The 56892-nt window shown below is 58.3% G+C and carries 53 protein-coding genes (2 of these 53 running past the window's edge); 39 read left to right on the forward strand and 14 right to left on the reverse strand.

Going from position 1 to position 56892, the window contains the following annotated elements:
* From JWR17_RS17820 to JWR17_RS17855, 8 genes are all read left to right on the forward strand, one after another.
* A protein-coding gene (locus JWR17_RS17820; protein ID WP_299833274.1) for a DUF1302 family protein crosses the window boundary here: on the forward strand, positions 1-741 show its final stretch. The gene continues 918 nt to the left of window position 1, outside the view; 741 of the gene's 1659 nt are visible here — the last part of the coding sequence; the start codon falls outside the window, past its left edge; its stop codon occupies positions 739-741.
* Between the two features lie 30 nt (positions 742-771).
* Complete coding sequence (locus tag JWR17_RS17825; protein WP_299833275.1) at positions 772-2130, forward strand: DUF1329 domain-containing protein; 1359 nt, start codon at positions 772-774, stop codon at positions 2128-2130.
* 138 nt (positions 2131-2268) lie between these two features.
* Positions 2269-3411 (forward strand): YCF48-related protein, encoded by a 1143-nt coding sequence (locus JWR17_RS17830; protein ID WP_299833276.1) that lies wholly within the window; start codon positions 2269-2271, stop codon positions 3409-3411.
* A 33-nt stretch (positions 3412-3444) separates the two neighbouring features.
* A complete protein-coding gene (locus JWR17_RS17835) occupies positions 3445-5946 on the forward strand; it encodes an MMPL family transporter (RefSeq protein WP_299833277.1) in 2502 nt (833 codons plus the stop codon).
* Positions 5947-6032: 86 nt separating this feature from the next.
* Positions 6033-6998, forward strand: a complete 966-nt coding sequence (locus JWR17_RS17840) for a lactoylglutathione lyase (RefSeq protein WP_299833278.1) — start codon at positions 6033-6035, stop codon at positions 6996-6998.
* A 1-nt stretch (position 6999) separates the two neighbouring features.
* Positions 7000-7818 (forward strand): enoyl-CoA hydratase/isomerase family protein, encoded by an 819-nt coding sequence (locus tag JWR17_RS17845; protein WP_299833279.1) that lies wholly within the window; start codon positions 7000-7002, stop codon positions 7816-7818.
* A 65-nt stretch (positions 7819-7883) separates the two neighbouring features.
* The gene (locus JWR17_RS17850) at positions 7884-8729 is read left to right on the forward strand and encodes an SDR family oxidoreductase (RefSeq protein WP_299833280.1); all 846 of its coding nucleotides are present in this window, start codon (positions 7884-7886) and stop codon (positions 8727-8729) included.
* A 111-nt stretch (positions 8730-8840) separates the two neighbouring features.
* Positions 8841-10424 (forward strand): NAD(P)/FAD-dependent oxidoreductase, encoded by a 1584-nt coding sequence (locus JWR17_RS17855; RefSeq protein WP_299833281.1) that lies wholly within the window; start codon positions 8841-8843, stop codon positions 10422-10424.
* A 194-nt stretch (positions 10425-10618) separates the two neighbouring features.
* Here JWR17_RS17855 and JWR17_RS17860 read toward each other — a convergent pair whose 3' ends face one another.
* Complete coding sequence (locus tag JWR17_RS17860) at positions 10619-11254, reverse strand: TetR/AcrR family transcriptional regulator (RefSeq protein WP_299833282.1); 636 nt, start codon at positions 11252-11254, stop codon at positions 10619-10621.
* 330 nt (positions 11255-11584) lie between these two features.
* On the opposite strand from JWR17_RS17860, the gene JWR17_RS17865 reads away from it, so the two are divergent.
* From JWR17_RS17865 to JWR17_RS17880, 4 genes are read left to right on the forward strand one after another with little or no spacing between them, the layout of a single operon-like run.
* Complete coding sequence (locus JWR17_RS17865) at positions 11585-12616, forward strand: hypothetical protein (protein WP_299833283.1); 1032 nt, start codon at positions 11585-11587, stop codon at positions 12614-12616.
* A gap of 57 nt (positions 12617-12673) precedes the next feature.
* On the forward strand, positions 12674-13462 hold the full coding sequence (locus tag JWR17_RS17870) for an SDR family oxidoreductase (protein ID WP_299833284.1): 789 nt from the start codon (positions 12674-12676) through the stop codon (positions 13460-13462).
* A 52-nt stretch (positions 13463-13514) separates the two neighbouring features.
* A complete protein-coding gene (locus tag JWR17_RS17875) occupies positions 13515-14777 on the forward strand; it encodes an MFS transporter (protein WP_299833286.1) in 1263 nt (420 codons plus the stop codon).
* Positions 14778-14798: 21 nt separating this feature from the next.
* A complete protein-coding gene (locus tag JWR17_RS17880; RefSeq protein WP_299833287.1) occupies positions 14799-15152 on the forward strand; it encodes a nuclear transport factor 2 family protein in 354 nt (117 codons plus the stop codon).
* A gap of 111 nt (positions 15153-15263) precedes the next feature.
* Here the strand turns inward: JWR17_RS17880 and JWR17_RS17885 are convergent, their stop codons facing one another.
* The 4 genes from JWR17_RS17885 to JWR17_RS17900 are packed head-to-tail and all read right to left on the reverse strand — an operon-like array spanning position 15264 to position 19038.
* Entirely contained in the window at positions 15264-16106 is an 843-nt protein-coding gene (locus JWR17_RS17885) for an oxidoreductase (protein WP_299833288.1), read from the reverse strand.
* An 11-nt stretch (positions 16107-16117) separates the two neighbouring features.
* The gene (locus tag JWR17_RS17890) at positions 16118-17353 is read right to left on the reverse strand and encodes an FAD-dependent oxidoreductase (RefSeq protein WP_299833289.1); all 1236 of its coding nucleotides are present in this window, start codon (positions 17351-17353) and stop codon (positions 16118-16120) included.
* Positions 17354-17401: 48 nt separating this feature from the next.
* Complete coding sequence (locus JWR17_RS17895) at positions 17402-17722, reverse strand: 2Fe-2S iron-sulfur cluster-binding protein (protein WP_299833290.1); 321 nt, start codon at positions 17720-17722, stop codon at positions 17402-17404.
* 35 nt (positions 17723-17757) lie between these two features.
* Positions 17758-19038, reverse strand: a complete 1281-nt coding sequence (locus JWR17_RS17900) for an MFS transporter (RefSeq protein ID WP_299833291.1) — start codon at positions 19036-19038, stop codon at positions 17758-17760.
* 378 nt (positions 19039-19416) lie between these two features.
* On the opposite strand from JWR17_RS17900, the gene JWR17_RS17905 reads away from it, so the two are divergent.
* From JWR17_RS17905 to JWR17_RS17930, 6 genes are all read left to right on the forward strand, one after another.
* Positions 19417-19653: a ferredoxin gene (locus JWR17_RS17905; protein WP_299833292.1), complete on the forward strand. Its 237-nt coding sequence runs from the start codon at positions 19417-19419 to the stop codon at positions 19651-19653.
* A 51-nt stretch (positions 19654-19704) separates the two neighbouring features.
* Positions 19705-20466, forward strand: coding sequence for an SDR family NAD(P)-dependent oxidoreductase (locus JWR17_RS17910; RefSeq protein WP_299833293.1), 762 nt, complete (start codon positions 19705-19707; stop codon positions 20464-20466).
* 52 nt (positions 20467-20518) lie between these two features.
* On the forward strand, positions 20519-21460 hold the full coding sequence (locus tag JWR17_RS17915) for a VOC family protein (RefSeq protein ID WP_299833294.1): 942 nt from the start codon (positions 20519-20521) through the stop codon (positions 21458-21460).
* Between the two features lie 2 nt (positions 21461-21462).
* Entirely contained in the window at positions 21463-22347 is an 885-nt protein-coding gene (locus JWR17_RS17920) for a fumarylacetoacetate hydrolase family protein (protein WP_299833296.1), read from the forward strand.
* On the forward strand, positions 22340-23980 hold the full coding sequence (locus JWR17_RS17925) for an MFS transporter (RefSeq protein WP_299833297.1): 1641 nt from the start codon (positions 22340-22342) through the stop codon (positions 23978-23980). Before JWR17_RS17920 ends, JWR17_RS17925 begins: the two co-directional genes overlap by 8 nt.
* A 234-nt stretch (positions 23981-24214) precedes the next feature.
* Positions 24215-25051, forward strand: a complete 837-nt coding sequence (locus JWR17_RS17930) for an IclR family transcriptional regulator (RefSeq protein ID WP_299833298.1) — start codon at positions 24215-24217, stop codon at positions 25049-25051.
* 18 nt (positions 25052-25069) lie between these two features.
* Here the strand turns inward: JWR17_RS17930 and JWR17_RS17935 are convergent, their stop codons facing one another.
* Together JWR17_RS17935 and JWR17_RS17940 are read right to left on the reverse strand one after the other, a co-directional pair.
* A complete protein-coding gene (locus tag JWR17_RS17935; protein WP_299833300.1) occupies positions 25070-26260 on the reverse strand; it encodes a thiolase family protein in 1191 nt (396 codons plus the stop codon).
* Positions 26260-26658, reverse strand: a complete 399-nt coding sequence (locus tag JWR17_RS17940; RefSeq protein ID WP_299833301.1) for a Zn-ribbon domain-containing OB-fold protein — start codon at positions 26656-26658, stop codon at positions 26260-26262. The genes JWR17_RS17935 and JWR17_RS17940 overlap by 1 nt, the downstream gene beginning before the upstream one ends.
* A 146-nt stretch (positions 26659-26804) precedes the next feature.
* Between JWR17_RS17940 and JWR17_RS17945 the strand changes: the two genes are divergently transcribed.
* The 4 genes from JWR17_RS17945 to JWR17_RS17960 all read left to right on the forward strand — a co-directional run bounded on the left by JWR17_RS17945 (position 26805) and on the right by JWR17_RS17960 (position 30708).
* Entirely contained in the window at positions 26805-27536 is a 732-nt protein-coding gene (locus JWR17_RS17945) for an SDR family NAD(P)-dependent oxidoreductase (RefSeq protein ID WP_299833302.1), read from the forward strand.
* Positions 27533-28525: a fumarylacetoacetate hydrolase family protein gene (locus JWR17_RS17950; protein WP_299833303.1), complete on the forward strand. Its 993-nt coding sequence runs from the start codon at positions 27533-27535 to the stop codon at positions 28523-28525. Before JWR17_RS17945 ends, JWR17_RS17950 begins: the two co-directional genes overlap by 4 nt.
* 110 nt (positions 28526-28635) lie before the next feature.
* Positions 28636-30048 (forward strand): Rieske 2Fe-2S domain-containing protein, encoded by a 1413-nt coding sequence (locus JWR17_RS17955; RefSeq protein WP_299833304.1) that lies wholly within the window; start codon positions 28636-28638, stop codon positions 30046-30048.
* A gap of 54 nt (positions 30049-30102) precedes the next feature.
* Positions 30103-30708 (forward strand): aromatic-ring-hydroxylating dioxygenase subunit beta, encoded by a 606-nt coding sequence (locus JWR17_RS17960; protein WP_299833305.1) that lies wholly within the window; start codon positions 30103-30105, stop codon positions 30706-30708.
* 84 nt (positions 30709-30792) lie between these two features.
* Here JWR17_RS17960 and JWR17_RS17965 read toward each other — a convergent pair whose 3' ends face one another.
* Positions 30793-31545: a DUF2889 domain-containing protein gene (locus tag JWR17_RS17965; RefSeq protein WP_299833306.1), complete on the reverse strand. Its 753-nt coding sequence runs from the start codon at positions 31543-31545 to the stop codon at positions 30793-30795.
* A gap of 145 nt (positions 31546-31690) precedes the next feature.
* Here JWR17_RS17965 and JWR17_RS17970 point away from each other — a divergent pair, with 145 nt between their 5' ends.
* Positions 31691-32491, forward strand: a complete 801-nt coding sequence (locus tag JWR17_RS17970) for an SDR family NAD(P)-dependent oxidoreductase (RefSeq protein ID WP_299833308.1) — start codon at positions 31691-31693, stop codon at positions 32489-32491.
* Positions 32492-32801: 310 nt separating this feature from the next.
* Here the strand turns inward: JWR17_RS17970 and JWR17_RS17975 are convergent, their stop codons facing one another.
* Positions 32802-34445 (reverse strand): ATP-dependent acyl-CoA ligase, encoded by a 1644-nt coding sequence (locus tag JWR17_RS17975; RefSeq protein ID WP_299833309.1) that lies wholly within the window; start codon positions 34443-34445, stop codon positions 32802-32804.
* Between the two features lie 183 nt (positions 34446-34628).
* Between JWR17_RS17975 and JWR17_RS17980 the strand changes: the two genes are divergently transcribed.
* The 11 genes from JWR17_RS17980 to JWR17_RS18030 all read left to right on the forward strand — a co-directional run bounded on the left by JWR17_RS17980 (position 34629) and on the right by JWR17_RS18030 (position 47012).
* Entirely contained in the window at positions 34629-35360 is a 732-nt protein-coding gene (locus tag JWR17_RS17980) for a TetR/AcrR family transcriptional regulator (protein WP_299833310.1), read from the forward strand.
* A gap of 291 nt (positions 35361-35651) precedes the next feature.
* Entirely contained in the window at positions 35652-36731 is a 1080-nt protein-coding gene (locus JWR17_RS17985; protein ID WP_299833311.1) for an amidohydrolase family protein, read from the forward strand.
* The gene (locus JWR17_RS17990) at positions 36731-37600 is read left to right on the forward strand and encodes a fumarylacetoacetate hydrolase family protein (RefSeq protein WP_299833312.1); all 870 of its coding nucleotides are present in this window, start codon (positions 36731-36733) and stop codon (positions 37598-37600) included. The genes JWR17_RS17985 and JWR17_RS17990 overlap by 1 nt, the downstream gene beginning before the upstream one ends.
* A gap of 8 nt (positions 37601-37608) precedes the next feature.
* Entirely contained in the window at positions 37609-38514 is a 906-nt protein-coding gene (locus JWR17_RS17995) for a 3-hydroxyacyl-CoA dehydrogenase (protein WP_299833313.1), read from the forward strand.
* Positions 38511-39686 (forward strand): thiolase family protein, encoded by a 1176-nt coding sequence (locus tag JWR17_RS18000; protein ID WP_299833314.1) that lies wholly within the window; start codon positions 38511-38513, stop codon positions 39684-39686. Before JWR17_RS17995 ends, JWR17_RS18000 begins: the two co-directional genes overlap by 4 nt.
* Positions 39687-39854: 168 nt before the next feature.
* Positions 39855-41129 carry a cytochrome P450 gene (locus tag JWR17_RS18005; RefSeq protein WP_299833315.1) on the forward strand — a complete coding sequence of 425 codons (1275 nt, stop codon included), beginning with the start codon at positions 39855-39857 and terminating at the stop codon, positions 41127-41129.
* A 294-nt stretch (positions 41130-41423) separates the two neighbouring features.
* On the forward strand, positions 41424-42731 hold the full coding sequence (locus tag JWR17_RS18010; protein WP_299833316.1) for an amidohydrolase family protein: 1308 nt from the start codon (positions 41424-41426) through the stop codon (positions 42729-42731).
* Positions 42732-42809: 78 nt separating this feature from the next.
* Entirely contained in the window at positions 42810-43958 is a 1149-nt protein-coding gene (locus JWR17_RS18015) for an acyl-CoA dehydrogenase family protein (RefSeq protein ID WP_299833317.1), read from the forward strand.
* A gap of 2 nt (positions 43959-43960) precedes the next feature.
* Positions 43961-45034, forward strand: a complete 1074-nt coding sequence (locus JWR17_RS18020) for an acyl-CoA dehydrogenase family protein (protein WP_299833318.1) — start codon at positions 43961-43963, stop codon at positions 45032-45034.
* Positions 45031-45834 carry a crotonase/enoyl-CoA hydratase family protein gene (locus JWR17_RS18025; protein ID WP_299833319.1) on the forward strand — a complete coding sequence of 268 codons (804 nt, stop codon included), beginning with the start codon at positions 45031-45033 and terminating at the stop codon, positions 45832-45834. The genes JWR17_RS18020 and JWR17_RS18025 overlap by 4 nt, the downstream gene beginning before the upstream one ends.
* A gap of 53 nt (positions 45835-45887) precedes the next feature.
* Positions 45888-47012, forward strand: coding sequence for an acyl-CoA dehydrogenase family protein (locus JWR17_RS18030; RefSeq protein WP_299833320.1), 1125 nt, complete (start codon positions 45888-45890; stop codon positions 47010-47012).
* Positions 47013-47300: 288 nt separating this feature from the next.
* On the opposite strand, the gene JWR17_RS18035 is transcribed toward JWR17_RS18030, so the two are convergent.
* Complete coding sequence (locus JWR17_RS18035) at positions 47301-48482, reverse strand: acetyl-CoA C-acyltransferase family protein (protein WP_299833321.1); 1182 nt, start codon at positions 48480-48482, stop codon at positions 47301-47303.
* 84 nt (positions 48483-48566) lie between these two features.
* Between JWR17_RS18035 and JWR17_RS18040 the strand changes: the two genes are divergently transcribed.
* Positions 48567-49748, forward strand: a complete 1182-nt coding sequence (locus JWR17_RS18040; RefSeq protein WP_366944175.1) for an AraC family transcriptional regulator — start codon at positions 48567-48569, stop codon at positions 49746-49748.
* Here JWR17_RS18040 and JWR17_RS18045 read toward each other — a convergent pair.
* The 3 genes from JWR17_RS18045 to JWR17_RS18055 are packed head-to-tail and all read right to left on the reverse strand — an operon-like array spanning position 49708 to position 52547.
* The gene (locus JWR17_RS18045) at positions 49708-50550 is read right to left on the reverse strand and encodes a phytanoyl-CoA dioxygenase family protein (protein WP_299833322.1); all 843 of its coding nucleotides are present in this window, start codon (positions 50548-50550) and stop codon (positions 49708-49710) included. The genes JWR17_RS18040 and JWR17_RS18045 overlap by 41 nt on opposite strands.
* Before the next feature lie 4 nt (positions 50551-50554).
* Positions 50555-51334, reverse strand: coding sequence for an ABC transporter substrate-binding protein (locus tag JWR17_RS18050; RefSeq protein WP_299833323.1), 780 nt, complete (start codon positions 51332-51334; stop codon positions 50555-50557).
* 37 nt (positions 51335-51371) lie between these two features.
* Positions 51372-52547, reverse strand: coding sequence for a M20 aminoacylase family protein (locus JWR17_RS18055; protein WP_299833324.1), 1176 nt, complete (start codon positions 52545-52547; stop codon positions 51372-51374).
* A gap of 221 nt (positions 52548-52768) precedes the next feature.
* On the opposite strand from JWR17_RS18055, the gene JWR17_RS18060 reads away from it, so the two are divergent.
* Positions 52769-53683 carry a LysR family transcriptional regulator gene (locus tag JWR17_RS18060; RefSeq protein WP_299833325.1) on the forward strand — a complete coding sequence of 305 codons (915 nt, stop codon included), beginning with the start codon at positions 52769-52771 and terminating at the stop codon, positions 53681-53683.
* Here the strand turns inward: JWR17_RS18060 and JWR17_RS18065 are convergent.
* Entirely contained in the window at positions 53680-54681 is a 1002-nt protein-coding gene (locus JWR17_RS18065) for a helix-turn-helix domain-containing protein (RefSeq protein WP_299833326.1), read from the reverse strand. The two genes, JWR17_RS18060 and JWR17_RS18065, sit on opposite strands and share 4 nt — an antisense overlap.
* Before the next feature lie 384 nt (positions 54682-55065).
* Between JWR17_RS18065 and tssA the strand changes: the two genes are divergently transcribed.
* The 3 genes in view from tssA to tssC are tightly spaced (at most 34 nt apart) and all read left to right on the forward strand, a layout consistent with a single transcriptional unit that may run on beyond the window.
* Positions 55066-56124, forward strand: a complete 1059-nt coding sequence (gene tssA, locus JWR17_RS18070) for a type VI secretion system protein TssA (RefSeq protein WP_299833327.1) — start codon at positions 55066-55068, stop codon at positions 56122-56124.
* A 34-nt stretch (positions 56125-56158) separates the two neighbouring features.
* Complete coding sequence (gene tssB / locus JWR17_RS18075) at positions 56159-56662, forward strand: type VI secretion system contractile sheath small subunit (protein WP_299833398.1); 504 nt, start codon at positions 56159-56161, stop codon at positions 56660-56662.
* A gap of 24 nt (positions 56663-56686) precedes the next feature.
* Positions 56687-56892, forward strand: partial view of a type VI secretion system contractile sheath large subunit gene (tssC, locus tag JWR17_RS18080; RefSeq protein ID WP_299833328.1) — the 5' portion only. Its footprint extends 1282 nt past the window's final position; the window shows 206 of its 1488 coding nt (coding positions 1-206); its start codon is at positions 56687-56689; its stop codon lies off the right edge, out of view.

Raw genomic sequence — 56892 nt, forward strand, 5'->3', positions numbered from 1 at the left:
TTCGATGACTATCAGCCATGGTTTTCTCCTGAAGTCAAAGCTGCGCTGGGCGAGTACCGGGTCATCTATCCACGTGGTGTGAAATTGGCCGGCCTGAGTTTCTCGCGGGTATTCGACACTGTTTCGGTAGGTTCCGACCTGTCGTATCGCCACAACGGTGCGTTGAACGCCACGGGTATCAGCACAGTCGACAACGAAGGTCCGCGCGGTAACACCGTTCACTTCGTGGCCAACGCTGTGTATGGCGTGCCCCGCAACTTCATCGCTGACAACGGTACGCTGATCGGCGAGTTTGCTTACAGCCACCTGGACAGCGTTACCGAACACCCTGAGTTATTCAAAGGCGAGGGCACCGCTCAATGCGTCAACGGCCATACGCCGACCATTGCCGGGTCCGGAGACAAGTCCGACGGTTGCTCAACCAAAAACTACTACGCCGTGGCAGTCAACTACACGCCGCAATACTTGAACGTTTTCCCGTCGTGGGATATGGATATACCGCTGACCGTCAACTACGGCATTCACGGTAACGCAGCGACAGCGGGTGGCGGTAGCGAAGGCGCGTTGGCCTGGTCTGTGGGTACTCACTGGACCTACGCCCAATTGTATGAATTCACCCTCCGTTACGCAGACACTGCAGCCCAAGCCAAGAACCTGAGCGATAACACCGTGGCCGGTAACGGTAACGTCGGTGGTACTGACCGCGGCTGGCTGGACTTCACATTCAAAACCTCCTTCTGATAAATCCAATAAAAACGGAGACAGTCTGAAATGAAAAGACAACTTGCCTTATCCGTTGCTCTCCTGGGGTTTGCTGCCACAACCCTGGCTGCGGCACCTGACGCCCAGGAATTGGGTAAGAGCCTGACGCCTTTTGGCGCGATCATGGCCGGTAACGCCGAGGGGACCATCCCTGCCTATGAAGGTGGTTACACCAAAATCCCTGCGGGCTTCAAGCCGGACAGTGGATTTTGGGTCGATCCGTTCAAGGACGAGAAACCGCTGTTTCGCATTGATGCGAAAAACGTCGACAAGTACGCGGATAAATTGAGCGAAGGTCAGAAGATGATGCTCAAGAAATTCCCTGACTACTATTTCGACATTTTTCCGACGCACCGCACCACGGCCTACCCAAAGGATGTACTGGAGGCGACCGTGCGCAATGGCAGCGCCAACTGCATCTTGAAAGACGGCTTGGCGGTGGATCCGGCATGCCGTGGCGGTTTGCCGTTCCCGTTGCCGAAGACTGGTAACGAAGTGATGTGGAACCAGCAACTGCGCTACCGGGTCGGTCATGGTTACTCGACCACCTCGTCGTCCAACAGTTGGGTCGTCGATGCCAACGGCGTGGTGACCAAAACCGCTGAGCAGGCCACCTTCGAAGAAGCACCGTGGTATCAGGTCGCCCAGGCTGATCGTGATCCTATGATGTATTCCCGAGTGTTCTCGGTGAACGGTTATCCGGCACGCCGCGCGGGTGAAGTGGTAGGACTGAACGACTACCTCGACCCCGAGGCCAAGCCACGCCGCTCCTGGAGTTACTCACCGGGGCAACGTCGAGTCAAACTGGCTCCTGAGTTCAACTACGACACCCCCGTAGCCAGTCAGGGCGGCGTGACGCTGTTCGACGAACTGCAGATGTTCTCCGGTGCTCAGGACCGGTTCGATTACAAGCTGGTCGGTCGCAAGGAAATGTACATTCCGTACAACGCCTACAAGTTTTACTTCGATGCCAAGCAAGAAGACCAATTCATGACGCATCACGCCAACCCGGCGCTGGAGCGTTGGGAGTTGCACCGCGTGTGGGTAGTGGAAGCGACCCTCAAGCCGGGCATGCGTCACGTTTACGGCAAGCGTACTTACTACCTTGACGAAGACACCTTCGGCGCGGGTCTGTATGACGCCTGGGACAAGAGCGGCGCGTTGTACCGTTCGATTTTCCTGGGTGGCATCCAGATGTACGACAAAACCATTCCGTACAACGTGAAGAACGTGGTCTACGACTTCAACAAAGGCATGTGGGCGTTGCTTAACGACGGACTCAAGGGTGGCTACATGATCTCTGATACGCCACGGTCCGAGCGCGACATGAATGCCGAGGCGATCGTTGCCAAGGAAACCCAGCGCTAAACAGGCTGGGGACTGGCCGCGCGACAGCGATTTGGCTGCGCGCGGTCAGGCATTACCGGTTTACCCATTATTAGCGAACGTGTGCAGCGTCGGCCCAGGCAGCGTGGCACACCAGTTACACGGTTGAGGACAATAATAATGACCCATCCCGGCCTTTACGTAGTGCAACTGGCTGCTCGTCTTCGGTTAACGAGCGGCATCCGGTTGACGAGCGCCACCCTTATTTCGTTGGCGCTGCTCGGTGGTGTCGCACAGGCGGCATCGGACGTCATCGTCGACACCCTGCGCGAACCAGCGCCCGTGGTAGACCTGCGCTTGCCGGCCCCGATGTTAGCCGTGGCGCGAGCCGGTGACGCCTTGGTCAGCGTTGGCCTGCATGGGCTGATTCAGCGCTCGGTTGATGGCGGCCAGACCTGGCAGCAAATGCCTGGCCCGGTCGCTACGGACCTGGTCCAGGTACGTTTTCGCGACGCCTTCAACGGTTGGGCGGTCGGCCACGATTCCGTGGTGCTGCACACAGTTGACGGCGGCTTGACCTGGAAAACGCAGCTCGACGGCCGCAGTTTGCTAACGCTGTTGCACGGCTTTTACGGCCCGCTGGCCGCTAAAGGCGATGAAAACGCAGCGAGCATGCTTCAGGAAGTCACCCTTGCGCTAAGCACGTCGGCCACACCGGACGTACTGAGCGCGCCGTTTCTCGACGTGTTATTCGATGCCCAGGGCCACGGCTTTGTGGTCGGCGCCTTCGGCATGCTGCTGCGCAGCGCTGACGACGGGAAAACCTGGGAACCCTGGACTGATCGCACCGACAACGAGCGGCGCATGCACCTCTACGGCCTGGCTGAAAACGCCGGGGTGTTCTACGTCAGCGGTGAGCAAGGCTTATTGATGCGTCTCGACCCGGCGACCCAACACTTCGTTCAGATCGCCACGCCGTATGCCGGCACGCTGTTTGGCGTGAACGCCCAAGCCGATCTGCTGCTGGTCTATGGGTTGCGCGGCAATCTGTTCGCCAGCCGCGACAGTGGACTGACCTGGCAGAAGATTGAAACCGGTATTAATTCCAGCTTGGTGAGTACTGTCGATCAGGGCGCCACCACGATTCTCGTCAGCCAGGGCGGGCAAATCGCCGCGCTGGATCGAAGCACCTTGCAAGTCACCACACTTGCACCCGCGACCGGCGGCGACGTTTATGCCGCCAGTGATTCCGGTCAGGCCGGACAACTGATCGTGACCCGTTTTTCCGGTACCAAGGTCGTTCAGCTCGCCAAGGCGAATTGAGTCCACCCGGCACCTCTGAGTGAGAAAGCAGCGATGGTAGAGCAAAAATACAACAGCGGAATGCCGGTGATTCGTGATCTCAAAGACTTCGACAAGTCGTCTGGCGGGTTGCTTGAGCGGATCATTTTCAACAACCGCATTCTGATAATCGTTGCCTGTGTTCTGGCTACCCTGACGCTGGGTTTTTTCGCAACGCGGTTGCAGGTCAACGCCAGCTTCGAAAAAATGATTCCGAGCAACAGCCCGTACATCAAAAACTACCTGGCCTATAAGAATCAGCTGCCGGGCCTGGGCAATACCATTCGCATCGTGGTCGAGAACAAAAAAGGCGACATTTACGACCCGGAATATCTGCAAACCCTGCAGAAAGCCAACGACACCCTGTACCTGATTCCTGGCGTTGATCGCTCATGGATGAAATCCCTGTGGATGCCTATCGTTCGCTGGAAAGAGGTCACCGAGCAGGGCATCGAAGGCGGCGCAGTGATGCCGTCAACCTACAACGGCAGTGAGGCTTCCATTGACGCCTTGCGCCAGAACATCGCCCGTGCCGGGATCGTCGGCAGCCTGGTGTCCAACGATTCGAAATCGAGCATGATCGTCGCGCCGTTGCTCGACACCAACCCGAAAACCGGTTTGCCCCTGAGTTATGGCGACTTCTCCAAACAGCTGGAAGAGCAGATTCGTTCCCTGGAAAGCCCGACCATTGGCATTCACATTGTCGGCTTCAGCAAACTGGTCGGTGACTTGATCGACGGTTTGTATTCGGTGATGTTCTTTTTCGGCATCTCGGTGGTCATTGCCGCGCTGTTCGTCTACCTCTATACCCGATGCCTGCGCAGCACCTTGCTGCTGGTCGGCGTGGCAATTGCCGGCGTTGTCTGGTTGCTGGGCTTGATGGAGCTGCTGGGCTACGAGCTGGACCCGTATTCAATTCTGGTGCCGTTCCTGATCTTCGCCATCGGCCTGTCCCATGGCACGCAAAAGATGAACGGCATCCTTCAGGACATTGGGCGTGGCACTCATAAGTACATCGCTGCGCGTTATACCTTTCGCCGCCTGTTTCTCACCGGTCTGACTGCGCTACTAACCAACATCGTTGGCTTTGCGGTGCTGGTGATCATCGATATCCCGGTGATCCGCGACCTGGCACTGACCACCAGCATTGGTGTGGCGGTGCTGATTTTCACCAAGTTGCTGCTGATTCCGGTGGCCCTGTCGTACATCGGTGTAAGCGAGAAAGCCGCGCGCATCGCCATCGAAAAAGACCAGGCCGGCGAAGCCAACAGGGGGTTGCTGGGTCGCATCTGGAAAAGCCTCGATCGGTTTACCGAGCGGCGCTGGGCCACGGCCGTCATCGTCATGTCAGTGGCGGTCACCGCAGTCGGTTGCGTGGTGATGCTGCACCTGAAAGTCGGCGACCTTGACCCTGGTGCCCCGGAGCTGCGCCCCGACTCCCGCTATAACCGCGACAGCGCCTTCATCACTAGCAATTACGGACTGTCCAGTGATCAGTTCGTGGTGATCATGAAGACCGCCGAAGACAGCTGTCGTCTGTACCCGGCATTGCAGGCCATGGACCAGCTGGCGTGGCGCCTGCGTCAGACCGAAGGCGTACAGACTACCAACTCTTTGGCGGAAAACGTGCGGATGATCACCTCAGGAATGGCCGAGGGCAGCGGAAAATGGCTGACCATCAGCCGCGATCAAGCCATCACCAACTCCTCGGTTGATGCCGCGATGATCTCCTCGCCGGGTATCACCAACCAACAATGCTCTGTAACCCCGCTGATTGCTTACCTGACCGACCACAAAGCCGACACCCTGACTCGAGTGCTAAAGGTTGCTGAAGAGTTTGCCAAGGAGAACAACAGCAAACCCGATGCCCCACAGTTCCTGTTGGCTGCCGGTAACGCCGGGATCGAAGCGGCGACCAATATCGAGGTGGAGAAGGGCATCATCACCATGTATTTCGCAGTCTATGGCGCCACGGCGCTGCTGTGCCTACTGACCTTCCGCAGTTGGCGCGCCACGTTGGTCGCGATCATTCCGCTGATCATGACCACCATTATTTGCAAGGCGCTGATGGTCTGGCTGGGGATTGGCCTGAAAGTCGCAACATTGCCGGTGATTGCAGTAGGGGTGGGGGTCGGCGTCGATTACGCCTTGTACTTGCTCAGCGTGCAGCTCGCCGTTCAGGCCAGGGGCGGTTCGTTGGCAACGGCCTACCGTCGTTCGTTGGATTTCACCGGCCGTGTGGTGGCCCTTATCGGCCTGACCATGGCCGCTGGCGTGATCACCTGGGCGTGGTCGCCGATTAAATTCCAGGCCGACATGGGCATCCTGCTGACCTTCATGTTCCTGTGGAACATGCTTGGCGCATTGGTTCTGATTCCGGCGCTGTCGCACTTCCTGCTGAACCCGAAAATAAACACCTCGGCGCAAGAATCCGAGGTGGAACACGCCGATGCGATTGAACCGGTCCTGCCCGAGCAGCGGCCGCGAAAAAACTCCGCCGCGATCATCGCGCATTGATGCCCAGCCCCGCACCGGCTGCCAACGAATAAAAAAGACCCATCGCTTGAACGGTGGGTCAGCGAATACGCAAAGGGGAAAACGGTATGTTCGAATTGTTGATGAGCGCTGACATGATGGTTCCGGATCCGGACGCCATGACCGAAAAACTGGTCGATAAGCTCGGTATTTTCAAACACGAGCGCTGGCGTCAGGCGTTCGATCATCACCCATACATTGCGCATTTCCTGCGGGTACACAAGTCGCTGGCGGTCTCACCCACCCGCGTCGAACCGCAATGGCATCTGGACAAGCCGAACCTGGGCGACCCGCTGTTTCACGACTTTCTCGAAAGCCTGAAAGACTTTCAGGGCCGTCACCGGCCAATGATCACCCACTCTATCGTGCTGGCGACCCACGGTCACAAGTTCGACGCGTTGGTGGAAAAGCTCATGCGTCGGCGCCTGCCGTTCCGTATGGCGCAGCGCACCGATGACATGCCGTTTGACCGTTTGTGGCTCGGCGCGACCCCAGAGAAACCGTATTACCAGCCGTCGGTTGACGGCGGCCTGTGCATCGAAATCATGCCGATGGAGCCGCTGCAAATGCCGCCGGAGACCTTTGCCGAGCCTGCACCGCAAGCACTCAACCCCAAGCCGGGTGACATGATTCGGGTCACCGCTCGGGGCTTTCTGGTGCGAGATCTGGATGACACCTTGCGCCGTTGCTCAAGCAACCTCGACTGGGAACCCAGCGGTCCGATTGAAACCCTGCATGGCGAAGGTTATCGCCGGGCGCGCATGGGCTTTACGTTGGCCAACAGCGCCACACTGGACATCATCGAAGCCAGCCGTTGGGACGGTGACGCGGGCTTGTACCTCAATAGTTGGGGCCCAGGTCCCTATTACATTCGCATCGGCGTCCACGGTCTGGCGGCGAAGGCCGAAGACTTGCGCGCCCGTGGCACTAATTTCCAATGGATCGAAGCCAGTGAAGCGGTGGGCGGTAAATCGCTGATCCGTATCGATCCAAAAGAACTGGACGGTCAGTTGTTCGAGTTCGAGGAGTGCTGAAATGAATGGCAAATCCTTACCGGACCCATCGAGCGTCATCAACGAGGCGGTACGCATTGAGCGTGAGGGTGCGATTGGCTGGTTGATCCTGACCCGACCAGGACAGATTAATGCCATCAATGACCACATCCGCCAGGGAGTGCCGGCTGGCCTGCGCATTCTGGAAGCCGACCGTGACATACGGGTAATCATCATTCGCGGTGAAGGTGACCGCGGCTTTTGTGCCGGTGCCGACATCAAGGAACGCCGGGGTGATGAAACCGCGTTGCAGGTTCGTCAGCGGATGCAGGGTTCACGCTGGATCGAGGTGCTGGATAGCATTGCCAAACCGGTGGTTGCTGCGATCCATGGTTACTGCATGGGCGGCGGCCTGGAATTGGCGCTGGCCTGCGACATTCGTTTTGCGTCTCCCGACGCGATTTTTGCGCTGCCGGAAACGGGTCTTGGCTTGATTCCCGGCGGCGGTGGCACCCAGCGGTTGTCGCGGGTAGTGGCGCCGGGCAGGGCGTTGGACATGCTGTTGACCGGCGACCGAATGAACGCCACCGAAGCCCGCGAAATTGGGCTGGTCAGTCGGCTGGCCAGTGACAGCGCCTGCCTGGTGCAAGAAGTCGCGGCCTTTGCTCTGCGTATCGCCGCCAAGCCGGCCGCAGCCTCGGCCTTCGTCAAACAGGCGGCGCGGGCGGCACTGGAACTGGACTTGAAAAGCGGCCTGGAACTGGAGTTGAACCTGTTCGCGTTATTGGCCCCGAGTAAAGACGTGAAGGAAGCCGCGCTGGCTTTCGCCGAACGTCGCGAACCGCATTTCACCGGTGAATAAGCGCTGCTGAGCGGAGCTTTTCAGTCACAGGTTCAAGCAGCACAACAACAAGAAGAAGAGCCACCATGAACACAGGATCTACTAACACAGGAAAGCTTGCAGGGCGGGTCGCCATCGTTACCGGCGCCGGCAATGGTCTGGGCGCCGAATGTGCCCGAGTTCTGGCCGTTCACGGCGCGCAGGTAGTCGTGGTCGACATCGACGGCGCAGCGGCGATCACCGTCTCGGAGTCACTGGCGGTCCACGGCGTCGGGTCCATGGCGCTTCGGGTCGACGTGTCTTCGGAGGAAGAAGTCGAGGACATGGTGATTCAGATCAAACGCCGCTTTGGTCGTATCGACGTGCTGCACAACAACGCTGCGGTGCTCAATGTTGAACAGCGCCAGCGCGACCGCGACATCTGCAATCTGGACATGGCGGCCTTTGATCGGGCCATCGCGGTGAACCTGCGCGGTGCGGTGCTGTGCAGCAAGTACGCGATTCCAGTAATGCTGGAAAATAAAAGCGGTTCGGTGATTTTCGCCACGTCGGGGCTGGGTATGCAGGGCGATCTGTCGCTGAGCGGCTACGCCACTTCCAAGGCGGCGCTGATGATGCTGCCCAAGCTGATTGCTGCCCAATATGGCAAGCAGGGCATCCGGGCCAACGCCGTGCAAATCGGCCTGGCACCTGCGGAAAACGCCCACGCTTCGATGCCTGCCGAACTGCTGGAGATTATCCGCGACAATCATCTGACCCCAGAACTGGGCACGCCTCGGCAGATTGCTGACGTGGTGGCGTTCCTGGCGTCGGATGAGTCTTCGTTCGTCACGGGCACCACGCTGGTGGCCGACGGCGGGTTCAGCAGCCATACGCCGTCGCTGGTGGCGATGCGCGCGTTGTTCGAAAAGCTTGGTCGCGCGGGCATGTAACCCACGCCGCACTCTTCTGCACCTGCAAGGCTGGCGCGTCGTGTGTTGACACTGCGTGGGTAGGCTCGCGGCTGCTCGACGTACTGTGATCGAACCTGAAGGTATCTGGACATGAACAATGCTGCGCAGAAATCCGAATACGATGTGGTGGTGGTCGGCGGCGGCCATAACGGTCTGTCGGCTGGCTGCTACTTGGCCGCGCAAGGCAAATCCGTGGTGGTACTGGAAGCGTTGGACAAGGTCGGCGGTATGGCTTCTTCCGGTTACCTGATCCCGGAAGCACCGCAGCATCTTGTGCATCCGTGCGCCGCTGACCTGTTATCGCTGCGCGCGCACTCGGTGGTTGAAGAACTGCAACTGGAGCGGCACGGGTTCAAGCAGGTGGAACTCAAGCCTGCGTATGTCTATCTGCACCCGGACGGCACCTCCCTGGTGTTTTGGCGCGACCCGGCCAAGACCGCTGAGGAGATTCGTAAGTTCTGCCCGGAAGATGCCGACGCTTACATGAAGTTCATTGAGGTGATTTACGCCTTGCTCGACGTCGTGCACCCGATGATGCGCGTGGACCCTGCGCAGAAGAACCTGGCCGTCAAGTTCAAGGCCTTCCGCACCCTGCGCAAACATAAAGCGCTCAAGCCGGAGATCTTCGCCCTGGCCACAGGCTCGGCGTACGGCGCCGCGCTGGAGCGCTTTGTGCATCCGGTGACCCTCTCGGCACTGACCTGTTTGACTGGCGCCGCGGGTCCGGTCAAGGCCGATGGCAGCGGATTGTATTTTGCGGTGCTGGGCTTTCTGCACCGCTTTGGCATTGGTCGGCCGATTGGCGGCATGCAGACGATTCCCGATGCAATGCTGGCGCGGTTCAAGGAGCTGGGCGGGGAAGTGCGCACTCAGGCATCGGTCAGCGAGATTATCTCGGTGAAAGGCCGGGCGACGGGTGTTCGTCTGGCGGACGGGCAGGTGATCAAAGCCAAAGCCGTCGTTGCCAGCTGCCATCCCAAAATGGCCCTGGACATGGTGACGGCCGGTGAAGTGGAGCGTAAATGGCTGACCCGCATTGCCCTGGCCCCGGCCAATGCCCATGGGGGTTCGCCGCTGAAAGTCGATATCGCCTTGAGCGGGCAGATCAGCGTGCCCTTGCACCAGTCGAAACGTACCGATGGCCTTGATTTGCGCGGTCCGGTGTTGCTGGTGGGGACGGCGGAGGCGGTGATCGAGAACTTTGAGTCGGCGGCGCGGGGTGAAATTCCCACGTTGCCGTGGATGTGGATAGCCACCCCCAGCGCCATTGACGCCTCGCAAGCGCCTGCCGGACAGGACATCGTTTACCTTTACCCGCCAGCGATGCCGGTCAACCCAAGGGAAGGCTGGGACGCGATTCGCGCTGAGGCCATACGCCGCACGATTGAATTCGCCAGCCAGTACGTACCCGAGATTGCGACGCTGGAGATTGGTCGTCGAACCGAAAACGCACCGGAACTGGCCAAGCGCCTGAACGCCCACAACGGCTGCGTGCTGCACATCGACACCTCAATCTTCCGCTCCAGTGCCATGCGCCCGGCAGCAGGTTTGGGTGGCGATACCTTGCCAATTGCCGGATTGTTCTTCGGCGGCGCCGGGATACATCCAGGCGGTGGGGTGACGGGTATGCCGGGCAAAATCGCGGCGGGTAGGGTGAAGCGGTTTTTGAGGTGAAATCAGTCGCCTATACACTTCTGTGGGAATCGGTGGGACCGAGTTTATTCTGGAGGGCCGAATGCGGTGTGCCGATAATGGCCTGAAACCGTATTTCTCTGTAGGAGCCAACTGGTTGGCGAGGCTTTTTCAGCGGTAGCGGCGTGTCAAGTAACGGCCTCGCCAACACGTTGGCTCCTTCAGTTCGGCATTCATCAAACAGCTGCAACACTGGCAACGATGAAATTTGCCGAATAATCACGCCAGGTGGACATGCCTTCCGCCGACTCTGTCTCAAGGCCGGTCAAGGCTGACATGGAATAGCGGTTGGTGAACCAACCCGTGGTGACCAGCGCTGCCGTCGCTAGAAACAAACGGGCATTGACGCCGTGTTTGAACGCGCCGCTGGCCGCACCGTGCTGCAAGATTTGTTCGAATTTCTCTACCAGTTTTGGCGCCAGTTCCAGAAAGTGATTACGCGGGGTCTGGTGCCCGTCGTGGTAGCGAATGCCTTCCAGCGCCAGCGCCCCTAACAGCGGGTCATAACGGTACTGATCGAAAAAGTGATTGAGCACATGACGCAGGGCATCTGGCGCTGGCATGCCCTCGACATCCAGCGCCACCAGCTCGGACATGATGGTGTCCGATGCCTCGTCCAGCACGGCCACGAACAAACCTTCTTTGGAGCCGTAATAGTGGTAGACCAGCTGCTTGGTCACGCCAGCATCATGAGCGATGTCTTCAACCCGCGCGCCTGCCAGACCCTTGCCGGAAAACTCCTTGCGGGCTGCGGCCAGTATGCGTTTCAGGGTGCTGAGTTTGCCGATCTCGAGGGGCTCTGAAGCTTTCACGTGACGTCTCCTTTGTTATTGTTTTGAGCCTCATGAAACATCGCTCCGGCCTGCTCTCACACTGCCGAGCAATGGCCGAAGAAGCAACATTTGTTGCGGATTATCAATGGTTGACGAGCAATCGTTTGACCCTGAGTACAACGAATTGAGCACGCGATGCAGGAGCATCTGGATACCATCGAAGTTCGTGGACAGCCTTTAAAGCAAGAACGACCCAAGGCCCCACCATGAGCAGTGACAGCACCGCCCTGAACTTCAAAGCTGCCGGTGATCCGGACTGATTCGCAGCATTGCGTTGTTTTCATTTCTTCCAATAACAAGAGAGCATTCATGAAAACCTTCAAGACTATCCCTGAGCGCGGCGACTTTGGCTTTCAGCAATTGGTCGGCCCGCACAAGGTCAGCGGCCCGGCCATGGCCGGCGAGCGCAGTTATTTTGGCTTGCACCTGAGCAAGAGCGCACCGTTTGGCTCGGTGCGTGACGAAGAGGGCAATATCTACTCCTTTGTGCGTTCGATTATGGCGCCCAACGGCACGCCGAATCCGACCAAGTTTTTTTACATGTCGACGCTGGTGGACGGCAAGCACCTGCGCATGGATCAGGCGCGAATTGCCACCCAGGCACTCACCCCAAAACCAACGCAACGAGTAGACGGCGACACTGTGATTTGGACCAGCCAGCCCGGTGAAGCGGGCAACGGGTGGGAAATCACTGCGTCCAGCGAACGCATCACCTGGAAAGAAGAAGGCCTGTTCAGCCTCGAAGGGCGCCTGCTGGCTCCGGGGTTGCAGTGGTATCTGCCGGGTGTGGAGTGGGGCACGTTCTATGTCTCTCAGGTCTGGGATATTTTTGGCGTCTGCGACGGTAAACCGGTGAAAGGCGCCATGGCCCTTGACCAGTTCTATATGGCCGAAGGCGGCGCGATCCACTTCATGAAAGACTTGGTGGTGAACAACAACAAACACGTGATTTGGTGGACATTCGCCACGGTCTACAAGGACGGCAGTTGGGACACCGGCTCGTTTATGGTCGGTCATGATCATCTGGGGTACGCAATCTTTGCCAACGACAAGGGCGAAGTGCGGGTTACCACCGACATTGAGGGCCAAGTCAAACACAAGGAAGGCAGTTACTTCGTCGACACGGCGCGAATCGTGCTTGATGGCAAGGAAGAGTGGGAGTTCCTGCCGGACCCTAAAGGCGAAATGATCGACTTCGTTGGCGGCTTCCCGATTACGGCCCAGCAGGAAGGTCGCTGGCGCAAAGTGGGCGATACCCGCGAACCGGATCGTTGGTTGGCCTGGGGTGAATCAGACCGCCGTAACGGGCCGTCGCGCAATGTGCCCGGTTCTGAACTCTGACGTTGAAAGCCAGAGCCACGCTTGCCTGAAAAGAACAATAAAAAGAGGTCCTGAACGATGAGATTTACCGACAAAGTGGTACTGGTCACTGGCGCCGGTCGCGGCATGGGGCGCGCTATCGCCTTGGCCTTCGCCAGCGAAGGTGCGCAGGTGGTGGTTAGCGCCCGTACTGAGAGCCGAGGCGCAGAAACCGTAGGCATGATCGAGGCACTGGGCGGCAAAGCCTGCCTGGTAGGCGGTGATGTTGCAGATCGTGGGGCGATTAAAGGCATGGTCGACCGCGGCATAGCGGTCTTCGGTGCACTGGATATCGTTGTGCATTGCGCAGCTGACACGAGCCGGGGGTTTATCGTCGACATGGCGGACGAGACCTTCGATCACATCGTACGCAGCAATATTCAGTCGCTGTTCTGGCTGGCGAAGGACGCTGCGCCGCACCTGTCCAAGTCCAGGGATAAAGGCCGGCTGATCTTCATTTCCTCCGGTGAAGCCAACCGTAAATACACCCCGCAGTTGATCCCTTATGGGTCCAGCAAAGCCTTCATGAACGCCTTCGCCCGTGGGCTGGCGGCGGAGTTTGGCGCGCTGAACATCCTGGTAAATGTGGTCGAACCTGGCCTGATCGGCACCGACCATATGCACGAAACCCTCGGGCAAGAGCTACCTCACGCATTGGCCGCGAATTTCCCGGTGCCGCGCCTTGGCCGCTCGGAAGACATTGCCTCGGCAGTGATGTTTCTGGCGTCCAACGAAGCGAGCTATATCACCGGCACATCGTTGTTGGTGGACGGCGGCGCGACCATGGTCAACATGCCCAAGATCGACGCAGCGCTAAAAGCCCATTAACCCCAAACGATACCTCGCTGCCGAACAGCGGCGGGGCGTCGGGAGCGTTGCCATGTCCGTTTTGCCTGTTTCATCTGACCGAGGCCTGGCGCCCAGTGAATTCTCCTTGGCCTGGCGCATCGTGCTGCTGGGCGTTGCCGGGGTGCTGACCAGCATGAGCTCCGCATTGCTCTATGGCTTCGGCAGCTTAGTGGTCCCGCTGCAGGAGGCGTTTGGCTGGACCCGTGGCGAGCTGCAAAGCTCAATCACCTTTCTGTTCGCTGGCGTTGCCATTGGTTCGCAGCTGCTGGGTTGGCTGTACGCGCGCTTTGGCCTGCGGCGGGTGGCCATTGTCTCGCTGCTGGTGCAGGTACTCGGTTATCTGGCCCTGACCCGGTTGAACGGCAGTGTGTATTGGTTGTACTTCGCGTTTTTTGTCATGCCGTTGTTAGGCGCAGGCACCATCGCGATTACCTGGACGCAGCTGATCAGCGTGTGGTTCGAGCGTAATCGCGGCGTGGCGTTGGCGATTATCCTGAGCGGTTCCGGCCTGGCGGCAATGCTGATGCCGCCGCTATTGGCGTGGGCGGTGCGTACCGGGGGCTGGCAGGCGGCATTCATGCTGTTGGCGGCCATGCCACTGCTGCTGACCCTGCCATTGGCGATCGTTTACCTGCGTTTTCCGGCGCGGCGGGTGACCAAAGACAATGCCACCGCGCCAGAAAGCACATTGGACGGCGTGCCGTTCAACGTGGCGATTCGCACGTGGGTGTTTTGGGCCTGCAACCTGGCGTTGATTCTGTCGGTGTCGTTGATTGTCGGGATGATCACCACCATCGTTCCGTATCTGCAGGACAAGGGTGTTGCCAGCGTGACGGCCAGCCAGATATTCAGCAGCTTTGGGGTGTCGATTATCGTCAGCCGATTGTTGGTGGGGTATTTGCTCGACCGTTTTCAACCGAACCTGGTTGCGGCTGCGTGCCTGTTCATACCGGCGGTGGGTTGCGTGCTGTTTATGGTCAGCGGACCCACAGCCACCGGCAGCTTGTTGCTGGCGACAATTTGCATTGGCGTCAGCGCCGGGGCCGAGTTCGACATTGCCGCGTTCCTGATCGCCCGTTACTTCGGCTTACGTGATTACGCGCGGATCTTCGGCTTGCATTTGGGCTTGGTGACAGTGATTTCAGGGTTGGCCCCGGCGTTCTTTGGTCATCTGTATTCGGTGTTCGGCACATATTCTCCGGTGCTGCTGTATTGCCTGTGCAGCGCGGTGATCGGGCCTTTGGTCATGCTTACACTCAGCGCCGCGACGGTGCACCGCAAGCTTGCGGTTTGATTACTCCTCAGGAATAGGTATATGAACACACCGGACAAAAGCAGGATCGAGCACTTTCTTCACGGCCAGGTGGAGTGCTGGAATTCAGGCAACAAAGACGGCTTCTTTGCCCATTACCGCAGCATCGCGGGTAAAGGCTTGAGCATCGAGTACGTCGGCCATCCTGAGCGCGATGCCTGGCAGGTACTGGAGGGCATGTGGGCGCAGCAGAACGCTAAAATTCGCATCGAGGTCAAGGCGACCATCATCAATGGCAACGAAGCCGCTTGCCACCACCGTAATGCGTTCGTGAGCGGCGAGGGCGGGGTTGAGACCATTGAGGTGTATCGGTTTGACGAGGGATTATTGTCGGTGCGGTATTTTGTAGCGGGTTGAGCGATTGTTTAAACGCGGTCCCTGTAGGAGACAACTTGTTGGCGAGGCGGCGTATCAGTCACACCGCGTCAGATTTCTCGCCAACAAGTTGGTCCTACAGGGGTTTGGGTGTTATCGGGAAGTGGGCATGTCAGTAGACACCGTCAGCTCCCGCCACTGCTCGACCTCATCAAGCATCTTGCTTAGTTTGGCGTTGACCTGGACGTAGGCATCCGAACCGGCGAGAAAACGCACGGGCGGTTTTGGGTGACCGGCCAGCTCTATCATTGCCGCGCCCAAGCGGGCCGGGTCGCCAGTTTGCTGATGGTTACCGGCAGCGCAAGACGCTCGGACCTTCTCTGCGAACGCGGTGTAATCCTCAAGTGTCACCGCGCCAAAGGCCGCGGAGCTGTCGTCAAGAAAGTCAGTACGAAATACACCGGGCTCGATCAGGGTCACGTGAATCCCGAACCCTGCAACTTCCTGAGTCAACGATTCGGAAAAACCCTCAACTGCAAATTTGGATGCGCAATACAGCGCCGCACCGCCCATACCAATGACGCCACTGATGGACGACAGGTTGAATATATGCCCACGCCGTTGCTTACGCATGACCGGCAACACCGCCCGGCATACATTCATCAAGCCAAAGACGTTGGTGGCGAACTGACGCTCAATGTCTTCTGGTGTTTGCGTCTCAAAGGGGCCGAGCTGCCCGTAACCCGCATTGTTCACTAACACGTCGATCTGCCCGAACCGCGCCATCGCAGCAGCGGTGGCGGCCAGCGCGTGAGCTGGCTGCGTCACGTCCAGCGCAACTTTCAACACGTTCTCCAGGGAACCGGGAAACAGGCTGTCCAGTGTTTCGATACGGCGTGCCGTGACCACCACCCGGTCGCCCGACTTTAATGCTGCCAGTGCAATGTGCGCGCCCAAGCCCCGGGAGGCGCCGGTAATCATCCAGACCTTACTCATAGTGAAACTCCTTAAGGCCGACTGGCCAATTCCCAGGTTTTTAGATCGAAGCCCTCGGCAGCTGCCTGGGATGGGCTGAGCGGCGGTGAGCGGGCGAGAATCTTGCGCGCGGCCATATGGTCGCCCGGGCGGTTGCAGGACTCCACGGCCACCAGTTGGTTGTTGCGAAAGCACAGGACCGACAGCTGCGAAGTCTCCAATGACCCCAGGGTGACGGTGCTGTCATAGCCAGTGGAAAGACCCGCAATTTGCAGCTTAAGGCTGCCCTGATCGGTCCAGAACCACGGCAGTGCCTCATAGGCTGCCGGTTTACCCATCAGCCGCGCCGCTATGCAGCGCGCCTGGTCCACGGCGTTTTGTACCGACTCCAGGCGAATCGGCTGTTGGTCGTTGTGCAGGCACGGAAAGCTGGCAACATCGCCTAGTGCCGAGATCTGTGGGTCGCTGGTGAGCAAATGGGCGTCGACCTTGATCCCGTTTTCAATGTCCAGACCGGCCTCAGTCGCCAGCGCGACGTTGGGAATCACACCAATGCCGAACACCACCAGATCGGCTAGCAATCGGCGACCATCGCTGGTGTTTACCGCGCAGGCTTTGCCATTGTCGCTTTCGATGCTCGACAAGCCTTGGCGAAAGTCGAAATGCACGCCCCAGCTCTCATGGGCCTGGCGGAACACTTCAGACATCTCTCGGGACACCGCTCGCGCCATGGGCCGATCGCCCAGCTCTAGCACATGCACATTGGCCCCCAATGTCGCAGCCACGGCAGCAAACTCCAGACCGATAAATCCCGCACCAATTACCACCACGTTCTGCACGGCTTTTGCCAGGGGTGCGAGGGTGTCGGCGTCGAGTTTGGTCTTGATGCCGAATACGCCCTGTGAATCGGCCCCCGGAACTGGCAGCGGGCGATTATGCGCGCCTGTAGCGAGCACCAGATGGTCGTAGCTGACCGCCTCGCCAGAGGCCAGCAGCACTCGGCGATTCAGACGGTCAATGGCGGTGGCCTGATCGTGAATCAGTTCGATGTTCTGTGTGGCGAAAAACTCAGCGGGGCGAAACAGCAGCGCGGTCTCGCCGATCTTGCCCAGCAGGTAAGCCTTGGACAACGGTGGCCGCTGATAAGGCAAGCCGGGCTCGTCGCCAATCAGGCAGATGCGGCCGGTATAGCCCTCCTGACGCAACGATGCGGCGACCTGAAAGCCGGCCTGACCTGCGCCGACGATCACAACCGAGGCGAGTGACATGGAAACTCCTTACAAAAGTCGATCTGAGAGCTGCTGATAAAAGCCGACTCAGTACTGGGATTCAGGCAAACGCAGCACTAAGCCATCGAGGGCTTCGCTGACGATCAGTTGACAGGTCAGGCGGCTGTTATCGCCACGTCCGCAGGCGTAATCGAGCATGTCACTTTCTCCGGACTCAGCCGCAGGCACTCGGCTCAGCCAGGCGTCGTCGACATAGGCGTGGCAGGTCGCGCAACTGCACGCACCGCCGCAATCGGCTTGTAATCCGGGCACGCTGGCGAAGTTAGCGGCTTGCATCACCGATTGGCCGATGTCAGCCGTCACCCGGTGTTCGGTGCCGTTGAATTCGATCAGGGTCAACGTGGGCATGCGCAGGTTTCCTTTCTTGTATTCAAGGGCTGAAATTAACGGATTAGCGAGTGAGCAGACAGGGCTGGCGCTACAAAGCGCGGTACTCGACCCAGGGTCAGCAGCAGCAATGGGCCGACTACGCAGCATGCCAGGCAGTACATCAACATCGCCGAGTAGTCGCCGGTACGGCTGAGCATGAATGCAAACAGCAAGGGTGCCAGGGCTGACGCCACGGTATTCAGGCCCTGGTGTACGCCAAACAATCGGCCGTATTCACGCAAGCCGAAATAGCGCGCAACCAGGAACGCGGCGATATCGAATTCCGCACCTGCGCCGAAACCGACCAGTACCGCCGCCAACACCAGAAGGTGAAAATCCACACCGCCATTCAGATAAAGCACGCAACCCACAGCTGGCATCATCAGGCTGAATGCGGCCACGGCAGGCGGCCATAGGCGGTCCAGCAAATAGCCAATGAGCATACGACCGAAGATCAGCGAGATACCGAAGCCACTGAAAATCAGCCCCGCGTCGCTGGCGCTGAGGCCGCGTGATTGCAACAGCGGAATAGTACTGGTGACCATCCCCACCACCGAGGACACCACCATCGATAACGCCAGGTTACAGATCCAGAACTTGCCCGAGCGCATGCCCTCCCGGAAGCTCATGCCCGGTAATTCCAGCAGAGCGTTGTCAGTGGTTTTCGATGCACTCTTGGTCAGGGCGCCCGGCAAGCGAAACCAGAGCAGCGTCAGCGGCAGCAGTACCAGTAAATTCAGCAAGGCGAGAATCACAAACGCGGCACGCCAGTCCCAATGCTCGATGCCCCAGCCGAGTAAGCGCGGGATGATCGCGGCGGTGAGCCCGGTGCCGGATAAGCCGACTGCCAGGGCCAGCCCCCGATTGCGGTCGTACCATAGGCTCAACAGTTGGGTCCACGTCACGGCCAGGGTGCCCATGCCAACGATGGGGAGCAGAGCAAAAGCCAAATACATCGACCAGATCGAACTGGTCAGTTGAGTGGTAGCCAGGTAACCCAGCACCAACAACAGCAGCGAGATCACTGTGACCCGCTTGATGCCATAGCGCAGGTTGAACCAGCCGACCAGCTGTAAGGAAACCACCGCGCCACCGAAGAGAAAGGTGATGCACGCCTGCAGTTCCGGCTTGGTCCAGCCAAAGGCCTGACCGAGGGGCAGCACCAGTGTGCCGAAGCCATAAAGCAGAGCAGCGTTGATACTGATGGCGACACCAGCGACTGACAGAATCAGGACTTTCCACGCGCTGCGGAACTCACTGAAATCGATCGCCGCTTCGTTTTTCGAAGAGGACATGGTTTGGCTTCCTTATTGATTTTATAGAGCCAAGCGTTGTTCGGTGTGATCAACGCGATCACAGACATTTGATTCTGGTCAAAGAATCGCATGTCGAAATCAGAATATTCCAGCCGACCTTGGCTGTCCAGTCACCGATCATCGAGCACCGCACAAATAATAGACACAACCCATATAACTGTTCATTTTAGCCGGGGAAAAAACCAGAAACTTAAGGCCTCTGTCAGTTTGTTGAATTGTTCTAAAGGCCGGATACCCTTTGCACGTGGGGCTGACAGCCATTTTTTGTGAGCCGAGGTCCAGCAGTCGAGAGAAAGTTTACATATGCGATAAAAGTGTTCATTATTGGTCCAAACTGAACCGACAAAGGAGAGAACAATGAGTTCAGACAAAGCAACATTTCGTGTGGTCGCTGACCGTTCCCGCTGCTGCGGTTACGGCTTGTGTGCCGCAGTCTGCCCCAGCATCTACAAGCTGGACGACGATGGCCTGGTGTACTTGGACAGCAATATAGTGCCGCCGGAACTTGAGGAAGAGGCTCGTGAAGGCGCGGCCGCTTGCCCGGCTGAAGCGATCTGGCTGGAACCTATAGAGTCGCCCGACAACGCGGCTTGATGGGCAGCAGTGGTAGACGCAAGTATCCAGGGATCATCGGGAGTACACCGCATGGCAGGTCGTTTACAAGACAAGGTTGTACTGATTACCGGCACTGGCGGCGGCCAGGGCCGTGCCGCCGCGCTACGCTTCGCTCGTGAAGGTGCGATTGTCGTCGGCTGTGATACTCAAACTGCCGCCAATGAACAGACCGCTGCCTTGCTGCACGCCGAAGGGCTGCACTTGTACGGTTACGCGCCGGTAGACCTCGGTGATCATGAGCAGGCCAAGGCCTGGATCGATTCCGCAGTGGAAGAACACGGACGCATCAACGTGCTCTATAACAATGCCTCCGCAGCGCGTTTCGGGCCGGTGAGCGAGCTGTCCATCGAGGATTGGCACTTCACCATCCGCAACGAAGTGGACCTGCTGTTCTACACCACCAAATATGCCTGGCATCACCTCGCCGAGCAGCGCGGGGTGATCATCAATATTTCGTCGACCGCTGGTTGGGGTGGTTCGAAAGTCGCCGGTATCAGCGCCCACGCCGCAGCCAAAGGTGCGGTCATTGCCTTTACCCGGCAATTGGCCGTGGAAGGCGCACCGGTGGGTATCCGAGCGGTCAGTATCAGCCCTGGTTTTATAGCCACGCCCGGTACGGCACCTTTCCTCGAGAATCCGGTGGCCCGGGCGGCGTTGCTCGACGGCGTACTGATGGATCGCCCTGGCGAGCCCGAGGAAGTGGTCGCCATGGCGTTGTTCCTGGCGTCTGATGAGGCTTCATTCATCACGGGTTCTGACATCGTGGTGGACGGCGGACTGCTGGCAATCTGACTGTTTCGAAACAGACATAACACCCACAAACAAGAACAACAGGTGCACCTTCATGGACATCATTGGCATTGGATACCTGGGCTTCGAAACCCCGAACCTGGAGGCGTGGCGTGAATATGGCCCGCAGGTCATGGGTTTCGGCATCGCCCCCTCGCCCCAGAGTGACAGCGAGTCGCTGTACTTCAAGATTGACGACCGCCGTCATCGCTTCGCTTTCCATCCTGGCAATATAGACCGTCTGGTTTATATTGGCTGGGAAGCCACGGGGCGCCAGGCATTCGATGCGGCGATTGCCACATTTGAAGCCAACGGCGTCGAGGTCATCCGGGGTGATGCAGCGCTGTGCGAGAAACGCGGCGTACGTGAACTGATTCGCTTTCGCGACCCAGTTGGCTATCAGCATGAATTGTTTTACGGCCAGAAATGGACCCCACGTTCATTCATGCCGGGGCGTCCCCATGGCGGTTTTCTCGCCAATGAGCGCGGTGCAGGCCATGTGGTGGTGATTACCCCCGAATACACACCGGAACTGGAACACTTCCTTACTGGGATCATGGGCTTCCATTGGTATGGGGCGGGCGCGGGCAAAGGGCGCACAGGTTTCTTCCGTTCAAAACTCAACCACCACACCAGCCACGACATCGCTTATGGCCATGGCGTCGGGCGCATGGGTGTACAGCACGTCGGTTTGTTCGTGAACAGCATTCGCGATGTCGGCGAAACCTATGACATCGTGAAAAAGCGCGAGCTGCCGATGATGATGACCCTGGGGCAGCACACCCAAGACCCGCACTTGTCGTTCTACCATTTCACGCCCTCGGGCTTCGCCTTCGAAACCATTGCCGAAATTGAACCCTGGCAGGGCGATGCCTTCGAGCTGAACCCGGAGACGTTGAGCCTGTGGGGCCATGAAATGGTCGGACCGATCCTTGGCCCAAGCGTGCGTACCCCGGAAGAAGTGCTCGACCCGGAATACCTGGCGAGTAAGCGCTAGCCATGCGCCTGGCGCGGGTAGCGTTTGCAGGCGAAGCATTCTGGGCGCTGGTCAATGCCGACTCCAGCCGATTGCAACGTATTCGCGCACCGTTCGCCCAATGGGCAGCGGAATGTGCCCAGGGAGAAACGAGCGCTTTGCAGCTGGATGACGCATCGCTGGCGGTCAGCGATTGTCAATGGTTGCCGCCGCTGGAGCCCGGCGCACGGGTGTTCGGCGTCGGTCTTAACTACCTGACCCATTTGCAACGGCTCGGCAGTGTGGCGCCAGAACACACGCTGGCGTACATCAAGCCCGAGTCGGCCATGGTCGGCGCTTACGATGACATCCAGTACCCGGCGCTCACGGCCGAGCTGGATTATGAAATTGAACTGGTGGCAGTGGTCGCGCGCCCACTGGGCGATGAACCCCGGGCCAGCGCGTGTCTGCTGGGGTACACCTGCGGCAACGACATCAGCGCTCGCGACGCTGGGCGGCACATCGGTCGACTGGACCTGCTCACACAAAAAGCCATGGACCGCACCACCCCGGTCGGGCCGTGGATTGTCACGCTGGATCAAATCGGCGTCGATCAGCCACAGTTGGACCTGTGTTTGAGCGTGAACGGCCAATTGCGCCAAGAGGACAACACGCGGCAGATGATTTTTCCGGTGGATGAGCTGCTGAATTTTCTCGACGCCCGGATAGAATTACGTCCCGGTGATTTGATCTTCACCGGATCAACCCATGGCGTTGGCCTGGAAACGGGACGGTTTCTGCGGCCGGGGGACTTGATTGAGGCCTCCATCGACGGCATCGGGACGCTGAGCAATCGGGTCGGCACGCCTCGCCAGCTCAGTCCGGCACGTGCTGAAGGCCGTTTGGGTGGGCCGCGTGAGCATGGATAATTCCCGTTCTTCCTCGCTCGCCCAAAGCACTCAGCCCCGCGCTTCCACCTGGAGCCCCCTGCGGCACAAAGCGTTTTTCTGGCTGTGGACCGCTGGGGCCATGGTCAATCTGGCGATCTGGATGCAAACCGTGGCTGCCGCCTGGATCATGACCACGCTTTCTTCTTCACCATTGATGGTGTCGTTGGTGCAAACCGCGGTGTCGCTACCGGTGTTCCTGTTTGGGCTGCCCGGTGGGGTAATTGCCGACCTGGTGGACCGACGAAAATGGCTGATGCTGACGCAGGCGATCATGCTCGTCGCGGGCCTGGCGCTCAGCGTGCTGTCGTTTAGCGGGATGCTCGCCGACTGGTCGCTGCTGCTGTTCACCTTCCTGCTGGGCACCGGCAGCGCGCTGAGCATGTCGGCGTGGATGGTCACCATCACTTCAGTATTGCCTCGCCATCAGGTGCCGTCCGCTGTGGCGTTAAATGGCATTTCCACCAATGCAGCACGCGCCTTGGGCCCGGCATTGGCGGGAGCATTGATTGCTTACTGGAACGCTGCCTCGGTATTCGTCATCATCGCCGGTTGTTTTATCGGGGTGATTGTCCTGGTAGCGACGTTCACGCCTCGTCATCAACCGGAGGGCTTGCCGCCTGAAAGCTTCGGCGGCGGATTGCGCAGTGGTTTGCGCTATATCCGGCATTCGGCAGCCATGACCAGCGCCCTGAAGCAAACCTTCGTGTTTACCCTCAGCGCCAGTGCCTTATGGGCGTTGCTGCCGTTGGTGGCGAAGCACGAGTTGGGAATGGACGCAGGTGGCTATGGTTTATTGATGGGCTTCATGGGCGCCGGGGCGGTCATCGGAGCGTTCAACCTAACGGCCATGTACCGGCGTTTTCCGCTGCGTTACCTGATTGTCGCTGGCGCTATTGGCTTCTCCCTGGCGACGTTGGCGGCAGCGGTCTCCCAGAATCGTGTGGTGGTGTGCGCCATGCTGTTGATTGCCGGCATGTCGTGGATGGCAGTCAATGCAACCATTTCCACGGTGGTGCAAACCTGCTCGGCGAACTGGGTGCGAGCCCGGGTGGCGTCCGTGTATTTGCTGATGCTGATGGGCGCCATGGCCATCGGTGGCGCTATCTGGGGCGCATTGGCGCAGTACGTCGGGTTGAGTCAAAGCCTGCTGCTGGCTGCGCTGACCCTGGTGTTTGGTTTGTTGCTGACCAACCGCAGTCAGCTTGAGCTGGGCCAGGAAGCCGATTACGCCTTGGCTCAGCCGACCGACAAGCTGGTACTGGCGACGGAGGTTGATCATAAGTCAGGGCCGGTTTCCATCGAAATAGGCTATCGGGTCGTACGGGCCGAGCGCGAGGCGTTTCTCGACACCGTGTATGCGGTTGGAAAGGCCCGCCGTCGCAACGGCGTACAAAACTGGCGGCTGTACCGTGACGTTACTGATGATGAGCATTACGTCGAGCGCTTTATTGTCGAGTCATGGCTGGACTATTTGCGCCAGAACACGCGTATTACCCAGGCGGACCAACTGCGGGAGTTGCGCTTGAGTGGATTCCGTTGCGACGGACAGGATGCCCGGCGGTATGTCCATCAGCCGAGGGCGACGTTTGCCGGGGACCGACCTTTGCTGTAACCGTCGAAACATCCCGTGGTCGCCTGAATCATCGCCATGTATCGATCTGTAGGAGCCAACGGGTTGGCGAGGCGGCGTATCTGATCCACCGCATCCAACCTCTCGCCAACAAGTTGGCTCTACAGATAGCTGGCTTAGCTCTGCGAGCACCGTGAATATTTCCATATTAAACTTTATTTAGTAGAGCGTTCTCAGTATAGAATGCGGCTTCGCCCGTTCTTACCGGTATGCACGATGGCCCGTTCTGATATCAGCAGCTCCGAATTTGACAGCTCCGCCTCCGAAAATGCCGAGGCGCTGGTTACCGGTGAATCGCAAAAGGGCGGTGCCGTGAGCGTCAAGCCGGTGTCGAATGCCATTCGCATCCTGCGGCACTTGAGCCAGGGTGGTCTGCCCGAGCGCTCGGTGGATATTGCGCGGATTCTCGGTATCAACCCGAGTACCTGCTTCAACATCCTGCGTACGTTGGTGATGGAAGACGTTGTGGATTTTAATCCGCTGTCCAAGCGTTATTCCGCCGGCTTAGGTCTGGCGCGGTTAGTGGGCCAGTTGGTGACCCAAGGCGAACGGGTGCAATTCGCCAAACCGCTGTTGCAGGACCTGGCAGGCAGGTTGCGAGTGACCGTCACTCTGTGGCGGCGCATGGGCCCGGACCGGATTGTGATTGTCAGCTCTGCGGCCAGCCCCACTGATGTGCGAATCGACATGGCCGAGGGGCAGCGCTTGCCGATCCTCATGGGCGCCAGTGGTCGGTTGTTCGCCACCCAAGTGGACCTGGACGACGAGAAGGTGAAGGAAGGCTTCGAGCATATTCGTTGGGCGCGTCCGTTGCCGTTCCCGGTGTACCGCGACGACGTACAATTGGCCGCACAGCGCGGCTGGGCCGTAGACGACGGTTATTTTTCGGTGGGTATTCTGGCGATTGCCGCGCCGGTGTATTCGCCGTCGGGCGCCATCGATTTCACCGTGTCGGCCGTGCTGTTCCGTGGCCAACGGGACGAAGAAGGCATTGACGAAGTGGGCCGTGCGTTGGTGGTGTTTTGCAGCGAATTGGGCAAAGTCTTGTTCTAGCACTTCGCCCAGCCGCATTTATTCTTTGACCAGCAACAGGCTGCCACCCAGCGGGCCACCGCCCGCAGCAACCGCACTCACGTTATGAGCTCGGGTTTGTCGGCCTTCGGCTCGGCCCCAGAGCTGCAAGCAGGCTTCGTGTACATAGCCGAGGCCATGAGTGCGCCCGCCAGACAGTTGCCCGCCATTGGTGTTGATCGGCAGTTGGCCGTCCAGTGCGATTCGCTGGCCACCCTCGACGAATGCGCCGCTTGCGCCCACCGGACACAGGCCTAGGGCTTCCATCCAGATCATGGTCAGAATTGAAAAGCCGTCGTAAAGCTGCGCCGAGCCGACGTCCGCAGGCGTGTAGTCGGTGCGCGACCACATCATCCGGCCGACATCGAACGCTGCCATTTGCGTCAGCGAAATCTGGTCCCAGGACCACGGTTGGCTCAGCGCAGCGCCCATGGCTTCGATGCGAATTGGTGGGTGTCGGGTGTCCTTTGCGGCATCCTTGCGCGACAGGATGATCGCGGTGGACGCATCACAATGCACATCGCAGTCAAACATGCGCAGTGGCGTGGAGATCATCCGGGAGGCCATGTAGTCGTCCATCGACATCGGCGTGCGATAAATCGCCTTGGGGTTCCGCTGGGCGTTACGTCGGCAGGTCAGGGCAATTTGCGCCAGTTGCTCGGGTTGGGTCCCGTACTCATGGAAATGCCGTTGCGCGTACAACGCCATCAGGTTGATCCCGGAGAGCACGTTGAACGGGGTAAACCACTGCCAGGCGTAGCTGCTATCGCGGCCTTGAGTCTTGCTGGTCAGGGCGCCCACTTGTTTGTTATGAACCCGCGCCGAGGCTTCGGTGATGGTACGGAACACCAGTACGTGGTTGCATAAACCAGCGGCAATCGCCATCGCGCCGTTGATCATTCCCGCCAGCGGCCCCGGACCTTCATAGCCCGCGCCGAACCAGTTGACGTTTAAGCCCAGTGCCGTTTTGAGCGCAGTGGGGCCGACTGGCGAAAACGGGTCGCCATTGTTGTTATCACCCGGCCAGCACGCCACGCCATCAATGTCCTTGCGCTCAAGCCCAGCGTCGGCGATGGCTTCAAGGCACGCATCCAGGGTCAAGCGCATGGCCGATTTATTAGACGGCCGACCGACTTCCGATTGGCCGACGCCGGTTATAGCAACCTGTTTCTCATAACGATGATCGAACATCATTGATCCTTCTCGAACAGCGGCAACCACACGTCTTCGACCTGCTCAAAGCGTACCTTGACCCGCATGCCGATCTGCACCGTTGCAGGGTCGCAGTTCACGATATTGCTCAGAAAACGCAAACCGGGTTGCTCCAGCAGTTCAACGATGGCCACCACGTAAGGGGCTTCCAGTTCAGGCGTCCAAGGCTGATGGTTCACGGTGAAGCTCGCCACCGAGCCTTTGCCGGTCACTGGGCGCGGCGCTACGTTGAAGCTTGCGCACTGTGGGCACATCGGCGAAGGCGGGTGAAAGAAGCGCCCACAGGCATCGCAGTGATGAATCAGCAATTTTCCCTGCTCGCCACCTTGCCAAAAGGCACGGTTGTCGGCATTGAGGGCGGGTAATTTTCTGGGCATAGGCGTCCGGTGTCTTTGGGTTTTTGTTGATTCAGGACAACGAAGGCACAGTATCATTTGTACATATTTTTAAAAAGTGTCATATATTAATCCAAGACCTCGCTCACCCAACGGGTGGCACCCACAACAATAAGAGGATTTTTGCGATGTCCAGTTCTGTTCCGGACGAGGCGCTTCATGGCACGTCTTTACACGACAAGGTCATTGTCGTAACCGGTGGTTTCGGTGTGCTAGGCAGCACCCTAGGCCAACAATTACTTGAACGTGGTGCTCGCATCGCGTTGCTGGATCGGGCCGAACGGCCCGCCAGCACTGCGTCAGACAGCACGAATGCGCTGTCACTGGGCGGTGTTGATCTAAGCTCCGAGGCGTCAGCGCAATCCGCTCTCAAACAGGTTGCCGAACATTTTGGCCGTATAGACGGCCTGGTTAACGTTGCTGGCGGTTTTGCCTGGGAAACCCTGGAAGAGGGCAGCGTCGCGACCTGGGACCGGCTGTATCAAATGAACCTGCGCACGGCGGTGGTCGCGTCCCAAGCGGTATTGCCGCACCTGAGTGAGACCGGTGGGCGGATCGTCAATATTGGTGCACAAGCCAGCCTCAAGGCCGGCATGGGGATGGGCGCCTATGCGGCCTCGAAAGCTGGGGTTTCCCGGCTTACCGAAGCCCTGGCCGAGGAACTCAAAGATCGCCAGATTACGGTCAACGCGGTACTGCCGAGCATCATTGACACCCCGAACAATCGCAACGACATGCCTGACGCCGACTTCAGCCGCTGGGTCAGCCCGGCGCAACTGACCGCCGTCATTGCGTTCCTGCTGTCCGACGCCGCCGACGCGGTAACCGGCGCCTGCCTGCCAGTGAGTGGCCGGGTATGAGACTGGTAACCTTTACCCGTGGTGACGGCGTCGAGCGTGCCGGTGCGCTGTTTGACAAAGACCAATCGGTGATTGACTTGCAAGCGGCGTATCAGCAGGTGCAGGGGCGCGAGTCAGGTGAACTGAGCAGCGTGCTGAAACTGGTAGAAGGCGGTGAGGCAGCACTCGAGCTGGCCCGTTCGCTGCTCGGCAAGGCACCGGCTGTGGCGGTTTACGAGCGTGCCAGCGTCAAATTGCGCGCGCCGATTCAGCCACCACCGCAAATGCGCGATTGCTCCTGCTTCGAACTGCACTTGCGCCAGGCATTTGCCGCCGCTCGGCGTTCCCGAGCCTTGCGCACCGAAGACCCGGAAGCCACGTTGAAGGCCATGAACACCCGTGCCGACGACCGAGTGATCGAGACGTTCAATCGCCAGCCCATCTACTACAAATGCAACCGTTTTGCCGTGATTGGCATCGACGATGAATTTCAGTGGCCTAGCTTTAGCAGGGCGCTTGATTTCGAATTGGAGTTCGGCTGCTACATCGGCACGCGGGGCAAGGACATTTCCCGCGAGAACGCCCGTCAGCACATCGTGGGTTACACCATCTTCAATGACATGAGCGCCCGAGACGCACAGGCTCTGGAGATGCCCGGTATGCTCGGCCCTGCCAAGAGCAAGGATTTCGACACCGCCAACATCATGGGCCCGTGTCTGGTGACCGCTGATGAGTTGGGCGATCCCTATGACCTGAACATGGTGGCGCGGGTTAATGGCGAAGAGTGGGGGCGTGGCAATACCCGCGACATGCGCTGGCAGTTTGAAGACGTGATCGCCCACATTTCACGCTCGGAAACCCTGTACCCCGGTGAGTTTTTGGGCTCCGGTACAGTCGGCAACGGCTGTGGGCTGGAGCAGTTGCGCTATTTGAAACCGGGTGACGTGGTGGAGTTGGAGGTCGATGGCATCGGCATCCTGCGCACCCAGGCCGGTTCCGCGCTGCGCTGATCGGAACGGTCGTTTACCTTGAGTAAAACGACAGGCATGTACATTATTTATAAAAGTGTCTTATATTCAACCGGCTTAACTCGCCGTGACACCCTGAGCAGGAGGCAATCATGCTAACAAGAACAAGCCCCATATTGTCTGACGGAACCAAAGTATCGGACCTCATTTACCCCTCGTCCCGCGAAGTGCAGATGCGCGTGCTGTCGGACCGGGAGATTTATGAGATTGAGATGGAGAAAATTTTCGGCAAGATTTGGGTCCTTTTGGGCCATGAGTCGGAAATTCCCAACTCTGGCGACTTCATGGTCCGTGACTTGGGTTCCGACTCGGTCATCGTAACCCGTGACAAGGCCGGTGAAGTATTCGTCTCGCTGAACGTTTGCCCGCACCGCGGGATGCGCATCAGCACCGCCGATTGCGGCAATACGCAAATTCATAAATGCATCTACCACGGCTGGGCGTTCCGGCCAAACGGCGATTTCATCGGCTCGCCGGTGGAACGTGAATGCATGCACGGCAAAATGCTGCCCAAGGAAAAACTGGGCCTGCGCCAGGCGCGCGTCACGCTGTACGGTGGCCTGGTCTTTGCTACCTGGAACATCGACGGACCTTCGTTCGACGAATTCCTCGGTGACGCCAAGTGGTATTACGACATGCTGTTCTGTCGGTCCGACAAAGGCATGGAAGTGCTTGGCCCGCCCCAGCGTTTCATCGTCAATGCCAACTGGAAAACCGCTGGCGAGCAGTCCGCTGCCGATGGCTTCCATACCCTGACCCTGCACCGTTGGCTGGGTGAGGTCGGCAACTACGCGAAAAAAGATGAAAACGGCCAAAGCGCTGACCTGAGCCCGGAGATGTACGGCGTAGAAATCAGCTCGCCCCACGGTCACGCCCTGCGCTGCATCGACCTGGCGCGCAAGATCAAGCGCCTGACCGGTCTTGATCCTGAAACCCTGAGCGTACAGCAGAAGCTTGAAGCGCTGCCGCCAGCCGGCATGACCGGGGAGATGGTCGAGCAACTGGCACGCAACCTGACCGAAGATCAACTCAAAGTCCTGACCACCATGCCGCCGCAAGTAGGCGGGATGTTCCCCAATATTTTGTTTGGCTTTGTATACATTCCGCAGCCGGACGGCACCGTCGTCGGTTCGATGACCTTGCACGCCTACGTACCGCAAGGCCCGGACAAGCTGGAGTTCGTCAACTGGGTGTTCGCGGAGAAGGACGCATCACCAGAGTTGCGCGAAAAGATGCTCAAACAGACGATTCAGCTGTTTGGCACCTCTGGCATGGTCGAGCAGGACGATTCCGATACGTGGCCGCACATGACCCAAGCCGCAAAAGGTGCGATGGGCCGCAAGAGCACGCTCAAGTATCAGGCCGTGTTTGAAACCGGGGCGCCAGAAGGCTGGCCAGGTCCGGGCATCGTCAACGAAGGCTTCACCAAGGACGATACCCAGTGGCATTGGTGGCTGTATTGGCACGAATTGATGACCGCGCCAGTCGATGACGACGTTCGGTAATGAAGCGCGTCTGCCACGAGACTCCACACAACAATAAAACTCGGGAATATTTTCATGTCTGAAGCTCAATTGGCTGAGACCCGGCCGGTGGACGTTCAACAGCGTACGGCCGAGCACGTGCAGCCTGGCTCGCCGCTGGGTATCAAGCGCGTGCCGGTGGGTTCACCGGTCTACAACGACGTCGTGACCTTTCTGTATGAGGAGGCCACGTTGCTGGACCAGATCCGCCTGCAGGAGTGGGCCGCACGCCTGGCAACCGATCTGATTTATACCGTGCCCCTGCGCCAGACGCGGACGGCGGCTGAGTTGTCGACCACCATCGTGCGCACGGTTCAGCATTACCACGATGACTACCGCTCGATTCTGGGACGAATCTTGCGCCTGTCCGGCAAAAGCGCCTGGGCCGAAGATCCACCGTCGCGCACCCGGCGTCTGGTAACCAACGTGTTTGTCGAAGAAACGGTAAAGGCCGACGAGTTTATCGTCACCAGCTACCTGTTGCTGACCCGCAGCCGCTTCAAGGAGCATCACGTCGACATCATCAGCGGCGAGCGGCGCGACTTGCTTCGATTTGGTAATGACGGAATCAAACTGGCGCGGCGAGAGGTTATTCTTGACCAAGCGGTGCTGGGCACGCCGAATTTGGCGGTGTTTCTCTAACGGGCTTACACACCTTCTGTAGGAGCCAACTTGTTGGCGAGGTTTTGGTGCGTCGAATACACCGCCTCGCCAACAGGTCGGCTCTTACAGGGGGGCTGTGAATGTCTGGTTCAGCCATCCCTGATCGTCTGCACACAACGCCTCACCCGATTCATTAAAACTCCAGGTCGAGCCCTTGATTCGTAGTGCATCAAGGGCGCGGCTGCTTTGCTGGCTGTAGCAGCGGTCGGTGCTAGAGGCGTGCACCTGAGCGTCAAGGTTGTACACCCGGCCCATGGAAATCATCGTGCAGCGGCGCAGTAACAGCGCCGCTTCAGCTTCGTCCGCGCCCAGCGTTCCCAAGGCCCAGCGCGCCATGCCCTCGCGCAGGTTGATACCGGTGAATGGATCGGGCCCCTCGATCTGCATCCCTTGGGTTACCCATGACAAGAACGGCTCGCCGTTGAGTTGCAAACTCGGCTGTGTGCGATCATTGACCCGCAGCGGCACCTGAATGTCATACCGACGAACCTGTACCGGGCGCAAGGTCGCCGCAAGGGCCAGTCCCGCCAGGTCCAATAGGTGCGTGCATTGGTGTTGGGCGTCAGTTTGACGGGTGACCGAATGGGCAATAGGTGACAAGCGCATGCCGATCAGCTCCCGCAATGGTTCGGTGGCTTGGGAGCAGGCCGAATAGGGGAAGCGCAGCGCTTCGCCAGTGATGTCAAGCAAGGTCTGATGGTCGTGACGCAGGTGCACACGAAAGTGATGGAAGTCGTCTTCCAAGGCCGCACGAACGTGACCCTGATCCCCCTGGACGGTCGATACAATCACCACTCGGCGACGAAAAGTACTCATCAGAAATTATCCTTTTTAGGTCAGGCCGGATAGATTTTTATGAGGTATAGTTGAACACTAAAACGGATTATGTTCATTACCTAATCACTAAAAAAAGCAGTACTGAAACACCCACCTTGAACAACAACAATAAAAGGAGCGGCTAATGGGCCTGCTGCGAGAACAAGTGGCGTTGATCACCGGTGCCGGTGGTGGAATTGGTCGTGGCGTGGCCCTGAGCTTCGCCAAAGAGGGTGCCGCCGTGGTGGTCGCCGAACTGGACGAAGTCAGCGGCGCGGCGGTCGCTGAAGAATTAAAGGCGCTGGGTGCACAAGCGGTCTTCATCAAGACCGACGTCAGTAACAAAGCTGATATAGAAGCGGCCATCGCGGCGGCGGTCGACCACTTTGGCGGGCTGGATATTCTGGTCAATAATGCCTTTGCGCCGACGCCCAATGTGCTGCTTGAGGAAAAAACCGACGCCATGCTGGAGCAGACGCTTAACTCAACCGTCTGGGCGGCCTGGTGGTCGATGAAAGCCGCGTTGCCGCACATGCAGAAGCGTGGCGGCGGCAAGATCATCAATTTCTATTCCATCGACACCGAGATCGGCGCTTGGCTGCATGGTGACTACAACACCGCAAAAGCAGCCATCGTCGGGCTGACCCGCAGTGCCGCGGCGGAATGGGGACGCTTCAACATTCGGGTGAACGCCATCGCGCCAACAGCCATGGGCGCGACTTTTTTTAAATTGGCGGAAGAAAATCCGGGGTTTGCGGAAATGTCGGCGTCAATGCGCCCATTGGGTCGTTGTGGCGAGCCGGAGGCAGATATCGGCCCAGTGGTGGTGTTTCTGGCATCGGAAATGTCGCGCTTCATGACCGGCGAGACGCTGCATGTCGATGGTGGCTTACATTTGCCTGGCTACAACTCACGGCCCAAGCATATTCCAGCTCGGGAATACTGAGGCATAGAAATAGAGCGGTGTGCCTGACACACCGCCTTCCCAAATGAATTCGGTTCCACTGAGATTTCGGCAAGGTACTGAGCCCTTTAGGAGCCAACTTGTTGGCGAGGCGATCTGCCAGGCAAACCGCATTGGCCCCTTCGCCAACAAGTCGGCTCTTTTCAAACAACACATAACGTATTGACTTAAAAATAATCCTACGGGTTTTGTGTTCGCTGCGCGACAGCGCGGCGTCGGAGACGTGGCGGAACCTCCTATAGAGCACGCTCTGTTGCAGATGCGCGGTGTGGATGACACACCGCGCTGGCCTTTAGCGCTTGGCAACCTTGATATCGGTATCGTCCAGATCCCAGGTAGTTGCTGTCTTGCCTTCATCCCGCAGCAAGTATTTGAGCACCCGGCCCTGGGGGTTTTTCGGCAGGCTGGTGCGGAACTCGATGTAGCGCGGCAGTGCGTAATACGGCACCGCGTCTGCGGCCCAGCGAAACAGATCCTCCTGACTCAACTGCACGCCTTCGTGCAGCACCGCAGTCACTTTAACGTCATCCTCACCCTTGTCCGAGGGCACAGCATGCACCGCCACTTCGGACAATGCCGGATGAATGGCGAACGCAGCTTCCATTTCAAAGCTGGAAATGTTCTCGCCACGCCTGCGCAAATAATCCTTTTTCCGGTCCACGAAATAGAAGAAACCGTCGTCGTCGAACTTGCCAACGTCACCCGTGTGAAACCACATATTGCGCATCAGCTTGTGGGTGTCTTCAGGGCGCCGCCAGTAGCCTTGAAACATGATGTCCGGACACAGTGGCCGAACCACGATTTCCCCTGGGGTATTCACAGGTACTTCCTGATCCAGTTCGTCGAATATCCGCACATCAAAGTCAGCGATACGTTTGCCTGATGATCCCGGGGCGGCGTATTCACCCGCCGCCAGCGAGGTAATGACGCAGGCTTCGGTGAGGCCGTAGCCGTTGCCACCCACCAGTTTGGTGCCGAATCGTTCACGCCAGGTTTTCTTGGTTTCTTCCGTGTACGGGTTGCCGCGTGCGGTGTGGATCTGACCCTTGCAGCGCAGCATGGCCTCGTTGTCCGGCGCTTGTGCCAGCAGGCCGCCCATGCCCCCAAGAATCGAGGCGATGGTTGCACCGGAACGCTCGACCTCTTGCCAAAAGTTGGAGACCGAGAAGCGCGGAAGTATCGCGGCGCGAGCGCCCACCAGAATGCTGGCGATGATGCTTACGCACAGGGCATTCATATGGAACAGTGGCAGTGGGGTGATGGTCACGTCATCTTCACTGGCAGGTCCCGCGCGCAACTGCAGGCGGGCCAGGTTGCACATGAAGTTGTAGCTGATCATGCAGCCCTTGGACGGGCCTGTGGTCCCTGATGTGTAGATCAGGCAAGCAAGGTCGGCCGGCTGTGGTTTGACCAACAGTGGCGTGTCGTCACTGCCGCGATAGTCATCCAGAGGCTCGATGGCGATAGCGCAGGCAGGCGGCTCGCCGAGCTCTTTACCGGCCGACAACCTGAACAGAATGCGCTTCACGTCGGTCAGCTGTTCGGCGATGGCCGCCATACGAGGCAGATAGTCAGCCTCGCAGATCACCAGTTGAGTGCCGGTGTCGGCAACCTGATGACGCAGGAATTCACCCTTCAGCGCGGTATTGATGGGCACGCTGACCGCACACAGCTTGTTGATTGCTAACCAGGTGACCACCGCGTCAACGTTGTTGTCGAGCATGGTCAATACGGTATCGCCGGCTTGAATGCCTTGAGCGGTTAGCGCATTGGCCATCCGCGTAGAAAGACGATCAATTTCAAGGTATGTGTACAACTCTCCGCTGAAATCCAGCAGAACCTTATCTGGAAGCCTTGCTACTGCTCGGTCCAATGCCGAGATAACCGTGTCTCTTTCACCGACCGCCCACGTCTCCGGATTTCCAATGCCGCTCATAGCTATACTCCTATTTTGGGGTCATCCCAGCAGTAGGGTGCCCGATTTTATTTTGGATATAGAATGGCATTCTAAATAGGAATTTACTAAAAGTCTTTAGGCATAAGTTGAACAAAAACCTCAGTTCATGCTTATTTCCTATGCTAACGTGCCTACTTGAATTATCCACGGGTCTTTACATTCATGCCGAAACGCGCAAATCAGGTGGCCGAAGCTGCCGCTCCTGACGCTGGTTTGACAGCTAAAAAGAAAGCCAGCGTGGCTGAAAAAAAACCTAAGGTCGCCCGTAAAACCGCTGCTGACAGCGCTGGGCCGGCCCCCAAGGTCAAGCCTAATCGACGTTCAGAAGAAACGATCGCCAACATCCTCGCCGCCACTGGTGAAGTGGTGTTGCAGTCGGGTGCAGACCGCATCTCGATTTTGGACGTGTGCAAGGTGGCAAGCATTTCTCGGGGCACCTTCTATCGCTACTTTTCTTCCCAGGAAGACTTGCTTGATACCTTCTCCAGGCATCAACGCGACAGCTTCCACACCTCGCTAACGGCGGCGTTGGGCGGGATTGACGAGCCTGAGGCACGACTCAATGCGTTGTTTGCGTACATCGACAACTACCTTGAGAAAAGTCGCGCCCGGCGCTTGCTGGTGGTGGCCCCGGACTACGCGCTGGGTTTCTTCCGGCGAATTTTCCATGACTCCATTGTGCGTTTCCAGGATGTCCTGGATATCGTGTTTGACGAGTGGGATAACCGCCTTGGCGTGCGTCTGGACCGGGAGTTGATCTGCGAGATGGTCATCCGTTACGTACTCAGTGAAATACTCGTGCCAGAAAGTGCCAGCCGACGGTTATTGCCAGTGCGGTTGAAAAAATTGCTGGCAGCGCTGACGATGGGGTCTACCTCCCGTACTCGACGCTGAACCGGTTGATTTAGACGCTACCTCTGCGCAGACAAACCGCCATTTCCGCTAAGGGATGGCGGTTTTTTTTCGTCTGGATTTTCACAATATCCCCGTTTTATGAGCCGTTTGACGTTCTTTGGCGAAACGTCGATGGCCCTCGCAACGCTCTGGAAAGGGCTTTTAGCCCGCAAGATGAAAATAAACTGAACAGTATTTTGATTTATGCTCAAATTAATTTTATGCTCAGGTCTCGCAGTCACCCAGAACAATCACAAGAAACGTCAAGTTCTTATCTCGAGGTCCCTGATTATGCTTATTGACCTGCACGCTCATGCACCGCTTCCTGGCTACTACAACCAACACCCGCACTGGGGTCCTTTTTTCGAAGCCTGTGACGATGGCGACATCCGCCTGCGGGTTGGCAAATGGGTTCTAACCCTGGGCTCGCCGGAACGTAAGGCAGCTGTACGCGCCGGGAACGGTTTGAAGCTCGAGGAATACATGGCGCGCTGGGCCGACCCTAAAGTGCGGCTGGCGGGAATGGATGCTGCCGGTCAAAACCTGCAAATAGTCTCGGTACCGTCCCACTGCTACATGTACTGGACCGAAGCCGAATACGCTGTGCCGTACGCTCGCACCGTTAACGACACCTTCGCCGAATATTGCTCTGCCGCCCCTGATCGATTGATGTTCTGGGCCCACGCACCGCTGAATTCGCCAAAAGAAGCAGCCATCGAATTGCACCGTGCCTGCACCCAACTGGGCGCTAAAGGACTGTCCGCAGGTGGTGCCAACTTTGGTGGTCTGGAGTTCGATTCGCCTGAACTGGACCCGGTGTGGAAGGTGCTGTGCGACCTCGACCTGCCGATGTTCATCCATGGCTACAACCAGTCTGTGACCTGGGGCGACCGCGCCAACGAAGACCGCTACGAAACCACGGCCATTGTCGGTATGCAGTACGACGAAACCCGCTGCTTCTGGAACTTGATTTGCGGTGGCGTGCTAGACCGTTTCCCGAACCTCAAGGTCTACATCACCCACGGCGGCGGCTACGTGCCTTATCAACTGGGTCGTCTGGCGCAAACCAACAAAAACCTCGACGTGGTACACAACAAGCGTCCAGTGCTCGACTACATGAAAAACTTCTACTTCGACGTCGAATTGCATGAGTTACCGATGCGTCAGGCGTTGATTGAGGTGGTCGGTGCGGACCAAATGCTCTACGGCAGCAACTTTGGTGGCAGCGATGCAGTGCGTCACGACTTGACCGACGGGCTCAGGATTTCGGACGCTGATCTACAGAAAATCCGCTGGCAGAACGCCTGCAAGCTGTTGCACCTGGATCCAGCGAAAATTGGTCAGGTGACGCCGTCCAAGGTAGCGGTCTGATGAAACTGGCGCGCTGCTCATATTTCGGCACCGGCGTGTTCTGGGGGGTAGTCGACGTCCAGCAAGACATGGTCACGCCCATCTCTGGCGAATTCAGTTCCTGGGCGCCGAAAGTCGCCCGGGGCGCTGGTATCAGCGCCCTGCGCTTTGCCGGCCCGCCATTGCCATTGTCAAAGGTGCAACTGTTGCCGCCCATCGAACCGGTTAATCGGGTGGTGGTGGCCGGGGCAAATTATGCCAAGCATCTGGTTGAATTCGGTCTTGCACCGCCGTCGCAGCCAGTAGCATTTCTCAAAGCCTACGGCGCGCTAATCGGTGCTAATGATCCGATTCGTTTTCCGCCACTGACCAACGAACTGGACCATGAAGTGGAATTGGTCGCCGTGATTGGCAGCGATGAAATCGACCTCGACGATCCGTTGGGTTGCGTGCTCGGCTACACCGTTGGCAACGACGTCAGTGCTCGTGATTTGCAGCGCAGTGGGCCGGTCGGGATCGGCATGGACCTGTTCGCGGCGAAAAGCCAGGACCGCACTACCGGTCTGGGCCCGTGGGTGGTGACCAAGGATGAATTTGGGCCAGGTTCTCCGAAGCTGCGCCTGGTGCTTAAAGTCAACGGCGAAACCCGGCAGGACGGCACGACAGCCGACATGACCTGGGACGTCGGCCAACTGATTGCATTCGTGCAACAACGCTCAAGCTTTGCTTGCGGCGATGTGCTGTTCACCGGCTCTCCCGCCGGTGTCGGCATGGGCACCGGACTGTTTCTGAAACCGGGCGATGTGGTCGAAGCAAGCATCGACGGCATCGGTACCTTGCGCAACGTCGTGAGCGAAAAAACGGCTGCTTATTCGAAGGTCTCCCCATGAGTACTAACATGAATTCCCACAAGCCAGACAAGATCATTGTGGTCGGTGCCGGGTTGATGGGCACCGGGATCGCCCACGGTTTCGCCAGCTCAGGGTTTCAGACCTTGCTGGTGGATACCAACGCGGAGTCGCTTTCGAAAGCCAAAGGCAATATCGAAAAAATCCTCAACGACGGCGTCAAACTCGGCAAAGTCAGCGCAGAACAGGCGCAAGCATCGTTCGCCAACCTGGTGACCTGTGGTGACTTGAATGAGGCAGCGATTGGCGCCAACTGGCTGGTGGAAACCGTCTCTGAGCAGTTGGCGGTAAAAAAGGCCATCGTCACCCTGGCGGCGCCGCTGTTGGCCGAAAATGCCATTATCGCGACCAACACCTCGGCCCTGAGCGTCACTGAAATTGCAGCCTCCATCGGCAGTGCCGACCGGGTCATCGGTATGCACTTCTTCAATCCCGTGCACAAAATGAAGCTGGTAGAACTGGTGCGCGGGCTGGCCACCAGCGATGACACCGTGGCGCGAACCCGCGCATTGTGCGAGGCCATGGGCAAAACATCGATTGTGGTTAACGAGTCGCCGGGGCTGACCACCAGCCGCATGTCAGCAATGCTCGGTAACGAAGCGATGTACATGCTGCAAGAGGGCATTGCTACTGCCGAAGACATCGACACTGCGCTGCGCCTGGGTTTCAACCACCCAATGGGACCCCTGGAACTGGGCGACCTGACGGGCTGGGACACGCGTCTTGCGGTGCTGCGTTATCTGCATCAGACCCTGGGCGAGAAGTTTCGCCCGTGCCCGCTGATTATCAAGATGGTGGCGGCGGGGCGCCTGGGTCGTAAAACCGGACACGGCGTCTATCGCTATGAAGACAACAAAGCCGTGCCAGGCAGTGGCCTGAAAGCGAGCACGCTATGAAAGACATCGTGATTGTCGATGCAGTCCGCACCCCGGTGGGCCGCTTTCGCGGTCGACTGGCCGGGGTGCGTGCCGATCACTTGGGGTCGCTGGTGATCAGCGCACTCATGGAGCGCAACGACCTGTCCCCGGCGTTGGTGGACGATGTGATTTTCGGCAACGTAACCCAAATCGGCGAACAATCGGCGAACATCGCCCGCACGGCGCTGCTGGGCGCGGGCTGGCCGGTGACGATTCCGGGCCTGACCATCGACCGCAAATGTGGCTCGGGGGAGGTCGCGGTGCACATGGCGGCCGGCTCCATCGCCGCAGACATGGCGGAGATTGTGGTGGCCGGCGGTGCTGAGAACATGAGCCGCGTGCCCATGGGCAGCAATCGCGACCTGCACGGCGAAGCCTTTGGGTGGATGGCCAGCGAGCGTTATGAACTGACCAGTCAGGGCGAGGCCGCTGAACGAATCGCTGACCGTTGGTCCTTGAGTCGTGACGCACTGGATGACTATGCCTTCGCCAGTCATCAACGGGCCGCTCAAGCCAGCGATGCCGGTTACTTTGACAGCCAGATCATCGCAGTCCCGGTAGAACAACTGCGGGAAAAAGACCTGAGCGAACCGGTGGCGCCGCTGACGTCAGATGAAACCATTCGCCGTGATACGTCCCGGGAAAAGCTCTCGACGCTGAAGACCAGTTTTCGTCCAGACACCGGAAAGATCACGGCGGGTAATTCATCGCAGATTTCCGACGGCGCGGCGGCGCTTCTGGTAATGAGTGCCGATACCGCACGGCAGCACGGATTAAAGCCTCGCGCTCGGATCGTCGCCTTTACCACGGTTGGGGCTGACCCGACGCTGATGCTCACCGGGCCTATTACGGCAACTGCCAAAGTGCTGAGGAAAGCCGGGCTGAGTATCAATGACATCGATTTGTTTGAAGTTAATGAAGCCTTTGCTTCGGTGCCGCTGGCCTGGATGCATGAAACCGGGGTTAGCCACGACCGGCTGAATGTGAACGGCGGCGCCATTGCCTTGGGTCATCCATTGGGTGCCAGCGGAGCGCGGCTGATGACCACCTTGCTCAACGAACTGGAGCGACGCGGCGCCCGTTACGGTTTGCAGGCGATCTGTTGTGCAGGCGGCATGGGCACGGCAACCATCATCGAACGGCTTGATTGAAAACTCTATTGAGGATTCGGCTAATCCTCCTGGAATGGGAAAAACCAGTATCAAGGCATATCGTAAATAATCGTTCAACTATCGATTGTATGCGCCTAGTATCGGGTCTCGCGGCACCTTTTTTTCAAAGGCTTGCGCCGCCACTGAACAATAAGAAAGGAGATGATCATGTCCGTACCGGCCCAAAGTAATCTGAACAAAGAATTCGCCAATGTCGCCAGCAACTACCGGGGCAGCGACATAGACCTACAGGCTGTTTACGCGGACATGCGCAAAAACTCGCCGATCCTGGAGGGTAACTTCATGGCCAAGCTCGGGGTCCCGTCAATTGCCGGGCTGGACCCTAATCGGCCGACCTTCACGCTGTTCAAATACGACGACGTCATGGCGGTGATGCGCGACGCCAAAAGCTTCACCAGTGGCTTTATCGCTGAAGGTCTGGGGGCTTTTTTTGACGGTCTGATCCTCACCGCGATGGACGGCGACGCCCATAAGAACATTCGCAACCTGCTGCAGCCGGTGTTCATGCCGGAAACGGTTAATCGCTGGAAAGAAACCAAGATCGATCGGGTTATTCGTGAAGAGTACCTGCAGCCCATGGTTGCAGCGAAATCGGCGGACCTGATGGAGTTCGCGCTGTATTTCCCGATCCGGGTCATTTACGCGCTGATCGGTTTTCCTGAAGACAAACCTGACGAGATTGAACAATACGCGGCCTGGGCGCTAGCGATTCTGGCGGGGCCTCAAGTTGACCCCGAGAAAGCTGCTGCGGCACGTGGTGCGGCGATGCACGCCGCCAAAGCGCTGTATGACGTGGTGAAAGTAGTGGTTGCGCAACGTAGAGCGGATGGCGGGGAGGGCGATGATTTGATCAGCCGCCTGATTCGCGCCGAGTACCAGGGCCGCTCGCTGGACGATCACGAAATCGCGACCTTTGTGCGCTCGCTGCTGCCCGCTGCCAGCGAAACCACGACCCGTACGTTTGGCACGTTGATCACATTGTTGCTGGAGCATCCGGAAACGCTGGAGCGGGTGCGCAATGACCGCAGCCTGGTGAATAAGGCCATTGACGAGGCGGTGCGTTATGAGCCCGTGGCCACCTTCAAAGTGCGCCAGACGTCTGAAGACACGGTGATTCGTGGCGTTGCGATCCCCAAAGGCGCCATGGTTCAGTGCATTGTGTCATCGGCCAACCGTGACGAAGACGCCTTCGAAAACGCCGATCGTTTCGACATTGATCGCAAGACTCGTCCTTCGTTTGGTTTTGGCTTTGGTCCGCACATGTGCATCGGCCAGTTTGTGGCCAAGACTGAGATCAGTTGCGCGCTGAATGCCATTCTTGACCTGATGCCAAACATCCGCCTCGATCCAAGCAAGCCGGCACCGAAGATCGTAGGAGCGCAGTTGCGTGGTCCCCATGAGGTGCATGTGATCTGGGACTGATGTTTGTCCTGTATTAGCCGAACCCGCAGCGTAATGGTTGCGGGTTTTTTGTTGGTTGAACGCAAAGCAGGCGAGGCCCCGGCGGCCCCTATCGCAGCCTTCGGCAGCTCCTGCATAGATCGCATAGACAAACTGTGCAGCGAATTTATTCGCGAAGGCGGCACCTTGATTCAGTGTCTCGTCGCCTCAACGGGGAAATTAATATGAACACAATCAAATAAAGTGTTTAATTAGTAGCAGCTGTGATCTATGATTCAAAGCACAACAACAAACCCGTTGCGAAGGGGAAGAACAATGAAAATTGAAGATATGATTCTCGTCAGTGTCGATGACCACGCCATTGAGCCGCCTAATGCATTCGCGCGGCACATGCCGGATCGCTTCAAAGGCCGCGAGCCCCATGTGGTCAAAGTCGGTGAGCGTGATGTCTGGATGTTCGAGGAGATGGCCACCGGTTACATGGGCCTCAACTCAGTGGTCGGCCGGCCAAAAGAGGAATACGGCATGGAGCCGTTGGGCTACGACCAGATGCGTCGTGGCACCTGGAACATCAAGGATCGCGTCGATGACATGAACGCCAACGGCGTCCTGGGCTCAATGTGCTTCCCGACGTTCCCGGGTTTTGCTGGCCAGCGCTTCCAGAACCATGGCGACCGTGAAGTTTCCCTCGCGGCGATTCGCGCCTACAACGACTGGCACCTGTACGACTGGTGCAACGCCGCGCCAGGTCGTTTCATCCCGCTGATGATCGTGCCATGGTGGGACATGAACGCCGCAGTGGCTGAAGTCAAGCGTCTCTCAGCGCAAGGCGTGCACGCGTTGTCTTTCTCAGATAACCCTGCATTGATGGGCTTTCCGTCAATCCACGATACGTACTGGGATCCGTTGTGGAAAGTCTGTGCCGACAACAAAGTCGTGCTGTGCTGCCACATCGGAACCGGCGCCAAGGCCAATCACGCGTCGGATATGTCGCCGATCGATGCCTGGATTACCGCCATGCCGATCTCCATCGCCAACTCGGCGGCGGACTGGATCTGGGCGCCAATGTGGAAAAAATTCCCCGACCTGCGCATGGCCTTGTCCGAAGGCGGTATTGGCTGGATTCCGTACCTGCTGGAGCGTGCCGACTTCACCCACCGTCACCACAGCGCCTGGACCAACGCCGACTTCGGCGGAAAAATGCCCAGCGACGTGTTCAAGAAGCACATCATCACGTGCTTCATCGAAGACAACTTCGGCCTGAAAAACCTGGATGCCGTGGGTGAAGACATGGCGTGCTGGGAGAGCGACTATCCGCACTCCGATTGCACCTGGCCGAGCTCGCCGGAAACCACGTTCGATGGGCTCAAACACCTGTCCGACACCACCATCAACAAAGTCACTCACCTCAACGCCATGCGTGAGTTCTCTTATGATCCGTTCTCGATCATCCCTCGCGAACAGTGCACGGTCGGCGCATTGCGTGCACAGGCCACGCATGTGATCACCGAGCCAGCGCTGGGTCTCGGCGGTGCGGATTACACCCGTGCTGACGGCAAGCCCGTGACCTCCGGCGAAATCAACGCGATGTTCGCCAAGGCAGACGCACAGGCGGCGCTCTAAACCGCGCAGCTTAAAACGTAGCGGTTCGCTCCCTTCCCGGAGTGGGCCGCTCCTGTGTCCAGCTTTTGAGAGCGCACCATGGCGATCACTCAGTTCACGTACAGCACAATTCCCCCGGAAGCCGAGGCGCTGCGCGCCGAAGTTCGCGAGTTTCTCAGCGACACGTTGGCCGATTATCCGCCTAGCCTTCGCGCGCACTCCTGGATGGGTTTCGATGCCGAATTCAGTCGTAAATTAGGTCAGCGCGGTTGGGTTGGTATGGCTTTGGCCAAAGAATATGGCGGCGCGGCGGCGGGCCCGTTCGCTCGCTACGTCATCATCGAAGAGCTGCTCGCTGCCGGCGCACCGGTCTCCGCGCACTGGATTGCTGATCGGCAAAGTGGCCCGTTGATCCAACGCTTCGGCACCGAGCAACAAAAGCAATTTCACTTGCCGGCGATCTGTCGCGGCGAGCGCTTTTTCTGTATTGGCATGAGCGAACCTAACTCCGGTTCGGACCTGGCGTCGATCAAGACCTCGGCCACTCGCGATGGCGATGGCTGGCGGCTCAACGGCCAGAAAGTCTGGACCACCAATGCCCACCACTCCCATTACATGATCGCCTTGGTGCGTACCGGCGAGAAATCGGCAGCGCGTCACGAGGGCATGTCGCAGTTCATCGTTGATTTGAGCTTGCCGGGGATTTCCGTCCGACCGATTCGTGATTTGGCCGGTGGCGAGCATTTCAACGAAGTGTTCTTCGATGATGTACTGCTCGGCCCCGATGCGTTGGTGGGCACCGAAGGTAAAGGCTGGGATCAAGTGACCGCAGAGTTGGCTTTCGAGCGCAGCGGCCCGGAACGCTTCCTCAGCTGCATGGCATTGTTCAAGACCTTGGTGGACGGTATCGGCAAGCAGCCGGACGCGTTGCAATCCCGTGAAATCGGTCGCATGGCGGCCAAGCTGGTGACATTGCGCAATATGTCGCTCGCGGTAACGGCGCAATTGGCGGCGGGCGAACACCCGAGCTGGGCGGCATCCTGCGTTAAGGACCTCGGCAACCTGTTCGAACAAGAATTGCCCGAAGTCGCACAACTGTTGCTAGCCGATGAACCGACTCAACAGGGCGGCTCATCTCATGCGCAAGTTTTGGCCTATCTGACCCAGATGGCGCCGTCATTTTCATTGCGCGGAGGCACCCGTGAAATTCTGCGGGGAATCATCGCGCGCGGATTGGGGTTGCGATAATCATGCGTGAACTCTTTGAATCAAGCATCGAACGCCTGCTCGGCGATGTGGCCACCACTGAATACCTGCTCGGTTGCGAAAGTGGCGTCTGGCCGACCCGCTTATGGGAAGCCCTTGAGGAATCCGGGTTTACCTTGGCCGGAGCGCCCGAAGCGTTGGGCGGCGCCGAAGCAGGGTGGTCTGACCTGTACGTGATTGCCCGAGCAGCCGGGCGTTTCGCGGTGCCTGCGCCGTTATGCGAGGCCCTGCTAGGTAATTGGTTGCTGGGCAAAGCCGGAATCGAAGCGCAAAGCGGTGTGTTGAGTTTCAGCGCCGACGCCAACCTGACCCTGCGCGACGGCCGCGTTTACGGCACAGCCCGGGCAGTGCCATGGGGTCGCCATGCACAGTCACTGGTAGCCATCGCTGATGGCGGCACTGAGTGGGCGAGGGTGGTTTTGTTGTCTCGCGCCAGTGCCACGGCCGTGGCTGAACGTCTGAACGTAGCGGGTGAGCCGCGTGACTATCTAGAGTTTGCTGGTGCCACACCGCTGGGATCTGCGGAATTGCCAGTGGGCTTATCGTCCGACGTGCTGCAACTGGGCGGCGCACTGTTGCGTTCGGCACAAATTGCCGGTGCCTTGCGCAGCTTGATGGACATGACTTCCGGGTATGCCAGGGATCGTAACCAGTTTGGTAAACCCATCGGTGCTTTTCAGGCGATCCAGCAGCAACTGGCGGTGTTTGCAGAGCACGCTGCCGCCGCCAACATTGCGGCCGAAGCGGCGTTTGTTGAATCAGACACCGCGCTGGCAGCCTTCACTATTGCGGTTGCCAAAGTCAGCACTGCTGAAGCCGCCAGCGTCGGCGCTGGCATTGCCCATGCCGTACACGGTGCCATCGGCTTTACTCAAGAATACTCGTTGCATTTGTTCACTCGGCGTCTGTGGGCCTGGCGCAGTGAATTCGGTTCCGCGACCCTGTGGAGCCGACGTCTCGGCGAGCAGGTGTGCCAGGCTGGCGGTGACGGCTTATGGCCGTTGTTGACTCGCCACGCGTCGCAGCCTTTGACCTGCCTGACGGAGACCTCGGTATGAGCACGCCATTTCTACAGATCGAGCGCGACGGCGGTGTAGTCAGCGTTCGCATGAACCACCCCGATACCCGTAACGCCTTGACCTCGCCGGAGCAGATTGAAGAGATCGTCCAACTCTGCGCCGAATTGCGTCGTGACAAAACCGCCCGCGTCATGGTGCTGACCGGTAACGGCAGCGCGTTCTGCGCCGGTGGCAACGTCAAGGACATGCGCGAGCGTGGTGGAATCTTCGCCGGTTCACCTTATGAGTTGCGCGGCACTTATCGCGACGGCATCCAACGTATACCGCTGGCGTTGTATGAACTGGATATCCCGGTGATCGCGGCTGTCAACGGGCCGGCTATTGGCGCGGGGCTGGATCTGGCCTGTATGTGCGATATCCGTCTTGCCAGCCCAACGGCGCTGTTTGCCGAAAGCTTCGTCAAACTCGGCATCGTCCCGGGCGACGGCGGCGCATGGTTGCTGCCACGGATTATCGGCATTCCAAAAGCCAGCCTGATGGCTTTCACCGGCGACACCATTGACGCCGCCAAGGCACTCGCCTGGGGGCTGGTTGAGCAAGTGTGTACCCACGAGACCCTGGACAGCGAAGCACATGCATTGGCGCAGCGGATCGCCAGCAACCCTGGACACTCGTTGCGATTGTGCAAACGCCTGCTGCGCGAAGGACAACATATGCGCCTGGATTCCTTACTGGAGCTGTCAGCTGCCTATCAAGCATTGGCGCACCACACCGAAGATCATCAGGAAGCCGTCGCCGCATTTGTTGACAAGCGCAAACCGAATTACACGGATCGCTAAGCACCAGGTGTTGAGTACAAAGCGCCGTTGAATCAATTTTTGGGAGTCAAACCATGCGTGGCGTTTTCCGTGATGATCACAATATGTTTCGCGATCAAGCCCGACGCTTCGTCGATCGGGAAATCGTGCCTTACCTGCACGAGTGGGAAAAAAACGGCATCGTGCCTAAAGAAGTCTGGCTGAAGGCGGGTGAAACAGGCCTGTTGTGCTCCACGGTGCCGGAAGAATACGGCGGCCCCGGTGGCGATTTCGGACATTCGGCGGTCATGATTGAAGAGCTGGCGCGGGCCAACGCCACGGCGGTTGGTTTCACTACCCATTCGGAAATTGTCACGCCGTATATCGTTGCTTATGGCAGCGAAGCACAGAAACAGAAATGGCTGCCGCGGATGGTCAGCGGTGAAATGATTGGGGTGATTGCCATGAGCGAGCCGGGCATCGGCAGCGACCTGCGGGCCATGCGCACATCGGCACGACGTGACGGCGACGACTACATCGTCAACGGCCAAAAAACCTTCATAACCAATGGCGGCAATGCCGGGTTGATGGTTACCGCCACCAAGATCGATCCTGCCGCCAAGGAACTGACCTTGATCTGCGTCGAGGAAGACCGCCCGGGCTTCGCCAAAGGTCGTTTGCTGGAAAAAATCGGACTCAAGGGCCAGGACACGTCAGAACTGTTCTTCGACGAAGTGCGGGTGCCCGTCGGCAATCGGCTCGGGGAAGAGGGCATGGGTTTCAAATACCTGACCCACCAATTGGCCTGGGAACGCCTGATCATCGCCATCCGCGCCGCGCAGTCCATCGATACGCTGCTGGAAGAAACCATCGCCTATACCCGCGAGCGCAAAGTGTTTGGCAAACCGGTACTGGATTTCCAAAACACGCGATTCAAACTGGCCGAAGCCAAGGCCCAGTCAACCATGCTGCGAGTGTTCGTCGACGATTGTCTGGGTAAAGTCATGCGCGGCGAACTGACCCCCGATATCGCAGCCATGGCCAAACTGCTGGGATCGGAGATGCAAGGCAAACTGCTGGATGAGTTTTTGCAACTGCATGGCGGGTATGGATTCATGAGTGAATATAAGATCAGCCGGGCATGGGTCGATGCCCGGGTGGCGCGGATCTACGGGGGTACGTCGGAAATCATGAAAGAGATCATCGGGCGGACGTTGTAACAACGGATTGTTAGCGGCATCCGTGCAGGCTGTGTGGGACTGGGTTTATCCATGAGGCGGGTGGCGCGGCCTTTCTTCAGATGAACTCCCACACGCCTCCATACCGATCTGGACAACTGTAAGCGCTGCGCCCCAATCCTGGTGGGAGCGAACGTGTTCGCGAATGCCACGACCGGTCTATCAGACAGACCGAGCCGCCTGCCTTTCGGTCCCACCGATCAAGGCATGGCGTTGGATATAGGGCAGTCCATAAATCCTGGTGCGAACTTGTTCGCGAGCTAACGCTCTTTACACCCGCTCAAATATCGCCGCAATACCCTGACCGCCACCAATGCACATGGTCACCAGTGCATACCGGCCGCCGATGCGCTGCAACTCATGTATGGCTTTGGTGGCGATGATCGCGCCTGTTGCGCCTACCGGATGCCCCAGGGAGATTCCGGATCCGTTGATGTTGACCTTGGCTGGGTCCAGGTCCAGTTCCTGAGTGACTGCACAGGCCTGTGCGGCGAAGGCGATGTTGGCTTCGATGACGTCAAGGTCGGCGACGGTCAGGCCGGCACGCTTGAGGGCCAGGCGCGTTGCAGGGATCGGCCCAAGGCCCATCAGCTCCGGTTCGACACCCGCGTGGGCATAAGCCACCAAACGGGCGAGGGGACGCAGGTTGCTGGATTTGACCGCAGCGCCGGTGGCCAGCACCAGCGCCGCTGCGCCGTCGTTGAGCCCGGAAGCGTTGCCGGCGGTGACTGAGCCGTCTTTCTTGAACGCTGGTTTCATCTGTGCCAGTTGTTCCAGCGAGGTGGCACGCGGGTGCTCGTCTACGTTGAACAATTGGGTGCCTTTGCGGCTGCGAACTTCGACGGCAGCGATCTGCTCGATGAAACGTCCGCTTTCGATGGCGAAGCTCGCGCGCTGTTGATCTTGCAGCGCTAACGCGTCTTGCATCTCTCGGGTGATACCATTGCGCGCCGCGATGTTTTCCGCCGTGATACCCATGTGAATACCCTGGAAGGGGTCGTGCAAAATGCCCAGCATGTAATCGATGGCTTGGGTATCTCCCATCCGCGCGCCCCAGCGAGCCGCAGGCAAGATGTAGGGGCTGCGGCTCATGGATTCGGCACCGGCGCCAACGGCGATTTCGGCGTCGCCCAATAACAGGGTTTGTGCTGCCGAGATTATTGCCTGCAATCCAGAGCCACAGAGTCGGTTGACGTTAAAGGCCGGTGTTTCCTTTGGAATGCCGGCATTCATCGCTGCAACCCGAGAGATATAGGCGTCTCGGGTTTCGGTGGGGATGACGTTGCCCATCACCAGGTGCTCGACTTGCGCCGGATCGACGCCGCCGCGTTCGAGGGCGGCCTTGACCGCCGTGGTTGCCAGATCGGCAAGTGGTACATCTTTCAATGAGCCACCGAACGTGCCGATGGCGGTACGAGCAGCACTGACGATGTAAACCTCGGGGCGATTCATTGCAGTGTTCCTTATTGGTTTGGCGAGCGGTTAGAGTGAGCGGTGGGACCGCTAACAGCTCTGCTGATTCGTATATGAACGGCTATGGATTTTACCGACAGTCTAAGCTGTCCTGAAGCCTCGGGCCTATGCCCGAACTGCCCAGAACAATTGCCACTTTTTGCCATAGGCGTCACAGGCTTGATGAAAGAAAAGCATTCAGTATCGTCATACTTCGCCAAGGCGCTGCTTTATTCCTTTCGGGAAAAACCCTTGGGCATTCAGCGGCTACTAGAGACGGCGGGGATTGCGGCTGGCTCATTGGATGAACTGCCAGAAAGAATATCTGCAAAGGACTTTTCGGCGCTTTGGCTGGTGGTGGTACAGGCGCGTCGCGATGAGTTTTTTGGTTTGGACTCCCACGGTATGCCTTTGGGCAGTTTCGCTTTAATTTGCCGAGGGTTGATTCAGGCACCTTCAGTGGAAAAAGCGCTGAGCCAGTCACTTGAGTACTTCAAACTCTTTCTGCGTGACGTGGAATGCAAAGTGGAACTACGTGAAAAGCAAAGAGTGGTGGTGGTGCGCTACACCGGCGGGGATGAATATCTTCGTGCTGTCGTTACTGAAACGTTCCTGGTGTTGATTGTCGGCTTGATGTGTTGGCTCGCAGGTCGACGCATACACATGACTCGGGTGCAGTTCGATTATCCGCTACCGGGACATGGCGATGAGCAGTTGCTGTGGGGAAGTGGGGTTATTTTCAATGCAGGCAGTACTGAAATTGAACTCGACCCAGAAGGCCTGAGGCTCCCCATCAGTCCAGATCGCCAGTCGCTTTATGCCTTCTTGCGCAACGCACCGCAATCGGTGTTCATCCGGTTTCGTAACCGCGAAGGCTACAGCGCTCGTGTTCATCAGCGGCTGAAATCCTGCCGTTACGATCTGTGGCCGACCTTAGAGCAACTGGCGACCGAATTTGCCCTCAGTCTTAGCAGCCTGCGTCGTGCGCTTACCCGAGAGGGGGCTAGCTACCAGCAAATTAAAGATGACATGCGACGCTCAATAGCTTTTGAGCGTTTGCGAGACACGTCGATGAGCATCGCCGATATCGCCCAGGAAGTGGGTTTTCGCGAGCCGAGTGCATTTCACCGGGCGTTTAAGCAATGGACAGGCGTCAGTCCTGGGGCTTTTCGCCAAAGCGCACTCGCCGTTGCGCCTGCTCCAGCGCTGACAAGCGACCCACTGGCTATTTTTGCAAGAGCACCGGAAAAAGCAAATCGTCCATGATCGCACCTTCGGGCAGGCGGTCGCGCAGGCCCGGAAAATCGGGTGAGGTCACCCAACGCCGTGGGGCATGGCGAACGTCGTCGCCGAGCATTCGCACTGAGAACGCGCGGCGTCGATGCTCGCCGCCAACCCCGGCAGATGCATGCAAGGTCAGCATGTTAAAACACACCAGATCACCCGGTTGCAGTGCCCAGCCAAGAATCGGGAAATCTTCGCGGTGCTCCTCGATTTTTGGCAGATCGGCCAAGCTACCTTCGGCGAACCATTTGGCCTGGTTGTCCATAAACGAGCGCGGCATCAGCCAGGGCCCTTGATGCGACCCAGCGACAAACTCCAAAGTGGATGCCTGCGCTACCGGATCCACCGGAATCCAGAAGCTGATCGTGTCCGAACCGCTGATGTTGTAGTACGGCTGATCCTGATGCCAAGGGGTACGCTGCCGGGTGTTGGGTTCCTTGACCAGAAGGTGGTCGTGATAGAGCCGCACCTGCTTGCTTCCAAGCAGACGCTGTGCGATAGCCGCCAATGCGGAGTCGTGAATGACCCTTCGGTAATGCTCGTTGTCCTGCCAGTTGCAGAAGTCCTCGAAGAACCAGCCAGGGTCATCTGCATCACTCGCCACCTTGGCCCTGGGGCTAGGGTGCGAGAGGTTCTGTTCGATGCCGGCCTTGAGCTGCTCGATCTGCCCGTCGGTCAGTGCATTGCGGATGCACAGGGCGCCGTGTTCGCGGAAAAAAACCTGGGCCGCTTCGCCCAGATCGCTGGCCTGGAAGTCGCCATCGGTGGCTGTGAATGTTGTCATGCCGTCACTCACCATAAACGTCATAGTTGAAGTACTTGTGGGCGATACGATCGTATTCCCCGGATTTGCGCAGGGCGGCGATGGCACCGTCCAGTTGATCATGCAGCGCCGTGTCGTTCTTGCGAATACCGATGGCGACTCCGTTACCGATGATGCTCTTGTCAGTGATCGGATCGCCGGCGAAGGCAAAATCCTTGCCTTGAGGTTTCTGCAACAGGCCGATATCCCCCTGCACTGAGGCCTGAAATGATGCGTTCAGTCGTCCAGCTATCAGGTCCATAAAGACTTGGTCCTGGGTTTGGTAGGACTGTATGAGGGCGCCGGCGGTGGCCCACTCAGACTTGGCGTAGGTTTCCTGTAGCGAACCCTGGACCACTCCGACTGATTTACCCTTGAGTGACGCCGCTGTCGGCAACAGCCCGGCGTCCTTTTTGGCAATCAGCGACGAAGGCGCGACGTACAGGCGCTGGCTGAAGTCGACTTGTTTGCGGCGCGCTTCGGTGTCGCTGAACGCCGAGAGAATGCCGTCGAACTTGCGGGCCTTGAGCGCCGGGATCATGCCGTCGAAATTCTGCTCGACCCAAACGCACCGCGCCTTGAGTTCTGCGCACAAGGCATTGCCCAGGTCGATATCGAAGCCGGTAAGGGAACCATCCGGTTGCTTTTGCTCGAAGGGCGGATAGCTAGGGTCAACGCCAAAGCGGATCACGCTCGCAGCATGGCTCATGGAGACCATCAGGAGCCCGGAGATCAGGGCAGCACAGTGCAGGTTCAGTCGGAGCATGGAAGCCTCATCCAGTGGTCAGGTTGATGAAAAGTAATCAGGGACGCACCGACAGGAATGCCTCCGTCAGCTTGATCCAGTAGCCGGCACCGCGCATGAGATTGTCGTCATTGAAGTCATAGCGAGGGTCATGAATCATGCAGCTTTGCTCGCCCTCGCCGTTGCCGATGATCAGGTAACAGCCGGGGCGCTCGCGCAGAAACCAGGCGAAGTCTTCACTTCCGTTGAACGGTTCGATATCGGTCAGCACGTCGTCCTCACCCAGCCAATCAATGGCGACCTGCGTGGCGAATTCGGTCATGACCGGATCATTGACCAGTAGAGGGTAATCGGCGCTGTAGTGCACTTCTGCGGTAGCGCCGAAAGCATCTGCCTGAGCGTGAATCAAATGCTTGATCCGGACCTCCAGGCGGTCGCGGACGGTGTTATTCAACGCGCGAACCGAGATAAGCATTTCGGCGGTGTCAGGTATGACATTGGAGGCCTTGCCCGCAGTTATTGCACCGACCGTGATTACGCTCATCTCCTGAGGAGAAACGTTGCGCGAGACGATGGTCTGCAACGCCATGATGATGCTTGCGCAGACGACCACCGGATCGACACAGTGATGGGGCATGGCACCGTGGCCGCCGTGGCCCTGCACGGTTACTTTGACCTGATCTGCCGATGCCATGAAAGGGCCGGCGCGAAAGCCCAGCTTGCCTTGTGGGTAGCCGGGCATGTTGTGCATGGCAAACAGCGCGTCGCAGGGAAATTGCTCCAGTACACCTTCTTGAATCATGCGCCGGGCGCCCGCCAAACCTTCTTCAGCGGGCTGAAAGATCAGCCGCACGGTGCCGTCGAACTCGCTGTCATGAGCGAGTACCCAAGCGGCGGCCAGAAGCATGGTGGTGTGACCATCATGCCCGCAAGCGTGCATCTTGCCAGGCACTTTGCTGGCATAGGGCAGGCCGGTCTTTTCCAGAATCGGCAAGGCGTCCATGTCGGCGCGTAATCCCAGTACCCGTGGGCCGCTACCTTTTCTTAGCGTGCCGATGACGGCGGTTTGCGCAATGCCTCGGTGTACTTCGTAGCCCCACTTTAATAAGCGTTCGGCCACCAGTTCACTGGTGGCATATTCCTGATAGCCGAGCTCCGGATTGGCATGGATGCGCTGACGCAATTCGCGCATCTCGGCTTCGATCGGCTTTAATTGGCGGTGCACGTGCGGCATTGGCAAGATTCTTCCATAGTCAATTTGAATACGTGACGACGAATCAGCTGTTGGGCCCTATGGCACCGCTCGCGTCCGTAGGATTCGCCTCAGCGCGGAGCGGGGCGCATTGTTGTGGTGCGCCGTGATTTATCGGCTATGGGCTTAGCATAGGCGGGGCGGCGTAAGCTTCACAGGCAAACGGCGCTGAACGCGGCAACCCAGGGTTAACAGGCGGAACCATGAAGTTTTATCAGCTCAACGTGTTAGTCGCAGTGGCCGAAGCGGGCAGTATCCGAGGGGCGGCAAAGCGGCTGGATACTTCGCCAGCGGCCGTGACAAAGGCTATCCAGAAGCTGGAGATAGAAACCTCGTTGCAGCTACTGGTGCGCAATACTTCCGGGATCGACCTTACAGAGGTCGGTCAACGCCTGCTGGTTCAGGCCCGTCTACTGGTTGCGCAAATGGACAGCGCCAGCCATGTGGTTGCTGATTGCAAAGGTGAGTTGACCGGCCGTCTGGCGATAGCGGTCACGCCGTGGCTGGCGATGACCTTGCTGCCCCAGGTCACCGTAAGTTTTCGTCAGCGTTTTCCTCATGTGCAACTGGAATTGCATGAAGGGTTGTCCTCGATTGCCTATCCGCGCCTGCGCGATGCCAGCCTCGACCTGTTCGTTGGTCGCCTCGATAGCCAGTGTTCCAACGTCGATCTCACTTACATGCCCCTGTTCACCGCTGATTGCGCCGTGGTGGCAAGGCGCGGTCATCCTTTGGCAGATTGTCATTCGTTGGACGAGCTGGCATTTGCCGACTGGATTCTTTCTGCCCCCCATGACGGCGACTTTGTCGCTCCAGGACACGTCCATTTTGCTCATTCGCTATCAATCATGCTCAGCCTGCTACGAGAGACAGACATGCTCAGCGTCTTTCCGTGGCCGCTGGTGGAAATCTGCGCCCAGCGTGAAGGCCTGTGCTCGCTGCCGTTGCGCGAGTCTGTAGGAAGCGCCTTGGTCGGCGCGATCAGCCGAAGCGGCCAACCTTTAAGGCCAGCGGCAGAAAAGTTTCTGGAATGCCTGGTATCCACCATCCGCAAAGAAATGAGCGAACCGAAGTCGCCCTATCGACGGATGTTGCAGACGGTGGAGTGGTTGATCTAAACCGGGCATAGAACCGCATCAGCGACAACTGGCCGACCGCAGAGTCGATTGAGGGCCATGGTGCGGTGGTTCTGTGGCGATATTCCGTAAGATCGGCGAAAAGCTCGGGTGAAATCCGATGCGCTATTGAAACCTAGCCCATAGGCAATTTCGATGACTTGCCGTTGCGGGTGCTTGACCAGCTCGTCAGCCGCTTCACGCAACCGCCGATTGCGGATATAGCAACCCAGACCTCCCTCGTGCTCGAACAACCGATACAGCGTATGTCGGGGCAGTTTCAGGGCAGCCACCACACTTTCCGGCGATAGCCAGGGCTGATGCAGATTGCTATGCACGAAGCCTCGGGCCTTGCCGAACATGGCATTGCGGGAGTCGGCGCGGACGGTGCCACACAGCATGGCTTGCTTGCCGAATGCCGCCAGTATCATTTGGACGCTGATATCGAAAGCGACTATGGCCTGCAGTCGGCTCATTTCGGGCAGGCTCAGCGCAAACGCTATTGCCTGTTCTGTCAATCGCCGCGAGGGTGCGCATGCGTGTTCGAAAACACGTCCGTGCAGGGAGTCGGCATGGGGCAGGGTGGCCTCGACGACGCAACGTGGCACAAAGAACGTCAGTGCCCTGTACGCGCTGTGCTTGATCACCACGGGTTGATTCATATCCAACGCAACGATGGTGGCCAGAGGCGCGTCACGGCGTTCGAACCCTGGGGCTTCCAGCGCCTCGATACCGCCATGGGTAAAAACGCGAAAAGCGTAATCACGAAGGTTATCGGTTGAAATTCGTGTCACGCAGCGCTGGAGCAGCAAGGGTTCGCCCGAGGAGTCTGTCAGTAGTCTGTTTCCGGCCTTGTAGCGATCGACAGAATCATGAAACAGGGTGTTGATATGCACGGTTGCGGGCGGCCCTTCGAAGTCCACGACGTCGAAATGGTTGTACTCATGGATAGAAGTAGTGGTGTGACGAGTCGCGGCGGGGAGGACGGCCTTTTTTATCAATTTAATGACTGCCCGGGATCAAGTCTTGCGTTGACGAATGCACAGGATTGGCCAGCGCAATAATAGTTGGGCCTGCGGTTGTTATTGGTGTTGGTTTGATGCGGATCCCTGTCAAGCCGGCAGGAGAATAGACGTTTCTTATGACAATTGCATTCGGCGGTTTAACACGGCGGGGTGTCACTGGGCAGGCGCCAGTATTCCGGCATACAACACCAGGCGAATAAAGTTCAAAAACTGCAACGCACGGTCAAGCCGCTTGGCAATCCTCAGTTACATTCCACATGGGTCGGGCAGGTCGAGAGTGGACCCCGATGGTTCATACGAGATTGATGGGAAAGCGTTTTTTATCCCGCGCAGTAGTTTTCTATGGAAAAAACAAAGTCCATGAGCTCATTCGACATCGACGCTTTATTGCGTGCAGTAGATCCGGAGTCGCCTTGTGGTCCAAACCTGGAATACGATCCGGCGTTCGTGGCACTGGAGCTGGCGGCACTGGGTAAACCCGAAGTGCAGTACGGCGACAGCATCACCGACGCAGTGCTTCCTGAATGGAAGCTGATCAAAAACCTTTCCCTCGAATTGCTCGAACGCAGTCGCGATCTGCGCGTGGCTATGCCATTGCTGCGGGCCAATCTGGTGATGCATGGCATCCCCGGCCTTGCCGACGGCATGCAGTTGATTGAGCGCTTGCTCGAAGAGCGTTGGGACACGGTGCACCCGGAGCTTGATCCCGACGACGACATGGACCCCACGCTACGGATCAACTCGTTAGCCGCGTTAGCGGACAGCGCCACCGTACTCAAAGACCTGAAAGAATCCGTTCTCGTGGTCCTGCCGGGGCTGGGTCCGCTGACGGTCCGGGGCCTGGAAATCGCTAACGGCGAACTCCCCCCCGCCGAAGGACAGGAAAGAATCGCCATTGCCTCGCTTGAGGCGGCACTGGCCGACGTCAATGAAATCGCACTGGCTGAATCTGTCGCTGCACTCGACCGCGCGCATGGCAGTGTCACCGCCATCGAAAGCCTGTTGGAGCGCCAGGTCGGCAACGCTCAGGCACTCAACCTCGACGCCCTGGCCCGACTGTTGAAACGCAGCCACAGCTTTCTCGCCGCTCAGTACGGCCATCGACATCCAAACGAACTCCCGATCACGTCCGCCCCGGATGCAGGTCTAGACCCTGCTCCTGGCAGCGGAACTGTGACGCCGCGAGCTGCAGTGATCAGCGGCGAAGTTGCCAGCCGGGAAGACGTGGTTCGCATGCTCGACAAGGTCTTGAAGTACTACAAGCAGTTTGAACCCTCCAGCCCGGTGCCGTTGTTGCTCGACAGGGCCAAGCGGCTGGTTCCCAAGAGCTTCATGGAAATCATGGAAGACCTGGCACCTGACGGTCTGGCGCAGTTATTGGTCATCCAGGGCAGTCAGGATGTCGCACAAGACGATTGACCGGGCATCTGTTCTCTAATTTATCGAGGTGATAATCGTGGCCAAAGAAAGTAGCCAGAAGTTTATCGCGCGTAACCGCGCGCCACGTGTACAGATCGAATATGACGTCGAAGTCTACGGCGCCGAGAAAAAAATCCAGCTGCCGTTTGTGATGGGCGTCATGGCTGATTTGTCCGGTCAGCCGGCGGACCCGCTGGCACCCGTTGCCGATCGCAAGTTCCTCGAAATCGACGTCGATAATTTCGACGAGCGTTTGAAATCCATGAAGCCGCGTGTCGCGGTGCAGGTGCCGAACACCTTGACCGGTGAGGGTAATCTCAGCGTCGAGATGACTTTTGAAAGCATGGACGACTTCACGCCTGCCGCAATCGCTCGCAAGGTCAGTTCGTTGAACGCGCTGCTCGAAGCACGCGGTCAGTTATCGAACCTGATGACGTATATGGACGGCAAGACCGGTGCTGAAGACCTGATTGCCAAGCTGCTCAGTGAACCGGCCCTGATGCAAGCGCTGACCTCGGCTCCAAAGCCGCAAGAATAACGTTGAACCTCCTGGAGAATGGCAATGGCTCAACTTGACGAGCAACAGCAGCAGGAAACCGGCACGCTCGAAATGAGCGATTTTGGCAGCCTGTTGCAAAAAGAATTCAAACCGCAATCGGACAAAGCCAAAGACGCCATCGAAGATGCGGTACGTACGCTTGCCGAGCAGGCACTGGTGGGCAGCAACCTGATCTCCGGTGACGTGCTGGCAACCATCGAAGGCCTGAT

It is taken from the genome of Pseudomonas sp. (assembly GCF_028293835.1).
GTDB lineage: Bacteria > Pseudomonadota > Gammaproteobacteria > Pseudomonadales > Pseudomonadaceae > Aquipseudomonas.

Bases quoted from the DNA above. Each gene is read 5' to 3' on its own strand.
- JWR17_RS17825 (WP_299833275.1), top strand. From the start codon at position 772: ATGAAAAGACAACTTGCCTTATCCGTTGCTCTCCTGGGGTTTGCTGCC.
- JWR17_RS17830 (WP_299833276.1), top strand. From the start codon at position 2,269: ATGACCCATCCCGGCCTTTACGTAGTGCAACTGGCTGCTCGTCTTCGG.
- JWR17_RS17835 (WP_299833277.1), top strand. From the start codon at position 3,445: ATGGTAGAGCAAAAATACAACAGCGGAATGCCGGTGATTCGTGATCTC.
- JWR17_RS17840 (WP_299833278.1), top strand. From the start codon at position 6,033: ATGTTCGAATTGTTGATGAGCGCTGACATGATGGTTCCGGATCCGGAC.
- JWR17_RS17845 (WP_299833279.1), top strand. From the start codon at position 7,000: ATGAATGGCAAATCCTTACCGGACCCATCGAGCGTCATCAACGAGGCG.
- JWR17_RS17850 (WP_299833280.1), top strand. From the start codon at position 7,884: ATGAACACAGGATCTACTAACACAGGAAAGCTTGCAGGGCGGGTCGCC.
- JWR17_RS17855 (WP_299833281.1), top strand. From the start codon at position 8,841: ATGAACAATGCTGCGCAGAAATCCGAATACGATGTGGTGGTGGTCGGC.
- JWR17_RS17865 (WP_299833283.1), top strand. From the start codon at position 11,585: ATGAAAACCTTCAAGACTATCCCTGAGCGCGGCGACTTTGGCTTTCAG.
- JWR17_RS17870 (WP_299833284.1), top strand. From the start codon at position 12,674: ATGAGATTTACCGACAAAGTGGTACTGGTCACTGGCGCCGGTCGCGGC.
- JWR17_RS17875 (WP_299833286.1), top strand. From the start codon at position 13,515: ATGTCCGTTTTGCCTGTTTCATCTGACCGAGGCCTGGCGCCCAGTGAA.
- JWR17_RS17880 (WP_299833287.1), top strand. From the start codon at position 14,799: ATGAACACACCGGACAAAAGCAGGATCGAGCACTTTCTTCACGGCCAG.
- JWR17_RS17885 (WP_299833288.1), bottom strand. From the start codon at position 16,106: ATGAGTAAGGTCTGGATGATTACCGGCGCCTCCCGGGGCTTGGGCGCG.
- JWR17_RS17890 (WP_299833289.1), bottom strand. From the start codon at position 17,353: ATGTCACTCGCCTCGGTTGTGATCGTCGGCGCAGGTCAGGCCGGCTTT.
- JWR17_RS17895 (WP_299833290.1), bottom strand. From the start codon at position 17,722: ATGCCCACGTTGACCCTGATCGAATTCAACGGCACCGAACACCGGGTG.
- JWR17_RS17900 (WP_299833291.1), bottom strand. From the start codon at position 19,038: ATGTCCTCTTCGAAAAACGAAGCGGCGATCGATTTCAGTGAGTTCCGC.
- JWR17_RS17905 (WP_299833292.1), top strand. From the start codon at position 19,417: ATGAGTTCAGACAAAGCAACATTTCGTGTGGTCGCTGACCGTTCCCGC.
- JWR17_RS17910 (WP_299833293.1), top strand. From the start codon at position 19,705: ATGGCAGGTCGTTTACAAGACAAGGTTGTACTGATTACCGGCACTGGC.
- JWR17_RS17915 (WP_299833294.1), top strand. From the start codon at position 20,519: ATGGACATCATTGGCATTGGATACCTGGGCTTCGAAACCCCGAACCTG.
- JWR17_RS17920 (WP_299833296.1), top strand. From the start codon at position 21,463: ATGCGCCTGGCGCGGGTAGCGTTTGCAGGCGAAGCATTCTGGGCGCTG.
- JWR17_RS17925 (WP_299833297.1), top strand. From the start codon at position 22,340: ATGGATAATTCCCGTTCTTCCTCGCTCGCCCAAAGCACTCAGCCCCGC.
- JWR17_RS17930 (WP_299833298.1), top strand. From the start codon at position 24,215: ATGGCCCGTTCTGATATCAGCAGCTCCGAATTTGACAGCTCCGCCTCC.
- JWR17_RS17935 (WP_299833300.1), bottom strand. From the start codon at position 26,260: ATGTTCGATCATCGTTATGAGAAACAGGTTGCTATAACCGGCGTCGGC.
- JWR17_RS17940 (WP_299833301.1), bottom strand. From the start codon at position 26,658: ATGCCCAGAAAATTACCCGCCCTCAATGCCGACAACCGTGCCTTTTGG.
- JWR17_RS17945 (WP_299833302.1), top strand. From the start codon at position 26,805: ATGTCCAGTTCTGTTCCGGACGAGGCGCTTCATGGCACGTCTTTACAC.
- JWR17_RS17950 (WP_299833303.1), top strand. From the start codon at position 27,533: ATGAGACTGGTAACCTTTACCCGTGGTGACGGCGTCGAGCGTGCCGGT.
- JWR17_RS17955 (WP_299833304.1), top strand. From the start codon at position 28,636: ATGCTAACAAGAACAAGCCCCATATTGTCTGACGGAACCAAAGTATCG.
- JWR17_RS17960 (WP_299833305.1), top strand. From the start codon at position 30,103: ATGTCTGAAGCTCAATTGGCTGAGACCCGGCCGGTGGACGTTCAACAG.
- JWR17_RS17965 (WP_299833306.1), bottom strand. From the start codon at position 31,545: ATGAGTACTTTTCGTCGCCGAGTGGTGATTGTATCGACCGTCCAGGGG.
- JWR17_RS17970 (WP_299833308.1), top strand. From the start codon at position 31,691: ATGGGCCTGCTGCGAGAACAAGTGGCGTTGATCACCGGTGCCGGTGGT.
- JWR17_RS17975 (WP_299833309.1), bottom strand. From the start codon at position 34,445: ATGAGCGGCATTGGAAATCCGGAGACGTGGGCGGTCGGTGAAAGAGAC.
- JWR17_RS17980 (WP_299833310.1), top strand. From the start codon at position 34,629: ATGCCGAAACGCGCAAATCAGGTGGCCGAAGCTGCCGCTCCTGACGCT.
- JWR17_RS17985 (WP_299833311.1), top strand. From the start codon at position 35,652: ATGCTTATTGACCTGCACGCTCATGCACCGCTTCCTGGCTACTACAAC.
- JWR17_RS17990 (WP_299833312.1), top strand. From the start codon at position 36,731: ATGAAACTGGCGCGCTGCTCATATTTCGGCACCGGCGTGTTCTGGGGG.
- JWR17_RS17995 (WP_299833313.1), top strand. From the start codon at position 37,609: ATGAATTCCCACAAGCCAGACAAGATCATTGTGGTCGGTGCCGGGTTG.
- JWR17_RS18000 (WP_299833314.1), top strand. From the start codon at position 38,511: ATGAAAGACATCGTGATTGTCGATGCAGTCCGCACCCCGGTGGGCCGC.
- JWR17_RS18005 (WP_299833315.1), top strand. From the start codon at position 39,855: ATGTCCGTACCGGCCCAAAGTAATCTGAACAAAGAATTCGCCAATGTC.
- JWR17_RS18010 (WP_299833316.1), top strand. From the start codon at position 41,424: ATGAAAATTGAAGATATGATTCTCGTCAGTGTCGATGACCACGCCATT.
- JWR17_RS18015 (WP_299833317.1), top strand. From the start codon at position 42,810: ATGGCGATCACTCAGTTCACGTACAGCACAATTCCCCCGGAAGCCGAG.
- JWR17_RS18020 (WP_299833318.1), top strand. From the start codon at position 43,961: ATGCGTGAACTCTTTGAATCAAGCATCGAACGCCTGCTCGGCGATGTG.
- JWR17_RS18025 (WP_299833319.1), top strand. From the start codon at position 45,031: ATGAGCACGCCATTTCTACAGATCGAGCGCGACGGCGGTGTAGTCAGC.
- JWR17_RS18030 (WP_299833320.1), top strand. From the start codon at position 45,888: ATGCGTGGCGTTTTCCGTGATGATCACAATATGTTTCGCGATCAAGCC.
- JWR17_RS18035 (WP_299833321.1), bottom strand. From the start codon at position 48,482: ATGAATCGCCCCGAGGTTTACATCGTCAGTGCTGCTCGTACCGCCATC.
- JWR17_RS18040 (WP_366944175.1), top strand. From the start codon at position 48,567: ATGGATTTTACCGACAGTCTAAGCTGTCCTGAAGCCTCGGGCCTATGC.
- JWR17_RS18045 (WP_299833322.1), bottom strand. From the start codon at position 50,550: ATGACAACATTCACAGCCACCGATGGCGACTTCCAGGCCAGCGATCTG.
- JWR17_RS18050 (WP_299833323.1), bottom strand. From the start codon at position 51,334: ATGCTCCGACTGAACCTGCACTGTGCTGCCCTGATCTCCGGGCTCCTG.
- JWR17_RS18055 (WP_299833324.1), bottom strand. From the start codon at position 52,547: ATGCCGCACGTGCACCGCCAATTAAAGCCGATCGAAGCCGAGATGCGC.
- JWR17_RS18060 (WP_299833325.1), top strand. From the start codon at position 52,769: ATGAAGTTTTATCAGCTCAACGTGTTAGTCGCAGTGGCCGAAGCGGGC.
- tssA (WP_299833327.1), top strand. From the start codon at position 55,066: ATGAGCTCATTCGACATCGACGCTTTATTGCGTGCAGTAGATCCGGAG.